The organism is Streptomyces sp. NPDC001890, assembly GCF_042891445.1.
Lineage (GTDB): Bacteria > Actinomycetota > Actinomycetes > Streptomycetales > Streptomycetaceae > Streptomyces.
Genome location: NZ_JBIATE010000042.1, coordinates 1 through 45,858 on the forward strand (window position 1 = coordinate 1; position 45,858 = coordinate 45,858).

The following is a 45,858-nucleotide window of genomic DNA, read 5'->3' on the forward strand; positions in this document are numbered from 1 at the left end:
ATCTCGAAGCGTGGAGAACGGCCGCCTCCGCTGTCCCGGAAAGAACCGCAGGTCAGCAGGTCGGGTGACCTGCGACGTTAAACGTCAAGCTCAGGGGCTGTCCGCCTTGAGGGCGGCGACCGCGGCGGCGGCCAGGTCGTCGAGATAGCCCTTGGGCAGCGGGCCCCGGACGACGGCGAGCCGCCAGTAGAGCGGGCCGACGATCAGGTCCAGCGCCCGGTCCGGGTCGCTGTCCGCGGGCAGCTCGCCGCGGGCCACCGCGTCCCGTACGACCATGGCGGCGATGCCCTGCTGCGGGTCCAGCAGGGCGGCCTTGATGGTGTCGGAGATCTCCGGGTTGCGGGCCGCCTCGACCAGCAGGTCCGGGATGACCTGCGAGGCGACGGGGTGGCGCAGGGCGTACGAGGCGAGTTCGAGCACGGCGCGGACGTCCCCGTACAGCGAACCGGTGGCCGGGGCGGGCATGCCCTGGGCCGCGACGGCGGAGACCAGGTCGAGGACCAGGGCCAGCTTGGACTTCCAGCGGCGGTAGACGGCCGTCTTGCCGACGCCCGCGCGCCGCGCGATCCCCTCCATCGACATCCGGGCGAAGCCCACCGCGGCCAGCTCCTCGAAGACGGCGCTGCGAATCGCGTCGGTGACGTCCTCACGCAGCACGGCGGCTCCGGCGGGGGCACGGCGGCGGGTTCCCGGGTCGGTGGTCATGGCCGAATCATAGTCCGTGACGACGGAACGGTTGCGTTGCGACGTGAATGCGTCCTACCCTCGGCGTTGCGACGATACGGTCCCGTTCCGTCGAACGTCGCTCCCTCCGCCCCCCGTCGAAAGCGATCGTGGTGAGCCAGACAGCAACCCCGCCGGCCCCGGCCGGCACCCCGGCCGGTGCGGCCCTCCCGGTGTACGCACCGGGCGAGCTCGCCGCGCTCGCCGCCCGGCACGGACTCACGATGAGCGGGGCCCGGCCCTCGCTGCCGGCGTACGTCCGGCAGCTCTGGGGGCGGCGGCACTTCATCACGGCGTTCGCCACCGCCAAGCTGACCGCCCAGTACAGCCAGGCGAAGCTCGGCCAGATCTGGCAGATCATGACGCCGCTGCTGAACGCGACGGTCTACTACTTCATCTTCGGCGTCCTGATGAACACCAAGCGCAACGTCGAGGACTTCGTCCCCTTCCTCGTCACCGGCGTCTTCATCTGGACCTTCACCAGCAGCTCGATCACCGCGGGCACCCGCGCGATCAGCGGCAATCTGGGGCTCGTGCGGGCGCTGCACTTCCCGCGCGCCTCGCTGCCGATCGCCCTGGCCCTGCAACAGCTCCAGCAGCTGCTGTTCTCGCTGGGCGCGCTGGTGCTGATCCTGGTGGGGTTCGGGCAGTTCCCCGAGCCGTCCTGGCTGCTGGCGGTCCCGGCGCTGTTCCTCCAGGCCGTGTTCAACACCGGCGTCTCCATGGTGGTGGCGCGGCTGGCCGCCCGGACGCCGGACATCGCCCAGCTGATGCCGTTCGTCCTGCGGACCTGGATGTACGCCTCCGGGGTCATGTGGAGCGTGGACACCATGCTCAAGGGCGACCGGGTCCCGCACTTCGTGCTGGTGATGCTGGAGTGCAATCCGGCCGCCGTCTTCATCGATCTGATGCGGTTCGCGCTCATCGACAGCTTCGGCGCGTCCCACCTCCCGCCGCATGTGTGGGCGATCGCGGCGGGCTGGGCGCTCGTGTGCGGCGTGGGCGGATTCGTGTACTTCTGGCAGGCGGAGGAGCGGTACGGACGTGGCTGATCACATGACCGACATCGACGAGCGGGTGCCGACCGTCGTCGTGGACGACGTCCACATCACGTACAAGGTGAACGGCGCCCGTACCGGAAAGGGCAGTGCGACCTCGGCGCTCAGCCGGATCGTCTCGCGCCGGCAGGCCCCCGGGGTGCGCGAGGTGCACGCCGTGAAGGGGGTGAGCTTCGCCGCGTACAAGGGCGAGGCGATCGGTCTGATCGGCTCCAACGGCTCGGGGAAGTCGACCCTGCTCAAGGCCATCGCCGGTCTGCTGCCCGCGACGAGGGGCCGGGTGCACACCCAGGGCCAGCCCTCGCTGCTCGGGGTGAACGCCGCGCTGATGAGCGATCTGACCGGCGAGCGCAACGTGGTGCTCGGCGGCCTCGCGATGGGCATGACGCGCGCCCAGATCCGCGAGCGCTACCAGGGAATCGTCGACTTCTCCGGGATCAACGAGAAGGGCGACTTCATCACCCTGCCGATGCGTACGTACTCCTCCGGCATGGGCGCCCGGCTGCGCTTCTCCATCGCCGCCGCCAAGAGCCATGACGTCCTCCTGATCGACGAGGCGCTGTCCACCGGCGACGCCAGGTTCCAGCGGCGCAGCAAGGAACGGATCATCGAGCTCCGCAAGGAGGCCGGCACGGTCTTCCTGGTCAGCCACAGCAACAAGTCGATCACCGAGACCTGCGACCGGGCGATCTGGCTGGAGGCGGGGACGCTCCGGATGGACGGTCCGGCGGACGAGGTCGTGGCGGCGTACGAGAAGTTCACCTCCGGCAAGAAGTGAGGCTCGCCTCCGGCGAGAAACTGGGTTCACCTCCGGCGAAAGACGGGGTTCACCTCCGGCGAGAGGCGGGGTGTCGCGGCGGGGGCGATAAACTCCCCTGCCGCACAGCGGGGTTGCACTCGAACCGCCGGAGGGGGACACATGCAGGACGGCGTGCCGGGACCGCTGCGGGCGGACGATCCGCGCGAGATCTCCGGCTATGCGCTGCGGGCCCGGGTGGGCGCGGGCGGGATGGGCACCGTCTACCTCTCGCACACCCGGGGCGGCCAGCCCGTCGCCCTGAAGGTGATCCGCCGGGAGTACGCGCAGAACGCGGAGTTCCGGGTGCGGTTCGCCCGTGAGGTGGCCGCCGCCCGCCGGGTCTCCGGGTACCACCTGGTGCCCGTCGTCGACCACGACACCGAGGGGCCGCGACCCTGGCTCGCCACCCACTACGTCCCCGGCCTGCCGCTGGACGCCGTCATCGGCGGGCACGGTCCGCTGCCCGTGGACGCGGTGCTCCGGCTGACCGGCTGCCTGGCCGGTGCGCTGGACGCCGTCCACGGCGCCGGGGTCATCCACCGGGACATCAAGCCCGGCAATCTGCTGCTCGCCGCGAGCGGCCCCTGGCTGCTCGACTTCGGGATCGCGCGGGCGGCCGACACCCGGACCCTCACCACGGCGGGGCGGCTGATCGGCAGCCCGAAGCACATGTCGCCGGAACACGCGCTGGGCAGGCCGCTGACACCCGCGTCCGACGTGTTCGCGCTCGGGCTGCTGGCCGCCGAGGCCGCCGCCGGGGAGCACCCGTACGGCCGGGGCCACGGCCTCGCGGTGGCCGCCCGCATCGCGGACACCGAGCGCGAACCCCCGAGGCTGGACCACCACCCGGAGCCGCTGCGCGGGCTGCTCGGGCGCTGTCTGGCGGCCCGGCCCGAGGAGCGCCCCGCCGCCCGCGAGGTCGCGGAGCTGTGCCGGCGGGCGCTCGGCGCGGACGACGAGCGGGGCCTGCGGGTCTTCAGCGGCTGGCTGCCGGACCCAGTGGCCTCGGCCGTGGCCCGGATCGAGGCGGCGACCCGGCCCCGCCCGTCCGCGTACACCCCCACGTACGTGCCGACCGTGCGCGACCCGATGGCCGCCGAATGGAAGCGCCGGGTCCGCCGAACTCCGTTGCAGGATCGTTGATTGACGGCCCAGAACTTGTCGTAGTCTCGTCCGGCACACTTGCAGTGATGAGCGGGGGAGGCTCCCATCAGTACCGGCACCGGCGACGTGCTCACACCTCTCGGCCCCCAGGACCCGCGCGAGATCGCCGGGTACCGGCTGATCGCCCGGATCGGCGAGGGCGGGATGGGCACGGTCTATCTCTCGCACACCCGGGGCGGCCAGGCCGTAGCGCTGAAGCTGATCCGCCGCGAGTTCGGCGACGATCCGGAATTCCGCCGCCGGTTCGACCAGGAGGTGCAGGCCGCCCGACGCGTGCAGGGGTACCACCTGGTGCCGGTCGTCGACCACGACACCTCCGGCCCGCTCCCCTGGCTGGCCTCGGCGTTCGTACCCGGCCTTGCGCTCCAGGCGGCCGTCGAATCCCACGGCCCGCTGCCGCTGCCCGCGGTCTTCCGGCTCGTCGGCAGCACCGCGCAGGCGCTGACCGCCATCCACGCGGCCGGGGTCGTCCACCGCGATCTGAAGCCCGGCAACATCCTGCTCGGCGCGACGGGCCCGTACGTCATCGACTTCGGGATCGCCCGCGCCGCCGACGCGACGCAGCTCACCGGCAGTGGAGTGATCGGCACCCCGCAGTTCATGTCGCCGGAGCACGCGCTCGGCGAACAGGTCGGCCCGGCCACGGACGTGTTCTCGCTGGGGCTGATCGCGGCCGTCGCGGCGACCGGACGACACCCCTACGGCGCGGGCGGGGCGCTCACCGTCGCCACCCAGATCGCCAACACCGCCAGCCGTCCGCCCCGGCTGGACGGCTACCCGGCCGAACTGCGCACGCTGCTCGAACGCTGCCTGGTCGCCGATCCGGCCGCCCGCATCACCGCCGCCGAGCTGATGTCCCTGTGCGAGCGGGCCGCGGGCGGGCCGCCACAGGAGTCCGGCAGCTGGCTCCCCGGGCCGGTCGCCGCAGAGATCGCCCGCCGCGAACAGGCCGCGCAACTGCCCCCGCAGCCGGCCGGCCCGGCGGCGCAGCCCACGTACCCGCCTGGCCCGCCGCTGTCCGGACCGTACGCCACCGGCATCGTGCCGCCCGCCGACCCCGTACCGCCGTACGGGCCGCCCGCCACCGACACGGCGCCGCCCGCCCACGCGACGAGCGCGAGCACCGGACCGTTCCCGGCGCACCAGCCGCCCCCGCCGGGCCAGGCGGCGACCAGCCCCGCCGCGCCCCGCCGCAGGCGACCGGCCCTGCTGATCGCCGCCGTGGCGGTCGCGTTCGCAGCGGGCATCGGCGGCACCCTCTGGGCGGTCGGCGACAAAACGGACGACGGGAACGACGGGAACAAGCAGAACGCCGACGGCAAGGAACCGGGACCGCGGCAGTCCCGGCAGACCGGCACCGGCGGTGGGTCCGCCACGCCGGACCCCGCCGGTTCGCCGTCCGGCACCCAGTCGAAGAACCCCGCGGCCCCCTCGTACACCCTGGTCTTCCAGGACAAACCGCTGACGCTGCGCACCCCGTCCGGCCTGGACCGGACGTATGTGGACCTGGACGCCCCGAAGGTGGACCCCACCGCGGAGATCGACTCGGAGGATCTCGAATTCAGCGCGGGGTACGACACCCTGCGGCTCGACCGGGCCCTGGGCAAGGCGAGCGGTGCCTCGCCCGAGGAATGCCGGACCGCGGCCGAGCAGAACCCGCTGCCCAGCTCGGTCCCCAGCGAGACGCTGGTCAAGGACAAGACCATCGCGGCGGGCGACCTGATGTGCAGCGTGACGTCCGAGGGCAATCTCGCCCAGTGGAAGATCGCCGAAGTCGTGGTCAACGACGACAAGGAGACCCCGACCTACGAGGGCTCGCTGACCCTCTGGAAGATCAACGGATAGCCGCCCGCCCCCACAGCCGCAGCAGCACCCGCTCCTCCTGCTCCCCGCCCGCCAGCAGCGCCGCAGCCCGTGACCAGGTGGCGGCGGGCAGCCCGTGGGCGGTGATCAGCCGGTGGAGTACGGGCGAGGGGCCCGGCAGCATCAGCAGTTCGCCGAGCAGCCGGGCGTCGGCGGGCGGCGCGTCGGTGGCCAGGACCAGATCGAGCGCGTCCGCACCGAAGCGCTCCACCAGGGCGAGCCCGTCCTCGCCCGCCGCGAGCAGCCACGGGGTGAGCCGGCCGCTCTGCCCGCCGTGCCGCTCCCGCTGCTCCACCAGCAGCCGCAGCACCCGCTCCCCCGCCGGGCCGGCGAGCAGCGGCAGCCAGCGCGGGCCCCAGGCGGTCAGGGCGTCGGCGGCGCCGGGCAGCCGTTGTTCGACGACGGCCGCGGTGACCGCGACCCGTGGTCCGAAGCGGACGCCGACGGTGAGGACGGCCTCCAGCGAGGGCGGCGCCAGCACCTCGGTGAGCGGGGCGAGTTGGGCCAGGGCGCGGCGCTGTTCGGGGCTGAGCCGCAACCGGTCGGCGAACTGCTGGGCGATCACCCCGAGTCCTTCGCGCAGCAGGGTCCGCAGCGCCTCGCCCGGGTCCGGGGCGGCGAGGATCATCGGGAGTTCGCGCCGGGCCCTCGGGTCGAGCACCGCCTCGGGCTCGGCGGCGTACAGATCGAGGAGCGCGGCGCGCTGCCGAGGGCTGCCGAGACCGGCCAGCAGGGGCAGCAGGGCCGGGGTGGCCAGCAGCGACTCCAGCACCGGGGTGGCCGTGCCGGGCGCGCCGAGCACCGCCTCGGTGACCCGGCGCCCCAGCCCCGTGCCGTCCACCGCCCAGTCGCGGATCTTGCCGGGGCGCTCCACCACATTGCCGACGACCCAGCCGAGCGCCTTGCCCCGGCCCAGTTGGAGCCGCGACCACTCCACGGCCGCCGCGGTGGCGAACGGGCCCGCCTGCTCGCTCTCGTAACCCCGCTCCTGGAAGGCGACGAGCACCTCGTCGAGCGGGCGCCGCAGCCCTTCCGCGTACCCGCCGAGGATGGTCATCGCCCGCTGGTCCAGGCCGAGTTCGTGGGCGTGGCGCAGTCCTTCGGTGCCGAGGGCGGCGAGGGCGGCGGCCGGGTCCGGGAAGCCGGCGACGATCTCGGCGATGTCGAGGTCGCCCTGTTCGGCGAGCCAGCGGGCGGCGAGCAGCGGATGCGCGCAGACGGTGCCCCAGTGCTCGGGGCCGGTGCCGAGCAGGGCGCGTACCGCGTCGGGGCCCGGGACCTCGGCGTCGGCGGCGATCCGCAGCAGCACCCGGGCGTCGACGGTGCCCGCCGGGTCCTGGGCGGCGATCTGGACCCAGCCGAGGCCGAGGGCGCCGAGGTGTTCGGGCTGGCGCAGCCCGTCGAGGAGCATCCGCCACATCTGCGGGGTGTAGCGGGCCAGGAGGTCCAGGTCGTCGCCCTGGAGGTGCGGGCCGAGCAGTTCGAGCAGTTCGGGGTCCTCCAGCCGTCCGGCGAGGAACTGGAGGCTGGGCGCCGGGATGTCGGAGAGCACCTCGACGAGCGTGTCGTCCATCGAGGCGACGGCGGCGGCGAGCCTGGCCGGGTGGACCTCGGTGACGGCGGTGCACAGCCGCCCGTACAGACCGACCCGGCGGATGCCGGGGCGCTCGCGCAGGGCGTCCTCCATCGGCAGCGCCCCGGCCGCGACCGGACGGTCCGGGTCGAAGACCGTCGCGAGCCGGGTGGCGACGGGGAGCAGCCGGCGGGCCGCCTCGTCGTAGAGGTCCTCGGCGGCCGGGCCCAGCAGCGCGGACATCAGGCAGTCGCGGAAGACGGAGCCGGGGACGCCGGACAGGGCGGCGACCAGGCGCCGCATCCGGGCCTCGTCGAGCAGCCGGTTCTGCTTGCGCATGCCGGGGGCGTTCTGCCGGGCGCGCACCGCGACGAGCAGTTCGGTGTTGGTGCCGAAGCAGTCGGTCATCTGGTCCAGGAGCTTGCCGCGCTGGCGGGGCGGCAGCTGGTCGGCGCCGCCCAGCGCCAGGGTCCAGCCCGCCGCGAAGGTCCGCCGCCGCATCGCCTGGCCGCCGACGCCGCCGAGGAGTTCGGCGGAGTAGGCGTCCATGTCCCGGTCGGTGAGGTAGGGCAGCTGGTCGGCGGGGCGGCCCGCGATGCGCGGTACGGAGCCCGCGAGGTCGTCCGGGTCGACCCGCTGGGCGCGCCCGCCGCGCACCGCCTCGATCCGCCGCAGGTCCTCGCCCCCGATCCGGCCCGCGACGACGAGCCGGGCCCGGGGCGCGGCGGCCGCGGCCCGGCAGACCTGGGCGGCGAAGTCCTTGGGGTTCAGCAGCACCCAGCCGGCGCCGGAGAGCAGGGTGGCGGTACGGGTGCCCAGGCGCCGCTGCTCGAACGCGGCCAGCGCGATCACCTTGGGCCCGTGGTCGTGGAGCAGGCCCAGGCGCAGCACCTCGGGGTTGATGTCGAGCCGGTTGCCGCCGCCGGAGCCCTGGGCCGCGTCGTCGTACACGAGCAGCGCCTCGGCCTCGGCGAAGTCGCGCACGGCGCGGGCCTCCTCCTCGTGCCGGGCGGCGCGGGCCAGGGTGTCGGCGAGCTGACCGGGGCGCAGCGCGGGCACCCGCTGGAACCCGGCGGCCGAGAGATAGCCGCCGAGGTCGGCGGGGCCGTGCACCGGGCCCCAGGCGGCGGGCGGCAGTCCGCAGGCCATCCAGCCGGCCAGCCGGGTCAGGGCCCGCAGCTGCACCTCCCGCCAGCGCACCGCGGTGTCCTGGCCGGTGGCGGAGGCGGGCGGCAGGTCCTCGCCGAGCAGGAGCGCGCTGGGCAGTGACATGCCCTGCGGCCCCGGCATCCGGCCCTCGGACGGTACGTAGCCGTGCCGGCCGAGGCCGACGAGGGCGAGCGAGCCGGAGTTGAGGACGAGGTGGTCCGGGGAGAGTTCCAGCGGGGTGAATCCGGCGCGTGCCATGTCGTCCAGGGCGCGGCCCAGCGGGACGAGGGTGTGCAGCGCCTCGGCGGGGGTCCAGCGGTGGCCGGCGGCGAGCATGGTGTCGAGGTCGTCGCGCTCGCGCAGCGCGTGCAGCGGTACGGAGGAGGCGCCGGGCGACCAGGCGGTGACGAGGGCGGGCGGCAGCCCGGGGTGGTCGACGATGTCCAGGAGGGCGGGGGTGACGGGGCTGCCGGCCGCGAGGAGGGCGGCGGCCCTGCCTCGCTGTTTGCGGTTCGGGAAGACCCGCAGCGCGCCGTACGCGTCGGCGTCCTCGTCCTTCACCAGCCGGGTGGCGCGGACGGCCGCGGCGCCCGAGGAGCGCAGATGGCCGGGGCGCAGCTGGACGGTGTGCGGCTCCCAGGTGCGCCCGGAGCGGCCGGGGATGCGGGTGAGCAGCCCGGTGAGCGTGGCGTTGGCTCCGACGCGGCGGGACATCGCGTTCATCGGGGCTCTCCCAGGGTGCGGAGTGCGGACTGCAGGGCCGTGGCGCTGCGGGCGCGGGCGAGGTCGATCCGGACCCGGTCGACGGTGGCCAGCCGGAATTTCTTCGCCGACAGGCAGGTGGTGAGGGCGTTGGTGAGGATCGGCCCGTAGCGCAGACCGGCGATGTAGCGGCGGGACGGGGCGCTGACGTCGAAGTCCTCCGCGTACAGCTCGCGCGCCTGCCGGTCGGTGAGCCTGCGCAGCGCGGCGGCGTGGGCGAGGGTGGCACCCAGCATGTAGATGTCGAACCGCTCGGAGGCCGGGGCGAGTTCGGAGGGTTCGTCGGTGCCTTCGGCGGAGGGCGGGGCGTAGGCGCTCGTGGTGGTGCGGATGCGCTCGCCGATCTGGACGGCGGCGTCGTAGTCGATGAGCACGTACCGGGCGGGCGGTCCGAGCACGAGGATGTTCTCCGGCTTGATGTCGGCGTGGATCCAGCCCTTGGAGTGTTCGTCGCCGTTGTGCCGGTCGGCGTGCAGCGCGGCCAGGGTGTTGCACAACTGCTCGGCCAGGTCCAGGAGTTGATCGGGCTTGAAGCGGCGGTGCGATGCGGCCCGCTCGTCGATCTCCTCCTGGAGGGTGCGCGAGATGCCGCCGTGGTGCCCGATGAACTGCTGCACGAGGAAGCTCTCGTAGGGCACGTCGCCACTGCGCTGTCCGTCGTGTCCGCCGTTCGCGAGCAGGGAGGGGGACGGCTGGGACTCGACGCTGATCACGACGGGGCACTGCTGGGTGAGCTGGGCGGCCTGCCGGGCGGCCCGCAGCCCCTGGTCCCGCTGGTTCTTCTGCTCGCCCAGCGCCCGGTGGACGCTGCGCGGGTCGTCCAGGTCCGTCCGTGACCACCACATGCCCTTGATCACCACGTCGCCGCCGGACCAGCGGTCCTCGGCGAGCACGGCGTACCCCTGGCCGGCCCCGGCGAGGAGGCGCTTGGTGCGGAAGCGGCCGTCCTCTCCGTAGCTCTCGGGCAGCCAGGCCAGCCGGGGCGAGCCCAGGTTGTCGGGATGCTCGGCGTGCACCCAGCCGGGGCTGAATCCGCTCACTCGGCCTGCTCGCTTCCGTTGCTGATCCGCAGCCGTACGGTGCCCGGCCCCAGGTGGAGTTCGTCGCCGTCCTCCAGCGCGTACGGCGTCCGGGCGGCCAGCCTGGCCGTGCGCGGCAGCCCGTCGAAGTCGAGCTCCGGGTTGAGGAAGGAGGCGTTGTTGTCGGGCAGGTGCTCGGCGAGCGGCCTGCCGTCGTCGTCGAGGAAGATCCGCAGATGGGCCCGGCTGATCTCGGCCGCCCGGTCGGCGCCGAGCCCTTCGGTGACATCGGTGGTGCCGGGGCGGCTGCGCGAGGCCCGGCCCAGCATCAGCCCCTCCGGCGGCACGGTGACCGTCGTACGGACCGTGTAGCCGTGCTGCACGGTGACCTGGACCGGCCCCGCGTCCAGCCCTTCGGGCACCGGCGGTTCGACGACGACCTCGATCGCCTCGTAGCCGCACGAGCGGCAGAACCAGCGGCTGCCGTCCTTGTTGACCTGGCGCGGCAGCAGCACCGTGCCGCCGCGCAGACAGGTGCCCGCCGGGTCGGTGCACCGGAAGCGCTCCTCGGCGTCCTCGCGCAGCAGCCCCGCCTTGTTGAGCTTGTGGAGCCGGTCGCGCTCGATCTCCTCGTCCGTGGCGACGCCGAGGTGGCGCGGGCTGAACACGACCCGGCCGTGCACCCAGCGCACCGACCAGACCCGGGAGTTGTTGCCCTGCAGCCAGGAGTGCTCCCGGCGGGCGAAGCGGAAGTTGTCGCTGGAGACGATGGCGGCCCCGAACTGCGCGGCGAGCGCGAGGATCCGGTCGTCGGCGTCCCCCTGGTGGACTTCGAGCCATTGCTCGCGCTCGGCCTGCTTCACCAGCTGCTGTCCGTCGAGGAACGGGCGGACGGTGGCGTCGAGCACCGCGATCGCGGAGCTGCCCGGATGGTCACGCAGCCAGCCGTCCCGCGCCTCGACGACCCGGGAGAACGGCCAGGGCTTCTTCCGGGTCGCCGCGACGTTCGAGGCGTCGATGATGACGCCGGGCACACTCACCGCGGCCCCCGGCCGGGCGGCGGCGCGGTGGGGGCGTCGGGCGGAAGGGTGGGCGGACCACCGTACGTACCGCTGCCCCTGTCGTACATACCGCCACCACTGCCGTACGCGCCGCTCCCGCTCCCGCTGCCGTACGTGCCGCTCCCCTCACTCCCTCCGCTCCCGTACGTCCCGCTCCCGTACGTTCCACTTCCGTACGCGCCGCTCCCGTACGCGTCGTCGCCGCCGTACTCGTCGTCATCGTCGTCGAGGCTCTGCTGCCGGCGCCGGGCCCGGATCTCGTCCGGTGTCTCGACCGGGATCTGCTGGAACCACTCCCGCTTGGACTTCGTGGAGCTGCGGCTGGACGCCGCACGTGCCTCGTTCGCCACGTCCTTCGGGTCGAGCCCGTCCCGCAGACCGCCGCTCGCCCGCTGGTAGGCGGCGGCCAGATCGGGGTCGGGGATGCGCCGGGCCCGCCCCACGCCCTCCTGGTAGATCTGCTCGCGCTCCGCCTTCGAGGCGGCCGCCGCGATCCGGCCGCTGATCTCCCGGTCCAGTTCGATGGCATCGATCTGCCGCTTGAGGTCGGGCTGGAGGATCGGCGACATGGGGTTGTCGACCGTGCGCAGCGCGATCTGTCCGGGCGCGAGCTGCCGCGCGTCGCGCCCCGTGCCGATGGAGCCGGTCGCCTTCAGCACGGGCATCGGGCCGGCGCTGATCCGCTCGGGCGCCCGCAGCTTGAGCGCGTACAGCGGCTGCCCTTCCTCCCCCGCGCCGATCGCGCCGAGCTTCAGCCGGACCCGGCTGGGCCGCCGCCCGCCGCCGTCCGCGAGCGCGCCGTCGACCCGGCGGCGGGTCGGGTCGAGCTGGTAGACGCCGAGCACCGGGAAGCTCGGGTTGATCTCCAGGGACAGTTCGCCGCTGCCCGCCACGACGTCCCGGCCGAAGGCCGCGAACCTGGCCGTGATCTGCTTCATCGCCTCGGCGGCGCCCGCGCGGGAGGCGACGTGCTCGGGCAGCCCGGTCGGCGCGAGGCGTTCGAGGAGCCCGAAGTCGGCGCCCGCGCCGATGCCGATGACATCGGTGTGCAGCTCGCGGTCGGCGGCGTCGCGGGCCAGGGCGGCCAGCCGGCCGGGGTCCGTCTCGCCGAAGTTCGGGATGCCGTCGCTGAACAGCACCACGCGGCGCGAGGCGGCCCGCTGCTGGTCGAGCTGCTGGTACGCGCGTTGCAGCGCGCCCTCGATGTTGGTCCAGCGGCGCTCGTCGTCGATGTTGCCGTTCCACCGGCCGCGGCGCTGGAGCTCGCCCGCCGTGCCGGAGAAGCGCAGTCCGGTGTTCTGCGCGAAGGTCAGCACATCGACGTGGGCACCACGCGGCAGTGCGGCGGCCAGCTCCCGCACCCCGGCCTCGGCGACCTGTTTGCGGCTCGCGTCGTCGGGGTTGTTCGGGTCGGCGAACTCGTCGGTGCTCGAATCGGCCCTGATCTCCATGGAGTAGCTGTCGTCGACGGCGATGACATAGGCGACGCCCTCGACGACTCGGTCGCCGCGGCCCAGCTCGCGCGGGGCGATCAGTACGGTGAACTCCTCGCCGAGGTGCACCTCCTGCCGGTCCGCGGTGATCTTGATGTCCTCGGTGGTCATCAGTCCTTCGCCTCCCCCACCGCGCACACCAGCGCGGTCGCGTTGTCCCAGCCGCCCAGAGCCTCCGCCCGTTGCACCAGCGCGGCGGCGAGCGCGGGTGCGGTCGGCCGGCCGGACGCGTCCAGCTGCGCGGTCAGCTCCGCGAGCACGGCACCGAACCACCGGTCCCGTTCCGGTTCGGTCGCCCCGTCCGACGCGAGCAGCAGCAGATCCCCGGGGGCGACCCGGAACGTCCGGTGGGCCCAGCGGGCCGTACCGCCGCCGAGGAAGGAGACGAGCTGCGACTCCTCGCCCTCGGCGTCGGCGGTGACCCGGAGCCGTTCCGCGAACCCGGTGTGCGCGGGCGTCAGCTTCCATGCGGCGTACGGGATTTCATTCGCCGGTACGCGTACCGGCCGGATCAGCCAGGCCTCGGCGTCGCCCACCGAGACGACGGACGCCGTGCCGTCGGGCCGCACGGTGGCGAGGACCGCGGCCGCGCTGCCTTCGGCGGTGGCCCGCCCCACGGCGGCGTCCAGCTCGGCGATCAGCTCACCGGGCCGGAACGCCTCTCCCGGGACCGGATCACCGGGCGCCGCGTCGCCGCCCGCGCCACCGCGCCCGCTTGCCGCCTCCTCCAGCCGCCACCGCCGCACCGCCTGCTCCAGCGCCGCCCGCGCGGCCGTGCCGCCCGAACCGTCGCCGTCGCCGGTCACCCCGTCGAAGACCGCGCACCGCAGCACCCCGCTCGGCCCGGCCAGCGCCCCCGAGGTGTCCTCGTTGTCGGTGGCCGGATCGCCCTTGGCCTTGCGCGAGCCGACCGCGCTCTCCCGGTAGCAGAGTGCGGAGACCCCGCCGGGCGCACGCCGGTCGAGTGCCTCGTGCAACGGGGCGAGCCCGGCGGCGACCCCCTGGCGCAGTTCATGGCCGAGGAGCCGGCGGCAGACCGCGTCCAGCCCCGGCGGGAAGCTCCCGGCGAACACATCGAGCATCTGGAGCGCGTCCCTCAGGTCCAGGCACGGCCGTTCGGCCACGGCACCCACCAGCGCCCGGACCAGCGCCCGCCGGTCCCTGAGCTGCGGCGCCCCGTGCTGCGTGCCGTCCCGGCGCCCACGCGGCCGGATCCGTCCGTCGAGGTCGTAGCGGGGCAGCGCGGCCACCTGCCAGCCCTCGTACGCGTCGTGCCGCACGGATTCGGCGACCAGGGTTCCGGGCCCTGCCAGATCGAGCGCCGAGTCCACCGCCCGCCACAGTCCGGGCAGGGCCGCGACGAGCTCCTCGCGGTCCAGGCTGTGCGCCTCGACCACACTGTCGCGCAGGGCCGGGGCCAGCGCCTCCGGCCACTCCACCCTGATCTCCGGCAACGCGACGGCCCCGAACTCCGACGCGGCACCGTACCCGGACGCGGCCCCGCGTTCCGGCACGGCACCGAAGCCCGGCGCCGCGCCGAAGCCCGACACGGTGCCGGGCGCCGACACATCCACGGACTCCGGCACACCCGCCCCCGGCCCCGACGCCCCCGACCCCGACCCCGGCACACCTGATTGCGGCACACCCGGCCCCGGCACACCCGACTCCGGTACTTCTGCGGGAAGTTCCACGCTCATGCCCCCCTCGCGCCCCCTTGATCACGCCCGCCCCCGGCACGCCGGCGACGGTCCAGTACATGCCGCAGGACACCCGCCTGCTCCGCCTTCGCCAGCTCGGCGCTCAGCCGGGCGATCTCCGCCTCGGCCCGCTGGGCCCGGTCCTGCCAGTGCCACACCACCTGGGCGACCTCGTCGCGGGCCGCCCCGATCTGCTGCTCGGCGTACTCCTGGGCGCGCCGCGCGGCTTCCTGGGCCCGCTGCTCGCGCTGCGCGGCCCGCTGCTCGGCGGCCTGCGTCCGCTCGCGCAACTCCGCCTTGGCGGCGGTGAGTTCCCGCTCGGCGCGAAGGGCTTCGGCCTCGGCGGCGACCCGGACCCGGGCCCGCTCCTCCTCCTGCGCGCGGTGCAGCAGGGCATCGAGATCGGGGCCCTGCCCGACCGGGAACACCCCAGCCCGTCCGGGCTCGGCCGCGGTGTACGGCTCGGGGTCCGCGTACAGCTCCGCCACGGGGGTCGCGGTGCCGACGGGCGGTTCGGCGAGGGCCAGCGGCACGAGCCGTACGGTGAGCGCGGCCGGGTCGACCACCGTCACCGGCCGCCAGCCGCTGAACCCGTCCGTGGCCGCGCCCCCTTCCCCGTCGTCGCCCCGCACCACCGCGACCCGGCAGCCCGAGCCGAGCACCGCCTCCGCCCCGTCGACCTGCGCCCACAGGGTCTCCCCTGCGGTCAGCAGCGAGGCGGCGACCTCCGGGGAGGGGACCGGAACGCCGTACGGACGCGGAGCCGCAGGCGGCGGCGCGGAGGGCGGTGGCGGTGACGCGCCTCCCGCCACCGGTGTCTCGTCGGCGAAACTGCCCCAGCCGTCGTCCCCACCTGCATCCCCACCGACATCCCTGCCGACGTCCCCGTCGCCGCCCGCCCCTGCGGGGGCATGGCCGGGCGGTGGTGGCGGAGGCCGCCCCGACGGCGTCTCATCGATGAACGAACCCCACTCCGACACGCAAACGCCCCCACGTTCTCGTCCCTGCCGTCCCACGGCCGCCCGTCCGACCGCGTCCCTGCCGGAACTCCGCGACCATCGAGGACGTCAATATAGTTGCACCACATCGGTCTTAACATGCCGTCAGCTTCCGAACAGAGACTTCAGAAGTACTTCGACGGGACTTCCGGGAAGGCGATCTCGATGGAGGACCACCTCACCACCGACTTCAGCGCGGCCTGTTTCCTGGTGGATCTGTCCAACGTCGTGCGCAACCACACGCTGGGCGAACCCGGTGCGCGCTCCCTGCGCCGGCTGCGGCTCCTCGTGGACGCCGCGAAGAAGCTCGCCCGGGATCCGGACGTCAAGCTGTACCTGGTCGCGGACGCCAGCCTGCGGCTCGGCGGACGCCGGGAGTTCACCGATCCCGCCGATATCCGGCTGCTCGGCCGCTGGGTGGACGACGGCCTGGTCGAGGAGCTGCCGGACGCCGACGACCGCCTGCTCGAACTGTGCGCGTACACCGGCATCCCCGTCATCACCGGCGACCGATTCCGCGGCCACCGCGAATCGCACCCCTGGCTCCAGGGCAATACCGACGACTTCCTGGAGCCGGTCCCGGCCGATGGCGGCAAGGTCCGGCTGGTCCCCGTCGACATGGGGGTGGCCAGCGCGCTGGACATCTCCAGGAAGATGGAGGAGGACGTGCTGAAGAAGATGGGGCTGCTGGGCCCGCACCGCACCCCCCGCTTCGACGTGGTCAGCCGCAACTGGCGCTGTACGGACCGCCGTTGCACCCTCTACGACACCCACAAGGGCAGCGCCGCCCTGTTGCCCCGCGTGCTCAGGGGCGTACCCCACTGCCAGAGCCACGGCACCCCGCTGGTCGACGACGGCCCGCGCACGGCGACCGTCCAGCTGAAGCTCCTGGTGGAGGGCGACGTGAAGGCCCGGTTCACGCTGGAGGACGGCACGACGGTGAAGGTCGGCCGGGCCCCCGGCAAGGGCGGCATATCCCTGCACGACCTGGTTCCCGAGCACCGCACCGCCGGCCTCAGCCGCGCCCACGTCGAGCTGCGGGTGACCGGCGGCATCGTCCACGTACGGGACCACAGCACCTACGGCACCCGGTGGCGTTCGACGGCCGGCAGATCGGGTCCGGGCCCGTGGAAGAAGCTCGGCACGGCCGAGCGGCAGTACCACGGCGGGGACGAGCTCCGGCTGGTCGAGGGCGTGATCCTGGCCCGCAGCGGCCGCCGCTTCCCGACCGAACTGGCCCAGGAATGGCAGCGCCGCCAGCCGCCCCCGCCGGAGGCGGCAGCCGAGACCCGCATGTACTGACGCCCCGCACCGCGACAACGGAACAGCCCGCACCGTGACAACGGAACAGAGGGGAGGCGGCCACCGGACCTCCGGCGACCGCCTCCCCTCACCTACCGACTACCAGCCCTCGACCACCGGCTACGCGTGCGTACGGAGCAGGGTGCGCATCGTCCGCATCGCCACCGACAGGTTCGCCAGGTCGAACGCGTCCGACCCCTGGATCTCGTCGAGCGTGGAGCGGGACCGGGTGAGGATCGCCGCGTTCTTCTCCTCCCACGCCTTGAACCGCTCCTCCGGCGTGGAGGTCCCGTTGCCGACCGCCAGCACGTCCGCGGTGAGCGCGGCGTGCGCGGCGTACAGGTCCTCGCGGATGGAGGCGCGGGCCATGGACTGCCAGCGGTCGGCCCGCGGCAGCTCGATGATCCGGTCCATCAGCTGGGTGATGCCGAGCCGGTCCGCGAGGTCGTAGTACACCTCGGCGACGGCGAGCGGGTCCTTGCCGGTGCGCTCCGCGATCGCCACGATGTCCAGCGCCGGGAAGGCGGAGGAGAATCCGGCGACCCGCTGGGCCAGCTCGCCCGGGACGCCCGCCTCGGTGAGCTCGTCCAGGATCGACTGGTACCAGTCCAGGTCGGTGCCCATCAGCATCTTGGGCAGCTCGGCCCAGACCTTGTCGACGCCCTCCTTGAAGAAGTCGACCGTCGCGGCGATCTCCAGCGGCTGCGGCCGGTTGCCGAGCAGCCAGCGCGAACCGCGCTCGACGAGCCGGCGCGAGTGCAGCCGGATCCGGGTCTGCACATCGGCGGCGACCTCGTTGTCGAGCGCCTCCACGGCGTCCCACACCTGGCCGAGGCCGAAGATCTCACGGGCCGCGAACTGGGCCCGCACGATCTCCTCGATCGAGGCACCGGTCTCTTCCCGCAGCCGGTGCAGGAAGGTCGAACCACCGCTGTTCACGGTGTCGTTGACCAGGACCGTGGTGATGATCTCGCGCCGCAGCGCGTGCCCGTCGACCGCCTCGGGGAACTGCGCGCGCAGCTGCTCCGGGAAGTAGGCGTGCAGCAGCTTCTGCAGGTGCGGGTCGTCCGGCAGGCTGGTCCGGATCAGCTCCCGGGCCGCCGTGATCTTGGTGTACGCGAGCAGCACGGCCAGCTCGGGCTGGCTGAGCCCCTTGGAGGTGTTGAGCAGCTCACGGATCTGACGGTCGGCGGGCAGGAACTCAAGACCGCGGTCGAGGTCGCCGTCGCGGCCCAGCCGGCGCATGAAGCGCTGGTGGGCGTGGAGCAGCGAGGGCGACTGGGCGGTGGCGTTGGCGAGCGCCACGTTCTGCGCATAGTTGTTGCGCAGCACCAGACGGCCGATCTCGTCGGTCATCTCGGCGAGCAGCTTGTTGCGCTGCTTGACGGTCATGTCGCCGTCCCGGACCAGGCCGTTGAGCAGGATCTTGATGTTCACCTCGTGGTCGGAGGTGTCCACGCCGGCGCTGTTGTCGATCGCGTCGGTGTTGATCCGGCCGCCGCCGCGGGCGAACTCGATCCGGCCGAGCTGGGTGGCACCGAGGTTGCCGCCCTCGCCGACGACCTTGGCCCGCAGGTCCTCGCCGTTGACGCGGATCGCGTCGTTGGCCTTGTCGCCGACGTCCGCGTTCGACTCGGCGGAGGACTTGATGTACGTACCGATGCCGCCGTTCCACACCAGGTCCACGGGGGCCTTGAGGATGGTCTGCATCAGCTCGGCGGGCGTCATCTTGGTGATGCCCGGCTCGATGCCGAGCGCCTCGCGGATGTGCGCGTTGACCGGGATGGACTTGGCGCTGCGCGGGTGGATGCCACCGCCCGCGGAGAGCAGGTCCTTGTTGTAGTCGGCCCAGGAGCTGCGCGGCAGCTCGAACAGCCGGCGGCGCTCGGCGTACGAGGTGGCGGCGTCCGGGGTCGGGTCGATGAAGATGTGCCGGTGGTCGAAGGCGGCGACGAGCCGGATGTGCTCGGAGAGCAGCATGCCGTTGCCGAAGACGTCACCGGACATGTCACCGACGCCGACGACGGTGAAGTCCTCGGTCTGGGTGTCGTGGCCCAGCTCGCGGAAGTGCCGCTTGACGGACTCCCAGGCGCCGCGGGCGGTGATGCCCATGCCCTTGTGGTCGTAGCCGGCGGAGCCGCCGGAGGCGAAGGCGTCGCCGAGCCAGAAGCCGTACCCGACGGCGACCTCGTTGGCGATGTCGGAGAAGCTCGCGGTGCCCTTGTCGGCGGCGACGACCAGGTAGGTGTCGTCCTCGTCGTGCCGGACGACGTCGACGGGCGGCACGACCTCGCCGGCCACCATGTTGTCGGTGATGTCGAGCAGCGCCGAGATGAAGGTGCGGTACGAGGCGATGCCCTCGGCCATCCAGGCGTCACGGTCGACGGCCGGGTCCGGGAGCTGCTTGGCGACGAAGCCGCCCTTGGCGCCGACCGGCACGATGACGGTGTTCTTCACCATCTGCGCCTTGACCAGGCCGAGGATCTCCGTACGGAAGTCCTCCCGCCGGTCCGACCAGCGCAGACCGCCTCGGGCGACCTTGCCGAAGCGCAGGTGCACACCTTCGACGCGCGGCGAGTAGACCCAGATCTCGAAGGCCGGCCGGGGGGCCGGCAGGTCCGGGATGGACTGCGGGTCGAACTTCATCGAGACGTAGCCGTGCGGCTTGCCGTCGTCCCCGCGCTGGAAGAAGTTGGTGCGCAGGGTGGCCTTGATGAGGACGAGGAAGGACCGCAGGATCCGGTCCTCGTCGAGCGAGGCGACCTGGTCCAGGGCCCCGTCGAGCTCTTCGAGCAGGCCGTCGGTCAGCTCGGTGCCGGCGCTCTGGCGCTCCGGGGACATCCGGGCCTCGAAGAGCGAGACCAGCAGCCGGGTGGTGTGGACGTTGTTGCGGAGCGTGCTCTCCATGTACTCCTGGCTGAACGGCGACCGGGCCTGGCGCAGGTACTTCGCGTAGGCGCGCAGCACCATCGCCTGGCGCCAGTTCAGGCCGGCGCCCAGCACCAGCGAGTTGAAGCCGTCGTTCTCGGCCTCACCGGTCCACACGGCGGCGAAGGCGTCCTGGAAGCGGTCCCGGGCGTCGTCGGCGAGGTAGTTGCCGTTACCGGTCGCCTGCGGCATCCGGAGCCCGAAGTCGTAGATCCAGGCGTGCGTACGGTCGGCGCAGCGCAGCTCGTACGGGCGCTCGTCGACGACCTCGACGCCGAGCTGCTGGAGGGCCGGGAGCACGGCGGACAGGGAGACCTGCTCGCCGGTCCGGTAGATCTTGAAGCGGCGTTCGCCGGGGGCGGCGCCGACCGGCTCGTACAGGCTGAGGGCGAAGTCCTTCTCGTCCTTCTTGAGCGCTTCGAGGTGGACCAGGTCGGCCACGGCGGAGCGCGGCGTGTGGTCGGCCTTGTAGCCCTCGGGGAAGGAGTGGCCGTACTGGCGCAGCAGCTCGGCGGCGCGCTCCTCGCCGCATTCGGCGCCCAGCGCCTCCTGGAAACCGTCGGCCCAGGAGCGGGCGGCCTCGACGAGCCGGGCCTCGATGCGGTCGGCCTCGGCGTCGGTGAGGTCGGGCAGCTCGGTGCCGGGTGCGACGCGGACGACGAAGTGCAGCCGGGAGAGGATCGACTCGGTGTTCCAGGCGGTGAAGTCGACGCTGGTGCCGCCCAGTTCCTCCTTGAGGATGTCGATCAGGCGCAGCCGCACACCGGTGGTGTAGCGGTCGCGCGGCAGGTAGACGATCGCGGAGTAGTAGCGGCCGTACTCGTCCTGGCGCAGGTAGAGCCGCAGCCGGCGGCGCTCCTGGAGGTACAGCACGGAGGTGACGACGGAGCGCAGCTGGTCGACAGGGGTCTGGAAGAGCTCGTCGCGCGGGTACGTCTCCAGGATCTGGAGCAGGTCGCGGCCGTCGTGGCTGTTGGGCGAGAAGCCCGCGCCCTCCAGCACCTCGGCGACCTTGCGGCGGATGACGGGCACCCGGCGCACGGACTCGGTGTAGGCGGCGGAGGAGAACAGGCCGAGGAAGCGGCGCTCACCGATGACGTTGCCGTCCGCGTCGAACTTCTTCACCCCGACGTAGTCGAGGTAGCTGGGGCGGTGGACGGTGGAGCGGCTGTTGGCCTTGGTGAGGACGAGGAGCTTGCGCTCGCGGGCCTTGGCCCGGGCGTCGGCGGGCAGCCGGTCGAAGGACGGGCTGACGGGGTGCGCCTCGTCGACGCTGTGGTGCGGGTCGGAGCGCAGGATGCCGAGGCCGGTGCCGGGGACGGCGGCCAGCGAGTCGGTGTCCTTCAGCTCGTACTCGCGGTAGCCGAGGAAGGTGAAGTGGTCGGCGGCGAGCCAGCGCAGCAGCTCCCTGGCCTCGTTGACCTCTTCGTCGCCGAGGTCGTCGAGCGGCTCGCCGGGCAGGTCGTCGGCGATGCGCAGCGCGGCGTCGCGCATCTTGTCCCAGTCCTCGACGGTCTCCCGCACGTCGGACAGCACGCGCAGCAGGTCGGCGGAGATCTGCTGGAGGTCGGCGCGGTCGGTCTCGCGGTCGATCTCGACGTGGATCCAGGACTCGACGAGCGCGTCGTGCGGCAGCTCGGTCTTCTTGTCCTCGGCGCCCTTGCGGCCCGTGGCGATGCCGTTGCCCTCGGCAAGTACCTCGATGAGCTTGCCGGTGACGTCACGGCGTACGACGACCTGCGGGTGGATCACGACATGGATGCCGCGCCCCTGCCGGGACAGTTCATTGGTGACGGAGTCGACCAGGAACGGCATGTCGTCGGTGACGACCTCGACCACCGTGTGGCTGCACGTCCAGCCGTTCTCCTCGACGGTCGGGGTGTGCACCCGGACGTTCGCCGTGCCCTGCGGACGCGTCTCGGCCAGCCGGTAGTGGGAGGAGGCCGCACCGAAGACGTCCACGGGGTCGCGGCCCGCGATGTCCTCCGGGGCGGTGTGCAGGTAGTAGCGCTGGAGGTAGGAGAGGAGCACGTCCTGTCCGGGGCGCTCCTGCTCGGCCCCGGTGGCCGCGACACGCACCCGGGAGGTTCCGCCCGGGCCACCGACACCACCGCCCGGGCTGCTGTCAGCTACCTGCGCCGCCCGTGCGAGCAGCTCGGCCTTGGCTTCGTCCAGCTTGGTCTGCATGTCCTCTGGCTCCTGTCGCGCGCCGTTGCGTGACGTAGGTGGAAAAGACGACGTACCGCCACGACACGGGGTATCCGGTCTGAGTCGACGCTATGCCGCTATGAGAGACGCCCGGGGCCGAATCGTCCATTTTTGACATTCGGCCGGGGCTGGGGGAATCAGCGACGGCCCGGGTGCTGTGGCACTCCGGGCGCAGGCCGGGGGCTTCGCTGCCCCCGAGGCGTATCGCGCTGATCACGGGGTCCAGGCTATATCGGCTGCCCCCATGACCGTCACGAGCCGTTTGTGTAAAAAGATGGGCCCGAACTTTGACACTCTGGACAGCGCGCGCGTCCGTATTGCCGCACTCTGGTAGGCGGAACAGGCCGACGACCCGTGGGAGCCCCGCCATGGCACCGAAGATCCTGATCGTCACCGGCGACGCCGCCGAGTCCCTGGAAGTGCTCTACCCCTACCAGCGGCTGCGCGAGGAGGGGTACGACGTCCACATCGCGGCCCCCACCCGCAAGACGCTCCGCTTCGTGGTCCACGACTTCGAGCCCGGCTTCGACACGTACACCGAGAAGCCCGGCTACACCTGGCCGGCCGACCTGGCGTTCTCCGAGGTCGACCCCGGGGACTACGTGGCGGTGGTCGTCCCGGGCGGCCGGGCGCCCGAGTATCTGCGCAACGACGCCGAGCTGCGCAAGATCCTCAAGGCGTTCTTCGACTCCGACCGGCCGGTGGCCCAGATCTGCCACGGCCCGCTGATGACCGCGGCGGTCGGTGCGCTGACCGGCCGGCACGTCACCGCGTATCCCGCGCTGGAGCTCGACATGCAGACGGCGGGCGCCACCTTCGAGGACCACGAGGTGGTGGTGGACGGCGTACTGGTCTCCTCCCGTGCCTGGCCCGACCACTCGGCGTGGATGCGCGAGTTCCTGAAGGTCCTGCGCACGAAGGCCCCGGTGACGACCTGACGCTCCCCCCGCCGGGCCCGCCTTCTCAGCCGGCGATCTGCTCGGCGAGCTGCGCGGCCTCGGCCAGACTGTCCACCACCGGCACCCCGGCCGCCTCCAGGCTGGTCCTGCTGTGCGACCCGCCGGTGTAGAGCACCGCCTTCGCCCCGACGTGGGCCGCGGCCACGGCGTCGTCCACCGCGTCCCCGATGACCACCGTGTACGCGGCGGATATCCCGTCCAGCGCGGCGATGTGCCGCTCCATGTGGCGGGCCTTGCTGCCGCCGGAGGGCCCGGTGCGCCCGTCGACCCGCAGGAAGTGCCGCTCGATGCCGTACCCCCGCACCACGGGGACCAGCTGGTCGTGGCCGTACATGCTCAGGAGCGACTGGCTGCCCCCGCCCAGCTGCCACTGGGTGAGAAGCTCCTCGGCCCCTTCGGTGAGCCCGCAGGCGGCCCGCCGCTCGGTGTAGTGCTGGTGGAAGATCCCGTCCATCCGCTCCCACTCGGCCTCCGTGGGCTGTCGGCCCATCAGCCGTTCGTAGAAGCGGGGTATCGGGACGCAGTACATCTCGCGGTACTGCGCAAGGGTGATCGGCGCCAGGCCGACCTCACCGAACGCGGCGTTGGTCGCGCCGATGACCGCGTCGTTGTCGTCGAGCAGTGTGCCGTTCCAGTCCCAGACCAGATGAGTGCGGTGCTTCCCTTGCTTCCCCATGCATAGAAAGTACCCGCCCCCTAGGACACCCGTTCGCCCTCTGCTTCTCTTCCCCCCGGGCGATCGGCTCCTCAGGAAATCAGATTCGGAATCTCCTGGATGCCGAACCAGAGCAGCTCGTGGTCCTCGGCGCCGTCCACGGTGAACTGCGCGTCGTCGTCCCCGAGGTCCGCCGCCCCCAGCGCCGCGGCCGCCGCCGCGACGTCCTTCTCCGCGTCGTCCGCGTCGACATGCACCGCGGCGGCCTTGGCGAGCGCCACGGCGGACGCGATCCGCACCTCGCCGAGCGAGGACGGGTCGAGGCTGTGGTCCGGGTCGGCGACGGCCGCGCCGTCCGGCACTTCGACGGCGACGACGACGCGCCTGCGCACCGCGCCGGGGTTCTGCGCGATCATGCGCAGCGAGGCGGAGGCGGCCCGGTTGAGCGCCGCGTACTCCAGCTCCTCGATGTCGTCCGAGACGTACCACTCGCGCAGTGCGGGCGTCACCGCGTACGCGGTGAGCGGACCGGGACCGATTTCGCCCGCCCGGTGCGCCGCTGCGAGACCGGACAGGGTCAGGGGGACGTACACGCGCATGGCCGGGCCGCTTTCGTAGTCGGAAACGCCCTCAGGATACGTGTGACGTCCCCCTTTGGGGTCACGTGCACCGATGCCGCCCCGTCCACCCGGCAACCGCCCCTCACCCTCCTCGCGCCCGCCTCACACCCCGCCCGGCACCGGCCTCATCACCCGGATAGGTGATTCCTCCCGGCCGCTCCCGCCGCTCCCCCGCCGCTTGCGGCCTCCTCCGCCGTCGCCGTAGAAGGTCCACAGCAGAAGTTACCGCCCGGTATTCACCGGGCCTCTGAAGCACGGGGGCGATGATCGATGAGCACGAACAGGACCCGGCCCGCCGGACGACGCGACCAGCGCAGGCCCGAGGCCGTACCACCCCAGCGCACCCGGACTCCCCGGCGCGTACGCCCGCACCACTGGTTCGCCGACCGCCTCCTGGCGGTCCTCAGCGGCCAGCGCCCGGTGCACTGGATGCTCGGCCACACCATCGGCGAGGCCTACGACCAGCTGACCGAACTGGCCCCCCGCACCCCTCTCCGGGCCCGCGGCGCCCGCCCCGTCATCCGCATGTGCCACGGCGCCCAGCCGGCCCCGGGCGTGGTGGAGGCCTTCGCGAGCATCGCGGCGGGCGAACAGGTACGCGCGATGGCCTTCCGCCTGGAACAGGGCACCGACCTCCGCTGGCGCTGCGCGGCGGTGGAACTCGGCGACGAACACCTGAGGACGGCCCGGCCCCGCTAGGTGCTGTCCCGTAGTCCCTGGCGAGCGCGCGACGACGGCCACGGCACCTCGCCGCGTTGTCGGAACGCCCGAATACAACCAGTATTCGGGCGTCCCTCCGCCTTGCGATGCACCGCGTCCGACGCCGCACGCTGATCCGCCAGGGATTGCGGGACAGCCCTGAGCCCGGCGAACGCACCGCACCAGCCCCGAGAAGGGAGCACCGACCAAGACAGGGACGGCCCCGACCAACCAGAAGAACCAACGACCCCACCGCCCCGCCCGCCCCTGGGGCCCGGGGCGGGGCGGGGCCGACCCCCCGGAGACCACAATCCCCGCCCCAGCCCTTCCCGCCCGCCTCCGCCTCTCACCCGCCCCTACCAAGCCCTCGCCCCCTGCCTGCCCCACCCTCTGCCCTTCCCGGCCCTTCTGGGCGCACCCCAGCCCTCCTCACCCCACCTCGGCCCTCCCTGGCCCTCCCTGGCCCTCCCTGGCCCTCCCTGGCCCTCCCTGGCCCTCACAGCACCCCTCAGCACCCCTCAGCACCCGGACCCTTCGGGACCTGTTCCGGTCCCTCTCAGGCCCTGCCCGGCCCTGCCTGGCCCCTCTTCGCCCCCGACCCTCCTCGGCCGGGCCTCCGACGCCCGGTACGGCGTGCCAGGGCGCAAGGAGATCGGCCGGCTACGGGTCCGGGGCGTCGTCACCCAGGAGGTGCGCGGGCCCCTGTCGAAGACGTACGCCTCCCGGCTCAAGAACGGCCGGCCCAGGTCTTCGACTAGGAGGAGGCGCCCCTCACGGAGCGGGGCACGGGCCGAGAGCCGGCCACATGCCTCTCGGCCGGCGGGAGAGAGCCCGCACACCCCCAGCGCCAAGTCGGGCGACGGGCGACGGGCGACGGGCGACGGGCGACGGGCGACGGGCGACGGGCGACGGGCGACGGGCGACGGGCGACAACATCATCGTTCAGCCCTGCGCGGCCCGCTCAGCGCCGCCTCAGCCTGCCCGGCCGCTCTCACGCCCTCTCTGCCCTGCCCGGCCCCTCTCAGTACCGCCTCAGCCCTGCGCCGCGCGGCCCTCGCAGCGCCCTCTCAAGCCCTGCGCGGCCCTCTCAAGCACCGCCTCAGCCCTGCCCGGCCAGCTCAGCGCTCCCCGGTCCCTCTCAGCGCCCGCCTGGGCGCCTGACCCACCGCAGCCCCCACCCGACCCCTCCCAGCACCACCTCAGCCCTACCAACCCCGCCTCTCGCCCACCTCTCACCCCACCTCGCCCTACCCAACCCACTCAACGCCACCTCGCCCTACCCAACCCGCTCAGCCCAACCTCGCCCAACCGAACCCGCTCAACGCCACCTCGCCCTACCCAACCCACTCAAAGCCACCACAGCCTGCTCAGCGCCGCCTCAGCCCTCTCCCAACCCCACACTTCGGCATTGCCAGCCTCCTCAGCCCCATCTAGCCCCTCCTCAACCCCACTCACCCCTCGCCTCTCCTCAGCAGCCCTCCCCAGCCCTCCCCTCCCCTTTCCCTCAGCCCACTCATCCCCCCTCTCCCCTCCCCCTCAGCCCTGCTCGCCCCTACCTGGGCCCCAACCCCATCCGCCCCAGCTCCTCGCCCCACCCGGCCCCTCCTCAGCCCCTCCGGCGATTGAGGAGCGGGGTCCGGGGCAGAGCCCCGGTTTCGGGAAGGGGCGGGGAGGGGACAAGCCCCGCGCAACGGCCCGCCCCCCACGCGCCCACCACCCCACACACCCACCACCCGCCCCACCGAACACGCCCACCACCGCAAAACAAAAAGCCGGGGCCGGGCGCCCATTCCTCGCGCGCCCGACCCCGGCTACAACCCAACTACGGCGCGACCACCGCAACGACGTCCAAAGACGTCACCAGCGCCCGCCGCTGCCGCTGCCGCTACTTCTTACGGCGCCGCCCGCCCCCACCGTTCTTCTGGGCCTTGCGCCGCTCCGCCCGGGTCAGCCCATCGGACTCGGCCCCGGCCCCGGCCCCGGCCATACCCTCACCGTTGGAGAAGTCGCCCTCGACGACCCCACCCTCCCCATCCACCGTGGGAGCGGAGAAGTGCAGCCGGTCCGGACGCTGCGGAGCATCGAGCCCCTTGGCCCGGATCTCCGGACGCGCCGCCGGCACCGCGTCCTCCTTGACGAGCGAGGTCCGCTCGGCCTCGTCCTGCACCGGCACCTCCTCGACCTGCTGCTCGACCTGGACCTCCAGGTTGAACAGGTAGCCGACGGACTCCTCCTTGATGCCCTCCATCATGGCGTTGAACATGTCGAAGCCCTCGCGCTGGTACTCGACCAGCGGGTCCTTCTGCGCCATGGCACGGAGGCCGATGCCCTCCTGGAGGTAGTCCATCTCGTAGAGGTGCTCACGCCACTTGCGGTCCAGGACGGACAGCACCACACGCCGCTCCAGCTCACGCATGATGTCCGAGCCGAGCTGCTTCTCGCGCGCGTCGTACTGCTCGTGGATGTCGTCCTTGATGGACTCGCCGATGAACTCGGCCGTGATCCCGGCCCGGTCGCCGGCCGCGTCCTCCAGCTCGTCGACGGTGACCTTCACCGGGTAGAGCTGCTTGAACGCGCCCCACAGCCGGTCCAGGTCCCACTCCTCCGCGAAGCCCTCGGCGGTCTCCTGGCGGATGTAGTCGTCGATCGTGTCGTCCATGAAGTGGCGGATCTGGTCCTGCAGATCCTCGCCCTCCAGCACCCGGCGCCGCTCGCCGTAGATGACCTCACGCTGCCGGTTGAGCACCTCGTCGTACTTCAGGACGTTCTTACGCGTCTCGAAGTTCTGCTGCTCGACCTGCGACTGGGCCGACGCGATCGCCCGCGTCACCATCTTGTTCTCGATCGGCACGTCGTCCGGCACGTTGGCCATCGACATGACGCGCTCGACCATCTGGGCCTTGAACAGCCGCATCAGGTCGTCACCGAGCGACAGGTAGAAGCGGGACTCGCCCGGGTCTCCCTGACGGCCGGAACGACCGCGCAGCTGGTTGTCGATGCGCCGCGACTCGTGCCGCTCGGTACCCAGGACGTACAGCCCGCCGAGCTCCTTGACCTCTTCGAACTCCGCCTTGACGGACTGCTCGGCCTTCTCCAGCGCGGCGGGCAGCGCGGCCGCCCACTCCTCGACGTGCTCGACGGGGTCGAGGCCGCGCTGGCGCAGCTCCGCCTCGGCGAGGTCGTCGGGGTTGCCACCGAGCTTGATGTCGGTGCCTCGTCCGGCCATGTTCGTCGCGACCGTGACCGCGCCCTTGCGGCCGGCCTGGGCGACGATCGTCGCCTCACGGTCGTGCTGCTTGGCGTTGAGGACCTCGTGCTGGACACCGCGCTTGGAGAGCTGCTGCGAGAGGTACTCGGACTTCTCGACCGAGGTGGTGCCGACCAGGATCGGCTGGCCCTTCTCGTGCTTCTCGGCGATGTCGTCGACGACCGCGGCGAACTTCGCGACCTCGGTGCGGTAGATCAGGTCCGACTGGTCGGCACGGACCATCGGCCGGTTGGTCGGGATCGGCACCACACCGAGCTTGTAGATCTGGTGGAACTCTGCGGCCTCGGTCATCGCCGTACCGGTCATGCCGGAGAGCTTGTCGTAGAGGCGGAAGAAGTTCTGCAGGGTGATCGTGGCGAGAGTCTGGTTCTCGTCCTTGATGTCCACCCCTTCCTTCGCCTCGATCGCCTGGTGCATGCCCTCGTTGTAGCGGCGGCCGGCGAGGATACGGCCGGTGTGCTCGTCGACGATCATGACTTCGCCGTCGATGACGACGTAGTCCTTGTCCTTCTTGAAGAGCTCCTTCGCCTTGATGGCGTTGTTGAGGTACCCGACGAGCGGCGTGTTCACCGACTCGTAGAGGTTCTCGATGCCGAGCCAGTCCTCGACCTTCGAGACACCGGGCTCATGGATGGCGACGGTCCGCTTCTTCTCGTCGACCTCGTAGTCGCCGGTCTCCTCGATGCCCTTGAGCGGGTTGCCCGCCTCGCCCTTGGTCAGCCGCGTGACCAGCTTGGCGAAGTCGCCGTACCACTTGGTGGCCTGGTCGGCCGGACCGGAGATGATCAGCGGCGTACGGGCCTCGTCGACGAGGATCGAGTCGACCTCGTCGACCACGGCGAAGTTGTGGCCGCGCTGGACGAGCTCGTCGGCGGACCACGCCATGTTGTCGCGGAGGTAGTCGAAGCCGAACTCGTTGTTCGTGCCGTACGTGATGTCGCAGGCGTACTGCTCACGGCGCTGGGCCGGCGTCATGTTCGCGATGATGCAGCCGACGGTCAGGCCGAGGAACTTGTGGACGCGGCCCGTCAGTTCGGAGTCGCGCTCGGCGAGATAGTCGTTGACCGTGATCAGGTGCACGCCCTTGCCGGAGAGCGCGTTGAGGTACGCCGGCAGGGTGCCGACCAGGGTCTTGCCCTCGCCGGTCTTCATCTCGGCCACATAACCGAGGTGGAGGGCTGCGCCGCCCATCATCTGAACGTCGTAGTGGCGCTGTCCGAGGACCCGCTTGGCGGCCTCACGGACGGTCGCGAATGCCTCGGGGAGCAGGTCGTCCAGGCTCTCGCCGTCCGCGTACCGTTCCTTGTACTCGTCGGTGAGCGCCCGCAGCTCGGCGTCGGAGAGGTTGACGAAGTCCTCTTCGATGGAGCTGACCTGGTCCGCGATGCGGTGCAGTTTGCGCAGGATCTTGCCTTCGCCTGCACGCATGAGCTTGTTGAAGACGGACACTGAGGCTGGTCTCCTTGCCGGTCGGGCCTGGCACTGGGTCGTGTTATGGACTCTGGCGCGGGCACGGCAGGTGGGCCCCACCGCAACGGCCATCGTAAGCGAGGACCCCGCCGCCCCGGGAGGGCTGCCGCCGCGTTGGCCCTGCTGTCCCCATCCGATTCAACGGCCGGGGAGCGCCGAAGGTGCCGGGAAGTCCGAAAAGTGTTCGCTTCCCGAGCGCGCCCTCACCAGAATCCCTTCATGGAGCCGATCACCCTCACCAGCGACCGCCTGCTGCTGCGCCCCTTCACCGACGGCGACGTGGAAACCGTCCACGCCGCCTGTCAGGACCCGGACATCCAGCGGTGGACGGTCGTGCCCTCCCCGTACAGCCGCGCCGACGCGGAACTCTTCGCGGGAAAGCTGTGTCCCGGTGGCTGGCACGACGACTCCATGTACAACTTCGCGGTGGTCGAGCGCGAGACCGGGGCCCTGACCGGTGCCCTCGGCATCAATCGCCGCAACCTGCCGGGCGCGTACGAGGTGGGGTTCTGGACCGCAAGGGAGTACCGGGGCCGCGGCTACACGACGGAGGCGGTGCTGTGCGCCGCCCGCTGGACCTTCACCGCGCTGGGCGGCGACCGGCTGGAGTGGCGCGCCGAGGTGGGCAACGCCCCCTCGCACGCCGTGGCGCTGAAGGCCGGATTCCTGATGGAGGGCGTCCAGCGGTCGGGCCTGCTCAACAAGGGCGTACGGCGCGACTCCTGGATCGGCGCGCTGCTCCCGTCCGACCTCGGCCTGCCGGGCACCGACACCTATCTGCCCGCTCCCTGACCCGTCGGGCCGGGATTCGGCGGGAACCCCGGCCGACCTGTCAGTGCCTGCCTCTAGGGTTCGGGGCATGACGCCTGTGCCGCCTCCCTCCGTTGAACTCTCCGCCGACCAGGCGCGCCGGATCGCCCTGCGCGCCCAGGGCTTCCTCGGCGCTCCGGACCGCAGGGCCGGGGTTCCTGGCGTTCTGCGCCATCTCGGCGCCGTACAGCTGGACACGATCTCGGTGCTCGCGCGGTCGCACGAGCTGATTCCGTACGCGCGCCTCGGCGCGGTCGGCCGGCGCACCGTCGAGGAGGCGTACTGGTCGGGCGGCCGCACCTTCGAGTACTGGTCGCACGCGGCCTGCATCCTGCCGGTCGAGGAGTGGCCGCACTTCGCCTTCCGCCGCCGCGCCTACCGCTCCCGCCCACACTGGCACCACGACCTGCCGGACGGCGCGTACGAGACGGTGATCAAGCAGCTGCACGCCGAGGGCCCGCTGACGGCCACGGAGCTGGGCGGCGCGAAGAACGGCGGGGAGTGGTGGGACTGGTCGGCGTCGAAGGTCGCCGTCGAGCGCGCCCTGATGTACGGAGAGGTGGTGTGCACCGAGCGGCGCAGCTGGAAGCGGGTGTACGACCTCGCCGAGCGTGCCCTGCCCGACGACGTGCTGCACGACGACCTGGACGACGCGGAGTGCCTGCGTCGCCTGGTCGCCCTCGCGGGGCAGTCCCTGGGCGTGGGCACCCGCGCGGACATCGCGGACTACCACCGGCTCAAGGCCGAGCAGTTCGACGCGGTGGTGGCCGATTCCGGGCTGGTGCCGGTGACGGTGCAGGGCTGGGCCAAGCCGGCCTGGGCGGACCCGGCGGCGCTGGCCTCGGAGCCGCGCGGACGGCACCGTACGACGCTGCTGTCGCCGTTCGACTCGCTGATCTGGGAGCGGGCGCGCACCGAGCGGATCTTCGGCTTCACCCACCGGCTGGAGGCCTACGTCCCCAAGCCCAAGCGGGTCCATGGATATTTCGCGATGCCACTGCTGGCGGGCGGAAAGCTGCAGGGCCGCGTCGACCCGGCGCGCGAAGGCAGCACGCTGGTCGCCCGGCAGGTGTCGTTGGCGGGCAGGAAGGCCGTGGCACCGATGGCCGAGGCGCTGGTGGAGGCGGCGTCCTGGGTCGGCTGTACGGATGTCCGGCTGGAGCGGGTCGACGCACCGGAACTGCGCGGACCGCTCGCTCAGGAAATAGCCCGCGCCCTGGCCTGAGCGCACATTCCCGTGCCCCCGACCGGCCCTGTGCCAGGTGCCCCGCGCCTTCCCGGCCGGGTCACCTGATCTCCAGGATCTTCTCCCGCATGGCATAGACCACGGCTTCCATCCTGGAGTGCAGCTGCAGCTTCTCCAGAATGTTGCGGACGTGGTTCTTCACGGTGTTCTCGGAAATGAACAGTTCCTTCGCGATATCGCGATTGTTCATGCCCGTTGCAACGAGTTTGAGGACCTCGAGTTCCCGGTCGGTGAGCCGGGGCGCCGGCACAAGTCGGCGCTCGTCGGTCCGCTGGATCATCGATTTGAACTCGGTGAGCAGTTTGGACGCCATGGAAGGACTGATCTGCGACTGCCCGTCGGCGACCGCGCGAATGGCCGTGGCCACCTCGTCCGTGGAGATCTCCTTGAGGAGATAACCGGTGGCACCGGCCTTGATCGCGTCGTAGAGGTCGGCCTCCTCGTCGCTGATCGTCAGCATGATGATCTTCGCGCTGGGGGCCACCTCCTTGATCGCCGTGCATGCCTCGATGCCGCCGCGTTTGGGCATCCGGACGTCCATCAGCACGATGTCGGGGAGCAGATCGGCGGCCTTGTCGACCGCCTCCGACCCGTCACCCGCCTCGCCGACGACCTGGATGTCCTCCTCCTGGGCGAGGACGATCTCCAGACCTCTGCGGAAGAGCGCGTGATCGTCCACCACGAGGACCCTGATCGGCTCCCTGCGGAAACCGCTGTCCGCGCCGGCACCGGCACCGCCGATGTCGTCGGCATCATTCGCAACGCGCACGGGCCCGAAGGCGTCCGCCATCGTTCCTCCCCCTGAAGGCCATGGCCTGAAGTTCACACGGTCCGCCAACGGCAGTACACAGAGCACCGATTGGCCTGGGACGCCATGATTCCATGCCTGGACGTCAGAGCGGTGATCCTGTGGTCGCACGCGGGTGCCCCTGGGGGCGCACAGACGCTCCAGGGGCACCGAGGAAGCGTGGCGTCAGCCGCCGAGCGCACCGCCTGCGCCGCCCGCCTCATCGGCGGCCAGCGGGTCGGTCCTCAGGTGGATGACACCGTAGTCATAGGCATGCCGCCGGTAGACGACACTGGGTTCCTTCGTCTCGGAGTCGACGAACAGATAGAAGTCGTGCCCGACCAGCTCCATCTCGTAGAGCGCCTGGTCGAGCGACATCGGTGCGGCGACGTGCGTCTTCTCGCGCATCACCAGCGGACCTTCGCCCTGAACCTCCAGCGAGCCGAACCTCGTGGTGGGCACGGACTCGGCCGATTCATTGGCGATCAGATCGCCCTCGCCGTTGAACGACGCCGCCCCCGGCACGGTCTCGCCGACCTCGGCAGCGGGAATCCGGCCATTGCCGCGGCGGCTGTAGCGCTTGTCGTGCTGCTTGCGCAGCCGCGCCTCCAGCTTGCCGGTGGCCAGGTCCAGCGCTGCGTACGGGTCGCCTGCGGCCGCTTCCGCCCGGATGACCGGACCGCGCGAGCGGAGCGTGATCTCCACCCGGTCGGAACGGTCGGCCTGACGGGGGTTCGGCTCCTTGGACACCTCGACGTCGAGGCTGATCACCTTGCCGTCGAACTTCTGGATCTTGTCCAGCTTCAGCTTCTCGGCCACGTGCTTGCGGAACCGCTCGGGCACCTCGGTCTTGCGGCCCTTGACGACGATGTCCACGCAGAACTCCGTTCCCGGATCGCTCCGCTCATCGGCGGAGCATCTCCCTTTTGCACCAGGCCCCGGTGACAACCGGAGCCGCGGACTCGGTGACTTCCACCTCCTCCTCCCCCATCGGCGAGGTCTCCACCCCACCGAATTCCCAGCTTCTGGACTACTGGTGCTTCGCCTGCCCGAAACCTGGCGGTGCATTCATCGAGGTCCGGCATTCACCATTCCTCACAACCGAACATAGCCTGCCTGGCCGGATGTCGGCACCCGCTACTCGCACGTACCTCCGTTCGGGACGTTTTTCTCACTCACTACCTGCAACGATGCAAGTTCATTGACAGTTCCGGTTTATTTCGAAGGCCGACGGAGATACTGCGACAACGGCCGCCTGCCCACTGCCGGGGACGTCACCGGTGTGCCCGCACGCCGCCACCGCTCCGGCCGCCTCGGCGAGCGAGGCACCCGTCGTCAGCAGGTCGTCCACCAGCACCACCCGTCCGGCCGCAAGCAGCCGCTCGCCCCCGGCCGCGACCTCCAGCGCCCCCGCCAGATTCGCCAGCCGCTGACCGGCGCCCAGCCCCGCCTGGTCGGCCACCGCACGCCGCTGCCGCAGCACCGCGACCACCCGGGCCGGGGTCCCGCCGCGTCTCAGCTCACCCGCCGCGGCCAGCGCGATCCGGCGTGTCGGATCATGGCCGCGTGCCGCCACCGCACGCCGCGCCGAAGGCACCGGCACGAGCAACAGCGGGCCGCCGACACCCGCATGCCCCGTCCCGGCATGCCCCGTCCCGGCATGCCCCGTCCCGGCCCGCACGGCACCCGCCAGCGCCTTGCCGAGCGCTCCGGCCAGCCCCATCTCGCCCCGCTCCTTGTGGGCGAGCAGCACCGCACGTACCGCGTTCTCGTACGCGGCGGCCGCATGCACCACCGGCAGGCCCGGCGGCCGAGGAACGGGGCCCACCCGGCGCGGTGCCCCGCCGTGGAGCTCCGCCCGGCATTCCTCGCACAACTGCACCCGCGGCCTGCCACAACCGCCGCAGGACACCGGCAGCACCAGGCCGGAGATCTCCCGCCACCACCCCCGCATGACTCCACTGTGCGCTTCCCTGAGCGACCGGGCCACCCCTGTGGAAAACGCGGACCGGGCCCTGCGGCTCCCGCACCGGGCCGGCCCGCGGCTCCCGGCCGCAAAGCGGCTTCAGCACGAGCAGACCGGCTCAGCCCAGCACGAGCAGACCGGCTCAGCCCGGGTAGACCAGCGAAGAGCCCTCCTTGACCACCGTCTGCCAGTTGTCACCGGGCGACAGCTTCACGATCCCGTCGCTGGACGTCGCCGCCATCAGCGGAAGCTGCTCGTCGTCCGCCGCCGCGACCGACAGCACCTGGTTCACACCGGGCAGCACGCCCGACGCGGATGTCGAGCCGTCCGCCTGCACGTAACGCACCTGCTGAACGCCGCCCTGCTCCTTGCCGACCACCACGAGACGGCTGCGGCCCGACCACGACATCGCGGTCACGTCCGTCAGCTGCGGCGCGGCCTGGCGCAGCTCCACCACCGACACCTGCTGCGCCGATGCCCGCCCACGCCGTTCGATCCGGCCGATCTTCAGCGTGTTGCGGCCGTCCTGAGTCACCAGCAGGGCGATCCGCACTCCGTCCGCGGACACCCGCAGCGCCTCGATCCGCCCGCCGTCCAGGTCGGGCACGGCGACCTCCTCCGGCGCTCCGGTGCCCCCGGCCAGCCTCAGCAGTCTGGGCCTGTCGCGATCCCGGTCGGCCACCCACAGGTCGCCCCGGCCGTCCCAACTCGGCGCCGACAGACGGTTCTTCACCTCGTGGGACCTGCTGGTCACCGAGGCCACCGGAAGCTCACCGTCCGAGACGATGGACGACACGTACAAGGATGTCCCGTCACGCGAGACCGCCGCCGCCGACTGCTCGTCCCTGGCCACACCGACCGCGCCCATCCGCACCGGTCCGTCACCGAGCGGACCGGCCACGGCCTCCGGGGTCCCACTGCCCTTGTTGCTGCCCGGAATCCGCTCCACATGCCCCTTGTCATCGACGAAGTACTGGCTGTCCGGCCCGCTCGACGAACCGTCAGGAGCGAACTCCTCCGCCTGGTCCGCTCCGAGCAGACACAGCGCGGAGCCGTCGGAGCGCTGGAGTTCGACCTGCTCGACCCGGGCGGACGTCAGGTCCCTCAGGGTGTAGAGGATCTGCGAGGCCATCATGCGGCAGGAGCGCTGCCCGACACCGTCCGCGTTCTTGTCGAGCGGGACCTTCAGTACGTTGCGATCGTCGGGCGCCAGCGAAGTGACCCCCTTCTTCAGCGCCGTACCGGGCGGGAACCGCGATGCGACCACGGGCTGCAGCCAACTCGTCGGCCCCGCGAGGAGGCTGCGGACGGACTGCGTCACCGTGTCCATCCCCGTGACGGGGTCCGTCCGGCTGCGGAGATAGACGGGGTCGGCGACCAGCGTCGACTGTCCGTCGGACCGCCCCGCCGCGAAGTAGTACTTGTTGACGGAGCGGTAGAGACGCCGGAAGTCGGACTGTCCGAGCAGCAGACCGTCCGGCACGTGGTCGATCCGCCACTCCTTGCCGCCCGGCCCGTTCTCCCTCACCAGGTGCAGGGTCTCGTTGTAGTCGGTGGGCGCGAGCGGCTGATAGGCGCTCTGCTCGTCGACCGTCGCCACCTTCTCGCCGGTCAGCGTGTAGGTGACCTCGGTGACGTTGCGGTCGCTGTCGCGGAAGGGGCGGTCGTTCCGGTTCGGCGCCTTGGTGAGCACGGTGGTGACCGCGTTCGGCTTCCACGTCCCGGCCGCCTTCTTCGTCAGGTACCGGCGGGTCGTCCTGAAGTTCGGGTCATCACTGGTCATGGACTCCAGGAAGCCGTCGACCACCTCGTTGGGCGTGGCGTTGTCACGTGGCGCGACGGCGTACACCTGCACCTGGGAGTCGCCCGGCTGCGAGGCGTCGACAGCCTTGACGTCCCCGGTGACGGGCATCGAGCCGCACGCGGACAGCAGCACCACACCGCACCCGAACAGCGCGAACAGCCCCAGCACGCGGCCTTGGCCGTCCTTTCGACGGTCAGTCCCCACGATTCGTGTCCCCCCGCTCCGGGTCCTGCACCGCAGTGTCGAATTCGCCGCCCGACCGGTCCTCGGCGTGGCGCGCGACCACCCGTGCGCCGCTCCCCGGAAGGGCCGCCGGATGCACCGAGGCCGGCGCCGTCCGCGAAACCACCGGGGTGCGGGACGGCACGGGCAGCGCGGATCTGTCGTTGCTGCCGGGCTGGGTCGGCACCGCCGTCAGCCGGTGCTCGCTCCCGGCCTTCAACACGGACCCGGCCCGCTCACGGTTCTCCCGGTTGCGCCGGGAGTCCTCGGGTTCCAGTGGTATCGGCGATCCGCGCAGCGGCTCGTCCGCCGTACGCGGCAGAGTCAGCCGGAACTGCGAACCGCCGCCGGGCTCGCCCCACGCCTGGAGCCAGCCACCGTGCAGCCGGGCGTCCTCCACCGCGATGGAGAGCCCGAGCCCGGTACCGCCGGTCGTCCGCGCGCGGGCCGGGTCCGCCCGCCAGAAACGGTTGAACACCCGCGTCGCCTCGCCCGGCTTCAGCCCCACCCCGTAGTCCCGGACGGCCACGGCGACCGCGCCTCCGGCCACCCCCATCCGCACCACGACATCACGACCCTCGCCGTGCTCGACGGCGTTGACCACCAGGTTGCGCAGGACGCGCTCGACCCGTCGTGCGTCGGCCTCCGCGATCACCGGCTGCTCGTCGCCGACCACCCGGATCCGGGTGCCCTTACGCTCGGCCAGCGGCTCGGCCCCACCTATCACCCGCCGTACGACCTGTCGCAGATCTATCGGCTCCGCCTCCAGCGCCGCGGCCCCCGCGTCGAAGCGGCTGATCTCCAGCAGATCGGAGAGCAGCGACTCGAACCGGTCGAGCTGGTCCCCGAGCAGCTCCGCGGAGCGGGCCGTCACCGGATCGAAGTCGCTGCGGGCCTCGTGGATGACATCGGCGGCCATCCGTACGGTCGTCAGCGGGGTCCTCAGCTCGTGGGAGACGTCGGAGACGAAGCGCCGCTGCATCCGGGAGAGCTCCTCCAGCTGCTGGATCTTCAGCTGCAGGTTCTGCGCCATCTTGTTGAAGGCCTCACCGAGCCGGGCGATGTCGTCCTCGCCGGTGACCTTCATCCGCTCCTGGAGCCGGCCGGCGGAGAGCCGCTCCGCGATGCCGGCCGCCATGCGCACGGGCGTGACGACCTGCCTCACCACGAACCAGGCGATGGCCCCGAGCAGCACGACCACGAAGAGTCCCGCGGTCGCCAGCGTGGTCTTGATCAACGTCAGCGACTTCTCCTCCTGCGTCAACGGGAAGAGGTAATAGAGCTGGTACGGATTGTGGTCGATGTCGTAGAGCCGCTTGCCCACGACAAGTCCGGGCTGCGGTTGCTGCCCGTTCGCGTACTGGATCTCGGAGTACGTCTGGAACGCCCCGGACCCCTTGTTCACCTCATCCCGCAGGCGCTGCGGAATGCTCGCCGCCTCCACGCTGCCCGAGCCGCGTGGGGCACGGGTTCCCTCGTCGGCGCTGAGCGCCACCACGTTGAAGGCGTTCTTGCCGCCGCTGGCGAGCTGGTCGACGAGCTCGGTCCGCCAGGAGTTGTTGGCAGTGGCACCGTCCGCCGCGTCACCGCCCTGCCCACCGGGGGCGAGCGGGGCGTTCGCCTTCTCCTGGGCCGCGGCGAAACCGCCGGCCGCCTGCGTCTGGGCGGCCTTGCCCTTGGCCTCGAGCAGACCGTTGCGCACCTGACCGATCACGACCAACCCGAGGAGCAGCACCACACCGAGCGACATGAGCAGCGTGCCCGCGACGACGCGCAGCTGGAGATTGCGCCGCCAGAGCCGTACGGCGGGCAGCAGCGGACGCCGCACCCAACGCATCAGCAATCGCGGCACAGGACCGCCGGGCGCCCGGTCATGGAACAACCGGCCGCCCTGCAGAAGGCGCCCGATCCGGAACGCCCCGTGTCCTGGACCGGCAGCCCGCTCCACACGGACTCCCGGCTCCCCGGGCTGCGGAGCAGCGCTACTCGGGGGCATCTCAGCTCGGTCCGGCCTTGTAACCGACCCCTCGGACGGTCACCACGATCTCCGGCCGCTCCGGGTCCTTCTCGACCTTGGAACGCAGTCGCTGGACATGCACATTCACCAGCCGGGTGTCGGCGGCGTGGCGGTATCCCCACACCTGCTCGAGCAGCACCTCACGGGTGAAGACCTGCCACGGCTTACGGGCGAGCGCGACCAGCAGGTCGAACTCCAGCGGGGTGAGGGCGATCGACTGCCCCTCCCGCTTCACCGAATGACCGGCGACATCGATGACCAGGTCCCCGATGGCCAGCTGCTCCGGCGCCGGTTCCTCGGACCTCCGCAGACGTGCCCTGATCCGGGCGACCAACTCCTTAGGTTTGAACGGCTTGACGATGTAGTCGTCGGCCCCGGACTCCAGACCCACCACCACGTCAACCGTGTCGCTCTTGGCAGTGAGCATGACGATCGGCACACCCGACTCGGCCCTGATCAGCCTGCAGACCTCGATGCCGTCCCTACCGGGCAGCATGAGATCGAGCAGGACCAGGTCCGGCTTGGCCTCACGAAATGCGGCAAGTGCCTTGTCGCCGTCCGCTACGAACGACGGCTCGAACCCTTCACCACGCAGCACAATCCCGAGCATCTCGGCCAGTGCGGTGTCGTCGTCGACGACAAGGACGCGTCCCTTCATAATCGACATCATCCCATTAGCTAATCGTTACCTGCGATGATCTGGCACACAGCTCTGCCAGTCCGGCCCTCGTGACCGGGGAAACCGCGCCCTCCTCCGTGACGACCGCCGTGATCAGCTCCGGCGGCGTGACATCGAACGCGGGGTTGTACGCCCGGGTTCCAGCCGGTGCCACGAGCACTCCGCCGGCGGACTCGTCCGCCACCCCACCCCGCGGCGATGTGAGCTCCGTCACTTCGACCCCCGGCCGCTGCTCGACGACGATCGACGCTCCGTCCTCGGTGTCCAGATCCACGGTCGTGGTCGGCGCGACCACGATGAACGGTACGTGGTGGTACTTCGCGAGCACCGCCAGCGGATAGCTCCCCACCTTGTTCGCGACCGACCCGTCAGCGGCGATGCGGTCCGCCCCGATGAGTACGGCATCCACCTCGCCCGCGGCAAACAGCGAACCTGCGGCGTTGTCCGTGAGCAGGCTGTACGGCATCGCGTTGCGCGCCGCCTCATAGGCCGTGAGCCGGGCCCCCTGCAGCAGCGGACGCGTCTCGTCCACCCACAGCTGCCGCAGCCGCCTCTCCCGGTGCGCGGCGAGCGCCACGGCGAAGGCGGTGCCCTCACCGCCGGAGACGAGCGCCCCCGTGTTGCAGTGGGTGAGCAGCCGATGCCCACCACCACCGGGTAGCAGCTCGTCCAGCAGGGCGAGGCCGTACCGCGCCATGCGCCCGCTGGCCTCGGCGTCCTCCCGGTGCAGCGCCCTGGCCTCGGCCAGCGCCACCGCCGCGGCCCGCTCCGGATCCGCCCCCCTCCGAACGGCCTCACGATATGCCCGCTCGGCCCGCCGTACCCCGTACCCGAGGTTCACCGCGGTGGGCCGCGCCCTCCCCAGCAGCTCCGCGGCCTCCGCCACGTCATCCCCCCGGGCAGCCGCGAGAGCCACTCCGTAGGCCCCCGCGATACCGAGCAGCGGAGCCCCGCGCACCGCCAGCGTCCGGATCGCCCGTACGAGCGCGGGCACATCCGTGCACACCAGCTCGGCTTCCTCCGTCGGCAGTCGCGTCTGGTCGAGAAGCACCAGAGCAGGACCTTCCGGCGGCTCGGCCCAGCGAAGTACGGGAAGCGCGGGAGGCTCGATGCCCACCGGCGATTGCGCGTCCTGATCAGCCATCCGCCCAGTCTGCCCGGTGAGTCGCCCGCAAATGAAGGCCGGAAGGAGATAGAGCGCCCGGCCCAGACGTGGGCAACGCGTGGCACGATGGCTGCCAACCTGCCGCCCCGATGAGCGGGCAGGACCGTTAAGGAGCGAGAATGAACGACACTCCGGGCTGGGCCTCGCCCGGATCTGCCCCCTCCGAGGGTCAGGGGGCCGGTGTCCCCCGGCCCTCCGAGCCCGTCGACGGCAGCGGCCCGGCAGGGAACTGGTCTCCCACGCAGCCGCCCGCAGGACAGTGGTCCCCACCGAGCACTCCCGGACCCGGTCCCGGCGCACCGCCTCCCCCCGCGGGCTGGGGCGGCGGACCTCAGGGCCCCGGCTGGGGGCAGCCGCCCTTTGCGGCCAAGCCCGGCGTCATCCCTCTCCGGCCGCTCGGCGTCGGCGAGATCCTTGACGGCGCGGTCTCCACGATGCGCGCCCACTGGCGCACGGTTCTCGGCATCACGCTGGCCGTGTCCGTGATCGCCCAGATCGCGATCATCCTCGTGGAACGGTTCCTGCTCCCGGAACCTCCGCGGATCGACCCGAATGCCACCGGCTCGGAAGCTCTGCGGCAGGCCACCGAATCGGCTCAGTCGACTCTGTTCAGCAGCTTGCCCTCCCTGCTCATCACCATGATCGCCACGCTGATCACGACATCTGTGCTGACCGTGGTGATCAGCCGCTCCGTGCTGGGCCGCTCCGTGACGCTTTCCGAAGCCTGGGCCGAGGCCCGGCCCAGGCTCCCTCATCTGCTGGGGCTGACCCTGCTGCTGGCCCTGATCAGCTCCGCCATCCTGGCGGTGGGCCTGCTGCCGGGCATGCTCCTCGGTTCCACCGCAGGTGCCGGGCTCGCCCTTCTCGGGTTCATGGCCGCGTTCGTCGTCATGATCTGGCTGATGGTCCGCTTCTGCCTGGCCTCTCCGGCCCTGATGCTGGAGCGGCAGTCGATCACCACCTCCATGCGTCGTTCCGCGAAGCTGGTCAGGGGCGCCTGGTGGCGGACCTTCGGCATCCTGGCGCTGACCGGACTGCTGACGCTCATCGTGGCCGTGATCGTCACCATCCCGTTCGGCGTCATCGCGGTGGCCGTGGACGGCGAAGGAATCGGCTCCGCCCTCACGGACGGCTCCACGGACTTCGGCTGGCCCTTCCTGATCGTCTCCGGCATCGGCGAGGTGATCATCTCGACGATCACGTACCCGCTCTCCGCCGGCGTGATGGCGTTGCTCTACATCGACCAGCGCATCCGTCGCGAAGCACTCGACCTCGAGCTCGCCCGCGCGGCGGGCCTGCCCGGATACGACACCAGGAGCTGATGCCGTGTCGGGGGCGGGGGGCACCACAGCAGTACGGCTACTGATCCGCGCGAGCGGCGACATACCCGTGGACACTCCACGTGGGCCCGCTCGCGAGGCAGCGAAACACGAACTGTCCAAACCGATGTACCACGAGAACGATCCCAACCTCCTCCAGCGGGGCCTGGACCAGCTCTGGGACTGGATCGGCGATCTCCTGGACACGGCCTCCGGCGCCGCACCGGGCGGCCCCGCAGGTCTTGTCGTGCTCGTACTGATCGTCGTAGGGCTGGTCGCCGCACTCTGGTGGCGACTGGGCACTCCGCGCCGTACCGTACGGTCCGCGGACGCCCTCTTCGACGACAGTCCCCGCAGCGCGGCCGAACACCGGAAGGCCGCCGAAGCCCACGCCGCCGCCCAACGCTGGAACGAAGCGGTCCAGGAACGGATGCGCGCCATCGTCCGCTCCCTGGAGGAGCGCGCTCTGCTCGACCCCCGCCCCGGGCGTACCGCCGACGAGGCCGCCGCCGAGGCCGGCCGGCCACTGCCCGCACACGCGACACGACTCCACGCGGCCGCCAGGGAATTCGACGATGTCACATACGGCGGCCGTACCGCCGACGAGCAGACGTACCTGGTCCTGCGAAGCCTGGACCTCGACCTCGAAACCGCCAAGCCTCTCCTGACGGCCACGGCCCAGGGGGCAGCCGAATGACCGGGGCCACCACCGCCTCCACCTCGGCGGCCCTCACCCCTCACCAGGTCTGGGTCCGCATCCGCGGTCTGCTCCTCGCCCTCCTCGTACTCACCGCCGCCGGAATAGCCCTGGCAACCGTCCGCTCCGGTGACCAGCACGGCCTCCTCGACCCACGCTCCGCCGACCGCTACGGCAGCCGGGCCGTCGCCGAACTCCTCAAGGAACGCGGCGTCTCCGTTCACGTGGTGACCACGCTCGACGAAGCCACCGCCGCGGTCGGCCCCGACACCACGCTGCTCGTCACGTCCCCCAATCTGCTCGCCCCGCGCCAGCAGAGCGAACTCCGTGCCGCGACCGACGCCTCGGCCGGCCGCACCGTCCTGCTCGCCGCGGGCCCGCTTTCCGTACGCACACTGGTCCCCGGCGTCAGTGCGGAGTCCGCCGGACCGGTGACCCCTCGCTCCCCCGAATGCTCCCTGCCTGCCGCCCGGAGTGCCGGCAACGTCGAAACCGGGGGCTTCCGCTACGCCTCGTACGGACCCGACGCCATCGGTTGCTTCCCGAGCGGCGGCCTCCCCACCGTGCTCCTGGTCGAACGAGGAGCGGGTGACACCGTGCTCCTCGGTTCCCCCGACCTGCTCCACAACCACAGACTCGCCAACCAGGGCAACGCGTCCCTGGCCCTGCAACTTCTCGGTTCCCGCCCTCATCTGGTCTGGTACCTCCCCTCGCTCGCTGATACATCCGCTGCCGCCGAGAACGGGGGCTCCGGAGGCGACAGCGCCCCCGACGACCGCAGCTTCGCCGACCTGATCCCCCAGGGCTGGCTGTGGGGCACCTTGCAACTCGCTCTCGCCGCCGTGCTCGCCGCCATCTGGCGCGCCCGCCGTCTGGGCCCCCTGGTGACCGAACGGCTGCCCGTGGCCATCCGCGCCTCCGAATCCACCGAGGGCCGTGCCCGCCTCTACCACAAGGCGAACGCCCGCGACCGGGCCGCCGAGTCACTGCGTTCCGCCACCCGGACCCGCATCGCCCCGCTCATCGGCGTCCCCCCACGCGACGCCCACTCCCCCTCGACACTCGTCCCCGCCGTTTCCGCCCGCCTGGGCAGCACGGACGACAGCCTCCAGACAGTGCTCTTCGGACCCGCCCCGTCCGACGATGCCGCTCTCGTCCGACTGGCAGACCAACTCGACACCCTCGAAAGAGAGGTACGCACGTCATGAGCGCCCCGCCCCCAGTGCCCGCCGAGACCACCGAGTTTCTCGGGAACGGCGACACAGCCCGCGCATCTCTGGAAGCGCTGCGCTCGGAGATCGCCAAGGCCGTTGTCGGCCAGGACCCGGCCGTCACCGGACTCGTCGTCGCTCTGCTCTGCCGAGGCCACGTTCTCCTCGAAGGCGTCCCCGGAGTGGCCAAGACCCTCTTGGTCCGGGCTCTCGCCGCCTCACTCGAACTCGACACCAAGCGCGTCCAGTTCACCCCCGATCTGATGCCCAGCGATGTCACCGGCTCACTCGTCTACGACGCCCGCACAGCCGAGTTCTCCTTCCAGCCCGGCCCCGTCTTCACCAATCTGCTGCTCGCCGACGAGATCAATCGCACCCCTCCGAAGACACAGTCCTCCCTCCTCGAAGCCATGGAAGAACGCCAGGTCACCGTCGACGGAACTCCTCGGCAGCTGCCCGACCCCTTCCTCGTAGCCGCCACACAGAACCCCGTCGAGTACGAAGGCACCTATCCGCTGCCCGAGGCCCAACTGGACCGGTTCCTCCTCAAGCTGACAGTGCCCCTGCCCTCACGGGAGGAGGAGATCAACGTCCTCACCCGTCATTCCGACGGTTTCAACCCCCGCGACCTCAAGTCGGCCGGCATACGCCCCGTCGCCGGCCCGGCCGACCTGGAAGCCGCCCGAAACGCGGTTGCCCGGACCAAGGTCTCTCCCGAGATCGCCGGCTATGTCGTCGATATCTGTCGTGCCACCCGTGAATCCCCCTCGCTGTCCCTCGGAGTCTCCCCCCGAGGCGCCACCGCCCTGTTGTCGACCGCTCGCGCCTGGGCCTGGCTCACCGGCCGCGACTACGTCATTCCGGACGATGTGAAGGCCCTGGCCCTCCCCACACTTCGCCATCGCATCCAACTGCGGCCCGAGGCGGAGATGGAGGGTGTCACCCCCGACTCCGTCATCACGGCCGTCCTCGCCCACGTCCCCGTACCCCGATGAGGCGGTGACCGTGGCCCTTACCGGACGTACCGCCCTGCTGGCCGCCCTGGGGTCACTCCCTGTAGGCATCCTGGCCCCGAGCTGGACCGGAATGCTGGCAGTCAACGCACCGCTCTCTTTGGCAATTCTCTGCGACTACGCCCTGGCTGCGCCAGTGCGAACGCTCCAGTTCACCCGATCCGGTGACACAAGCGTTCGACTCAACGAGGCCGCCGAAGTGCAACTCACCGTAACCAATCCTTCCCGTCGCAAGCTGCGGGCACACCTTCGCGACGCCTGGCCTCCCAGCAGCTGGCCCACCGGCACGGAACAGACTTCCTCACGGCACGCACTGACGGTCCCGGCGGGCGAACGCCGCCGGCTGACCACCTTCCTGCGTCCGACCCGGCGCGGCGACCGCCGGGCCGAGCGCATCACCGTCCGCTCGTACGGACCGCTGGGGCTTGCCTCCCGGCAGGGGAATCACCAGGTCCCCTGGACGGTACGCGTCCTGCCCCCGTTCACCAGCCGGAAGCATCTGCCGTCCCGTCTCGCCAGACTCCGCGAACTCGACGGCCGCACCAGTGTTCTCACCCGCGGCGAAGGCACGGAATTCGACAGCCTGCGTCCGTACGTGCCCGGCGACGACACCCGCTCCATCGACTGGCGGGCCACCGCACGTCAGTCCGCCGTCGCCGTGCGTACATGGCGCCCCGAGCGGGACCGTCACATCCTCGTCGTCCTGGACACCGGCCGTACCTCGGCGGGGCGAGTCGGTGACGTGCCCCGACTCGACGCGTCTCTGGACGCGGCCCTGCTGCTCACGGCACTTGCCTCTCGTGCGGGCGACCGTGTCGACCTGCTTGCCTACGACCGCCGCATCCGCGCACAGGTCCAAGGCCGGTCCGCGGGAGAGGTCCTGTCAGCCATGGTCAACGCCCTGGCGCCCGTCGAGCCGGCACTCGTGGAAACGGATGCCCGAGGTCTCGTCTCCGCCGTGCTCGCCGGAGCTCCGCGTCGCTCCTTGATCGTGCTTCTCACCGGTCTGGACGCAGCCCCCGTGGAGGAAGGTCTTCTTCCCGTACTCAGCCGTCTCACCCAGCGCCATACCGTGCTGGTGGCTTCTGTGGCGGATCCGCAAATAGAGAAGATGGCGGGCTCGCGAGGCACAGTGGACGCGATCTACGAAGCTGCGGCAGGCGCACAGGCCCAGGCAAAGCGACTCCGCACCGCAGAACAGCTCCAGCGTCATGGCGCGGTGGTTGTCGATGCCACTCCGGACAACCTTGCCCCGGCCCTCGCCGATGCCTATCTCGCGCTGAAGAGCGCGGGGCGGCTCTAGCTCATCTCATTACCACTGACAAACCGAGCCGCACATCGGGGAAAGGCTTCCCGGTCGGCCGTAGAACGCAGAAAAGCCCCGTGTCCACAAGGACACGGGGCTTTCCCGTAAAAGGAGTTCGGCGGCGTCCTACTCTCCCACAGGGTCCCCC

General features: G+C 71.6%; 32 protein-coding genes. 14 read left to right on the top strand and 18 right to left on the bottom strand.

Annotated elements, in window-relative coordinates:
• Positions 1 to 90: 90 nt before the first annotated feature.
• Entirely contained in the window at positions 91 to 705 is a 615-nt protein-coding gene (locus ACFYY1_RS40240) for a TetR/AcrR family transcriptional regulator (RefSeq protein ID WP_388594819.1), read from the bottom strand.
• A gap of 128 nt (positions 706 to 833) precedes the next feature.
• Here ACFYY1_RS40240 and ACFYY1_RS40245 point away from each other — a divergent pair, with 128 nt between their 5' ends.
• From ACFYY1_RS40245 to ACFYY1_RS40260, 4 genes are all read left to right on the top strand, one after another.
• Positions 834 to 1,775 carry an ABC transporter permease gene (locus ACFYY1_RS40245; protein WP_388594821.1) on the top strand — a complete coding sequence of 314 codons (942 nt, stop codon included), beginning with the start codon at positions 834 to 836 and terminating at the stop codon, positions 1,773 to 1,775.
• A 4-nt stretch (positions 1,776 to 1,779) separates the two neighbouring features.
• Positions 1,780 to 2,559, top strand: a complete 780-nt coding sequence (locus tag ACFYY1_RS40250; RefSeq protein WP_388594862.1) for an ABC transporter ATP-binding protein — start codon at positions 1,780 to 1,782, stop codon at positions 2,557 to 2,559.
• A 141-nt stretch (positions 2,560 to 2,700) separates the two neighbouring features.
• Positions 2,701 to 3,723 (top strand): serine/threonine-protein kinase, encoded by a 1,023-nt coding sequence (locus ACFYY1_RS40255; protein ID WP_388594822.1) that lies wholly within the window; start codon positions 2,701 to 2,703, stop codon positions 3,721 to 3,723.
• Between the two features lie 87 nt (positions 3,724 to 3,810).
• Positions 3,811 to 5,589 carry a protein kinase gene (locus ACFYY1_RS40260; RefSeq protein ID WP_388594824.1) on the top strand — a complete coding sequence of 593 codons (1,779 nt, stop codon included), beginning with the start codon at positions 3,811 to 3,813 and terminating at the stop codon, positions 5,587 to 5,589.
• Here the strand turns inward: ACFYY1_RS40260 and ACFYY1_RS40265 are convergent.
• The 6 genes from ACFYY1_RS40265 to ACFYY1_RS40290 all read right to left on the bottom strand — a co-directional run bounded on the left by ACFYY1_RS40265 (position 5,579) and on the right by ACFYY1_RS40290 (position 15,341).
• Entirely contained in the window at positions 5,579 to 9,052 is a 3,474-nt protein-coding gene (locus ACFYY1_RS40265) for a hypothetical protein (RefSeq protein ID WP_388594825.1), read from the bottom strand. The two genes, ACFYY1_RS40260 and ACFYY1_RS40265, sit on opposite strands and share 11 nt — an antisense overlap.
• Complete coding sequence (locus ACFYY1_RS40270) at positions 9,049 to 10,131, bottom strand: hypothetical protein (RefSeq protein WP_388594827.1); 1,083 nt, start codon at positions 10,129 to 10,131, stop codon at positions 9,049 to 9,051. Before ACFYY1_RS40270 ends, ACFYY1_RS40265 begins: the two co-directional genes overlap by 4 nt.
• Positions 10,128 to 11,150 carry a hypothetical protein gene (locus tag ACFYY1_RS40275; protein ID WP_388594829.1) on the bottom strand — a complete coding sequence of 341 codons (1,023 nt, stop codon included), beginning with the start codon at positions 11,148 to 11,150 and terminating at the stop codon, positions 10,128 to 10,130. The genes ACFYY1_RS40270 and ACFYY1_RS40275 overlap by 4 nt, the downstream gene beginning before the upstream one ends.
• A complete protein-coding gene (locus ACFYY1_RS40280; RefSeq protein WP_388594831.1) occupies positions 11,147 to 12,775 on the bottom strand; it encodes a VWA domain-containing protein in 1,629 nt (542 codons plus the stop codon). Before ACFYY1_RS40280 ends, ACFYY1_RS40275 begins: the two co-directional genes overlap by 4 nt.
• Positions 12,775 to 14,250: a SpoIIE family protein phosphatase gene (locus ACFYY1_RS40285; protein ID WP_388594833.1), complete on the bottom strand. Its 1,476-nt coding sequence runs from the start codon at positions 14,248 to 14,250 to the stop codon at positions 12,775 to 12,777. The genes ACFYY1_RS40280 and ACFYY1_RS40285 overlap by 1 nt, the downstream gene beginning before the upstream one ends.
• A 107-nt stretch (positions 14,251 to 14,357) precedes the next feature.
• Positions 14,358 to 15,341, bottom strand: coding sequence for a hypothetical protein (locus ACFYY1_RS40290; RefSeq protein ID WP_388594834.1), 984 nt, complete (start codon positions 15,339 to 15,341; stop codon positions 14,358 to 14,360).
• Between the two features lie 117 nt (positions 15,342 to 15,458).
• Between ACFYY1_RS40290 and ACFYY1_RS40295 the strand changes: the two genes are divergently transcribed.
• Entirely contained in the window at positions 15,459 to 16,661 is a 1,203-nt protein-coding gene (locus ACFYY1_RS40295; RefSeq protein ID WP_388594836.1) for an FHA domain-containing protein, read from the top strand.
• Positions 16,662 to 16,781: 120 nt separating this feature from the next.
• On the opposite strand, the gene ACFYY1_RS40300 is transcribed toward ACFYY1_RS40295, so the two are convergent.
• Positions 16,782 to 21,776 (bottom strand): NAD-glutamate dehydrogenase, encoded by a 4,995-nt coding sequence (locus ACFYY1_RS40300; protein ID WP_388594837.1) that lies wholly within the window; start codon positions 21,774 to 21,776, stop codon positions 16,782 to 16,784.
• Between the two features lie 389 nt (positions 21,777 to 22,165).
• On the opposite strand from ACFYY1_RS40300, the gene ACFYY1_RS40305 reads away from it, so the two are divergent.
• Positions 22,166 to 22,735 (top strand): DJ-1/PfpI family protein, encoded by a 570-nt coding sequence (locus ACFYY1_RS40305; RefSeq protein ID WP_266732501.1) that lies wholly within the window; start codon positions 22,166 to 22,168, stop codon positions 22,733 to 22,735.
• 25 nt (positions 22,736 to 22,760) lie between these two features.
• Here the strand turns inward: ACFYY1_RS40305 and ACFYY1_RS40310 are convergent, their stop codons facing one another.
• Both ACFYY1_RS40310 and ACFYY1_RS40315 read right to left on the bottom strand, forming a co-directional pair.
• Positions 22,761 to 23,432 (bottom strand): HAD family hydrolase, encoded by a 672-nt coding sequence (locus ACFYY1_RS40310; protein ID WP_388594839.1) that lies wholly within the window; start codon positions 23,430 to 23,432, stop codon positions 22,761 to 22,763.
• 71 nt (positions 23,433 to 23,503) lie between these two features.
• Positions 23,504 to 24,010: a DUF6912 family protein gene (locus ACFYY1_RS40315; protein WP_388594840.1), complete on the bottom strand. Its 507-nt coding sequence runs from the start codon at positions 24,008 to 24,010 to the stop codon at positions 23,504 to 23,506.
• 291 nt (positions 24,011 to 24,301) lie between these two features.
• Between ACFYY1_RS40315 and ACFYY1_RS40320 the strand changes: the two genes are divergently transcribed.
• Positions 24,302 to 24,730: an Rv3235 family protein gene (locus tag ACFYY1_RS40320; RefSeq protein ID WP_388594842.1), complete on the top strand. Its 429-nt coding sequence runs from the start codon at positions 24,302 to 24,304 to the stop codon at positions 24,728 to 24,730.
• 1,885 nt (positions 24,731 to 26,615) lie between these two features.
• Here the strand turns inward: ACFYY1_RS40320 and secA are convergent.
• Positions 26,616 to 29,447: a preprotein translocase subunit SecA gene (gene secA, locus ACFYY1_RS40325; RefSeq protein WP_388594843.1), complete on the bottom strand. Its 2,832-nt coding sequence runs from the start codon at positions 29,445 to 29,447 to the stop codon at positions 26,616 to 26,618.
• A gap of 240 nt (positions 29,448 to 29,687) precedes the next feature.
• On the opposite strand from secA, the gene ACFYY1_RS40330 reads away from it, so the two are divergent.
• Positions 29,688 to 30,260, top strand: coding sequence for a GNAT family N-acetyltransferase (locus tag ACFYY1_RS40330; protein ID WP_388594844.1), 573 nt, complete (start codon positions 29,688 to 29,690; stop codon positions 30,258 to 30,260).
• Positions 30,261 to 30,327: 67 nt separating this feature from the next.
• Positions 30,328 to 31,503 carry a winged helix-turn-helix domain-containing protein gene (locus tag ACFYY1_RS40335; RefSeq protein WP_388594845.1) on the top strand — a complete coding sequence of 392 codons (1,176 nt, stop codon included), beginning with the start codon at positions 30,328 to 30,330 and terminating at the stop codon, positions 31,501 to 31,503.
• Between the two features lie 61 nt (positions 31,504 to 31,564).
• Here ACFYY1_RS40335 and ACFYY1_RS40340 read toward each other — a convergent pair whose 3' ends face one another.
• The 7 genes from ACFYY1_RS40340 to mtnA form a co-directional block, all read right to left on the bottom strand.
• Positions 31,565 to 32,314 (bottom strand): response regulator, encoded by a 750-nt coding sequence (locus ACFYY1_RS40340; RefSeq protein ID WP_388594847.1) that lies wholly within the window; start codon positions 32,312 to 32,314, stop codon positions 31,565 to 31,567.
• Positions 32,315 to 32,497: 183 nt separating this feature from the next.
• Positions 32,498 to 33,187 carry a ribosome hibernation-promoting factor, HPF/YfiA family gene (gene hpf / locus ACFYY1_RS40345; RefSeq protein WP_388594849.1) on the bottom strand — a complete coding sequence of 230 codons (690 nt, stop codon included), beginning with the start codon at positions 33,185 to 33,187 and terminating at the stop codon, positions 32,498 to 32,500.
• Positions 33,188 to 33,509: 322 nt separating this feature from the next.
• A complete protein-coding gene (locus tag ACFYY1_RS40350) occupies positions 33,510 to 34,265 on the bottom strand; it encodes a ComF family protein (protein ID WP_388594851.1) in 756 nt (251 codons plus the stop codon).
• A gap of 154 nt (positions 34,266 to 34,419) precedes the next feature.
• The gene (locus ACFYY1_RS40355; RefSeq protein ID WP_388594863.1) at positions 34,420 to 36,189 is read right to left on the bottom strand and encodes an LpqB family beta-propeller domain-containing protein; all 1,770 of its coding nucleotides are present in this window, start codon (positions 36,187 to 36,189) and stop codon (positions 34,420 to 34,422) included.
• A gap of 85 nt (positions 36,190 to 36,274) precedes the next feature.
• Positions 36,275 to 38,299, bottom strand: a complete 2,025-nt coding sequence (gene mtrB, locus ACFYY1_RS40360; protein WP_388594853.1) for an MtrAB system histidine kinase MtrB — start codon at positions 38,297 to 38,299, stop codon at positions 36,275 to 36,277.
• Between the two features lies 1 nt (position 38,300).
• A complete protein-coding gene (gene mtrA, locus ACFYY1_RS40365; protein WP_187438793.1) occupies positions 38,301 to 38,990 on the bottom strand; it encodes a two-component system response regulator MtrA in 690 nt (229 codons plus the stop codon).
• Positions 38,991 to 38,994: 4 nt separating this feature from the next.
• Positions 38,995 to 40,143: an S-methyl-5-thioribose-1-phosphate isomerase gene (mtnA, locus tag ACFYY1_RS40370; protein ID WP_388594855.1), complete on the bottom strand. Its 1,149-nt coding sequence runs from the start codon at positions 40,141 to 40,143 to the stop codon at positions 38,995 to 38,997.
• Positions 40,144 to 40,283: 140 nt separating this feature from the next.
• Between mtnA and ACFYY1_RS40375 the strand changes: the two genes are divergently transcribed.
• The 5 genes from ACFYY1_RS40375 to ACFYY1_RS40395 are packed head-to-tail and all read left to right on the top strand — an operon-like array spanning position 40,284 to position 45,707.
• Positions 40,284 to 41,486: a glycerophosphoryl diester phosphodiesterase membrane domain-containing protein gene (locus ACFYY1_RS40375; protein WP_388594857.1), complete on the top strand. Its 1,203-nt coding sequence runs from the start codon at positions 40,284 to 40,286 to the stop codon at positions 41,484 to 41,486.
• A 4-nt stretch (positions 41,487 to 41,490) separates the two neighbouring features.
• Complete coding sequence (locus tag ACFYY1_RS40380) at positions 41,491 to 42,180, top strand: DUF4129 domain-containing protein (RefSeq protein WP_388594859.1); 690 nt, start codon at positions 41,491 to 41,493, stop codon at positions 42,178 to 42,180.
• Positions 42,177 to 43,388, top strand: a complete 1,212-nt coding sequence (locus ACFYY1_RS40385; protein ID WP_388594860.1) for a DUF4350 domain-containing protein — start codon at positions 42,177 to 42,179, stop codon at positions 43,386 to 43,388. Before ACFYY1_RS40380 ends, ACFYY1_RS40385 begins: the two co-directional genes overlap by 4 nt.
• The gene (locus ACFYY1_RS40390) at positions 43,385 to 44,386 is read left to right on the top strand and encodes an AAA family ATPase (protein ID WP_388594861.1); all 1,002 of its coding nucleotides are present in this window, start codon (positions 43,385 to 43,387) and stop codon (positions 44,384 to 44,386) included. The genes ACFYY1_RS40385 and ACFYY1_RS40390 overlap by 4 nt, the downstream gene beginning before the upstream one ends.
• A 10-nt stretch (positions 44,387 to 44,396) precedes the next feature.
• On the top strand, positions 44,397 to 45,707 hold the full coding sequence (locus ACFYY1_RS40395) for a DUF58 domain-containing protein (protein WP_388594864.1): 1,311 nt from the start codon (positions 44,397 to 44,399) through the stop codon (positions 45,705 to 45,707).
• Positions 45,708 to 45,858: the final 151 nt, after the last annotated feature.

Bases quoted from the DNA above. Each gene is read 5' to 3' on its own strand.
- ACFYY1_RS40320 (WP_388594842.1), top strand. From the start codon at position 24,302: ATGAGCACGAACAGGACCCGGCCCGCCGGACGACGCGACCAGCGCAGG.
- ACFYY1_RS40255 (WP_388594822.1), top strand. From the start codon at position 2,701: ATGCAGGACGGCGTGCCGGGACCGCTGCGGGCGGACGATCCGCGCGAG.
- ACFYY1_RS40250 (WP_388594862.1), top strand. From the start codon at position 1,780: ATGACCGACATCGACGAGCGGGTGCCGACCGTCGTCGTGGACGACGTC.
- ACFYY1_RS40265 (WP_388594825.1), bottom strand. From the start codon at position 9,052: ATGAACGCGATGTCCCGCCGCGTCGGAGCCAACGCCACGCTCACCGGG.
- ACFYY1_RS40295 (WP_388594836.1), top strand. From the start codon at position 15,459: ATGCCGTCAGCTTCCGAACAGAGACTTCAGAAGTACTTCGACGGGACT.
- ACFYY1_RS40310 (WP_388594839.1), bottom strand. From the start codon at position 23,432: ATGGGGAAGCAAGGGAAGCACCGCACTCATCTGGTCTGGGACTGGAAC.
- ACFYY1_RS40390 (WP_388594861.1), top strand. From the start codon at position 43,385: ATGAGCGCCCCGCCCCCAGTGCCCGCCGAGACCACCGAGTTTCTCGGG.
- ACFYY1_RS40350 (WP_388594851.1), bottom strand. From the start codon at position 34,265: ATGCGGGGGTGGTGGCGGGAGATCTCCGGCCTGGTGCTGCCGGTGTCC.
- ACFYY1_RS40330 (WP_388594844.1), top strand. From the start codon at position 29,688: ATGGAGCCGATCACCCTCACCAGCGACCGCCTGCTGCTGCGCCCCTTC.
- mtrB (WP_388594853.1), bottom strand. From the start codon at position 38,299: ATGCCCCCGAGTAGCGCTGCTCCGCAGCCCGGGGAGCCGGGAGTCCGT.
- ACFYY1_RS40375 (WP_388594857.1), top strand. From the start codon at position 40,284: ATGAACGACACTCCGGGCTGGGCCTCGCCCGGATCTGCCCCCTCCGAG.
- ACFYY1_RS40280 (WP_388594831.1), bottom strand. From the start codon at position 12,775: ATGACCACCGAGGACATCAAGATCACCGCGGACCGGCAGGAGGTGCAC.
- ACFYY1_RS40315 (WP_388594840.1), bottom strand. From the start codon at position 24,010: ATGCGCGTGTACGTCCCCCTGACCCTGTCCGGTCTCGCAGCGGCGCAC.
- ACFYY1_RS40385 (WP_388594860.1), top strand. From the start codon at position 42,177: ATGACCGGGGCCACCACCGCCTCCACCTCGGCGGCCCTCACCCCTCAC.
- ACFYY1_RS40300 (WP_388594837.1), bottom strand. From the start codon at position 21,776: ATGCAGACCAAGCTGGACGAAGCCAAGGCCGAGCTGCTCGCACGGGCG.
- ACFYY1_RS40240 (WP_388594819.1), bottom strand. From the start codon at position 705: ATGACCACCGACCCGGGAACCCGCCGCCGTGCCCCCGCCGGAGCCGCC.
- ACFYY1_RS40355 (WP_388594863.1), bottom strand. From the start codon at position 36,189: ATGCCCGTCACCGGGGACGTCAAGGCTGTCGACGCCTCGCAGCCGGGC.
- ACFYY1_RS40340 (WP_388594847.1), bottom strand. From the start codon at position 32,314: ATGGCGGACGCCTTCGGGCCCGTGCGCGTTGCGAATGATGCCGACGAC.
- ACFYY1_RS40305 (WP_266732501.1), top strand. From the start codon at position 22,166: ATGGCACCGAAGATCCTGATCGTCACCGGCGACGCCGCCGAGTCCCTG.
- ACFYY1_RS40335 (WP_388594845.1), top strand. From the start codon at position 30,328: ATGACGCCTGTGCCGCCTCCCTCCGTTGAACTCTCCGCCGACCAGGCG.
- mtnA (WP_388594855.1), bottom strand. From the start codon at position 40,143: ATGGCTGATCAGGACGCGCAATCGCCGGTGGGCATCGAGCCTCCCGCG.
- mtrA (WP_187438793.1), bottom strand. From the start codon at position 38,990: ATGATGTCGATTATGAAGGGACGCGTCCTTGTCGTCGACGACGACACC.